The organism is Mesorhizobium sp. M1338 (assembly GCF_040318045.1).
Lineage (GTDB): Bacteria > Pseudomonadota > Alphaproteobacteria > Rhizobiales > Rhizobiaceae > Mesorhizobium.
Genome location: NZ_JAMYLL010000011.1, coordinates 1 through 56,868 on the forward strand (window position 1 = coordinate 1; position 56,868 = coordinate 56,868).

At 63.2% G+C, this 56,868-nt stretch carries 54 protein-coding genes and 2 tRNA genes (1 of these 56 only partly in view); 29 read left to right on the forward strand and 27 right to left on the reverse strand.

The features are described from left to right. Positions 1–503 precede the first annotated feature (503 nt). Both NKH19_RS13010 and NKH19_RS13015 read right to left on the reverse strand, forming a co-directional pair. Entirely contained in the window at positions 504–1,439 is a 936-nt protein-coding gene (locus NKH19_RS13010) for a heme o synthase (RefSeq protein ID WP_352867670.1), read from the reverse strand. 81 nt (positions 1,440–1,520) lie between these two features. Then, a complete protein-coding gene (locus tag NKH19_RS13015; protein WP_352867668.1) occupies positions 1,521–1,901 on the reverse strand; it encodes a c-type cytochrome in 381 nt (126 codons plus the stop codon). Positions 1,902–2,418: 517 nt separating this feature from the next. Between NKH19_RS13015 and NKH19_RS13020 the strand changes: the two genes are divergently transcribed. Next, positions 2,419–2,682: a hypothetical protein gene (locus tag NKH19_RS13020; RefSeq protein ID WP_352867665.1), complete on the forward strand. Its 264-nt coding sequence runs from the start codon at positions 2,419–2,421 to the stop codon at positions 2,680–2,682. A gap of 127 nt (positions 2,683–2,809) precedes the next feature. Then, positions 2,810–3,241 carry a cupin domain-containing protein gene (locus NKH19_RS13025; protein WP_352867663.1) on the forward strand — a complete coding sequence of 144 codons (432 nt, stop codon included), beginning with the start codon at positions 2,810–2,812 and terminating at the stop codon, positions 3,239–3,241. 83 nt (positions 3,242–3,324) lie between these two features. On the opposite strand, the gene NKH19_RS13030 is transcribed toward NKH19_RS13025, so the two are convergent. Then, complete coding sequence (locus NKH19_RS13030) at positions 3,325–3,780, reverse strand: carboxymuconolactone decarboxylase family protein (protein WP_352867661.1); 456 nt, start codon at positions 3,778–3,780, stop codon at positions 3,325–3,327. Between the two features lie 273 nt (positions 3,781–4,053). On the opposite strand from NKH19_RS13030, the gene NKH19_RS13035 reads away from it, so the two are divergent. Both NKH19_RS13035 and NKH19_RS13040 read left to right on the forward strand, forming a co-directional pair. Then, positions 4,054–4,812 (forward strand): copper homeostasis protein CutC, encoded by a 759-nt coding sequence (locus tag NKH19_RS13035; RefSeq protein ID WP_352867658.1) that lies wholly within the window; start codon positions 4,054–4,056, stop codon positions 4,810–4,812. Next, the gene (locus NKH19_RS13040) at positions 4,809–5,306 is read left to right on the forward strand and encodes a GNAT family N-acetyltransferase (RefSeq protein ID WP_352867655.1); all 498 of its coding nucleotides are present in this window, start codon (positions 4,809–4,811) and stop codon (positions 5,304–5,306) included. Before NKH19_RS13035 ends, NKH19_RS13040 begins: the two co-directional genes overlap by 4 nt. Positions 5,307–5,348: 42 nt before the next feature. Here the strand turns inward: NKH19_RS13040 and NKH19_RS13045 are convergent, their stop codons facing one another. From NKH19_RS13045 to NKH19_RS13060, 4 genes are all read right to left on the reverse strand, one after another. Further along, positions 5,349–6,371, reverse strand: a complete 1,023-nt coding sequence (locus tag NKH19_RS13045) for an acyltransferase family protein (RefSeq protein WP_352867652.1) — start codon at positions 6,369–6,371, stop codon at positions 5,349–5,351. A gap of 255 nt (positions 6,372–6,626) precedes the next feature. Further along, entirely contained in the window at positions 6,627–7,424 is a 798-nt protein-coding gene (locus tag NKH19_RS13050; RefSeq protein ID WP_352867649.1) for an FAD binding domain-containing protein, read from the reverse strand. 116 nt (positions 7,425–7,540) lie between these two features. Then, positions 7,541–9,889 carry a xanthine dehydrogenase family protein molybdopterin-binding subunit gene (locus NKH19_RS13055; protein WP_352867647.1) on the reverse strand — a complete coding sequence of 783 codons (2,349 nt, stop codon included), beginning with the start codon at positions 9,887–9,889 and terminating at the stop codon, positions 7,541–7,543. Between the two features lie 106 nt (positions 9,890–9,995). Beyond that, positions 9,996–10,496 (reverse strand): (2Fe-2S)-binding protein, encoded by a 501-nt coding sequence (locus NKH19_RS13060; RefSeq protein ID WP_352867644.1) that lies wholly within the window; start codon positions 10,494–10,496, stop codon positions 9,996–9,998. Between the two features lie 197 nt (positions 10,497–10,693). Here NKH19_RS13060 and NKH19_RS13065 point away from each other — a divergent pair, with 197 nt between their 5' ends. Both NKH19_RS13065 and NKH19_RS13070 read left to right on the forward strand, forming a co-directional pair. Next, positions 10,694–11,944: an FIST N-terminal domain-containing protein gene (locus NKH19_RS13065; protein WP_352867641.1), complete on the forward strand. Its 1,251-nt coding sequence runs from the start codon at positions 10,694–10,696 to the stop codon at positions 11,942–11,944. Between the two features lie 14 nt (positions 11,945–11,958). Continuing rightward, a complete protein-coding gene (locus NKH19_RS13070) occupies positions 11,959–13,299 on the forward strand; it encodes a hybrid sensor histidine kinase/response regulator (RefSeq protein WP_352867638.1) in 1,341 nt (446 codons plus the stop codon). Positions 13,300–13,334: 35 nt separating this feature from the next. Here the strand turns inward: NKH19_RS13070 and NKH19_RS13075 are convergent, their stop codons facing one another. Then, the gene (locus NKH19_RS13075; RefSeq protein ID WP_352867636.1) at positions 13,335–14,018 is read right to left on the reverse strand and encodes a response regulator; all 684 of its coding nucleotides are present in this window, start codon (positions 14,016–14,018) and stop codon (positions 13,335–13,337) included. Between the two features lie 175 nt (positions 14,019–14,193). Between NKH19_RS13075 and NKH19_RS13080 the strand changes: the two genes are divergently transcribed. The 3 genes from NKH19_RS13080 (at position 14,194) to NKH19_RS13090 (ending at position 16,705) form a co-directional block, all read left to right on the forward strand. Continuing rightward, entirely contained in the window at positions 14,194–14,889 is a 696-nt protein-coding gene (locus NKH19_RS13080; RefSeq protein WP_352867634.1) for a fumarylacetoacetate hydrolase family protein, read from the forward strand. A gap of 4 nt (positions 14,890–14,893) precedes the next feature. After that, complete coding sequence (gene maiA, locus NKH19_RS13085) at positions 14,894–15,544, forward strand: maleylacetoacetate isomerase (protein ID WP_352867631.1); 651 nt, start codon at positions 14,894–14,896, stop codon at positions 15,542–15,544. Positions 15,545–15,664: 120 nt separating this feature from the next. Next, complete coding sequence (locus tag NKH19_RS13090) at positions 15,665–16,705, forward strand: zinc-dependent alcohol dehydrogenase family protein (RefSeq protein WP_352867629.1); 1,041 nt, start codon at positions 15,665–15,667, stop codon at positions 16,703–16,705. 30 nt (positions 16,706–16,735) lie between these two features. On the opposite strand, the gene NKH19_RS13095 is transcribed toward NKH19_RS13090, so the two are convergent. Continuing rightward, a complete protein-coding gene (locus NKH19_RS13095; RefSeq protein ID WP_352867627.1) occupies positions 16,736–17,599 on the reverse strand; it encodes a DMT family transporter in 864 nt (287 codons plus the stop codon). Between the two features lie 104 nt (positions 17,600–17,703). Here NKH19_RS13095 and NKH19_RS13100 point away from each other — a divergent pair, with 104 nt between their 5' ends. Beyond that, the gene (locus tag NKH19_RS13100; protein ID WP_352867624.1) at positions 17,704–19,107 is read left to right on the forward strand and encodes an aminotransferase-like domain-containing protein; all 1,404 of its coding nucleotides are present in this window, start codon (positions 17,704–17,706) and stop codon (positions 19,105–19,107) included. 7 nt (positions 19,108–19,114) lie between these two features. Here NKH19_RS13100 and NKH19_RS13105 read toward each other — a convergent pair whose 3' ends face one another. After that, positions 19,115–20,005: a LysR family transcriptional regulator gene (locus NKH19_RS13105; protein WP_352867622.1), complete on the reverse strand. Its 891-nt coding sequence runs from the start codon at positions 20,003–20,005 to the stop codon at positions 19,115–19,117. Between the two features lie 129 nt (positions 20,006–20,134). On the opposite strand from NKH19_RS13105, the gene NKH19_RS13110 reads away from it, so the two are divergent. Next, positions 20,135–21,589 (forward strand): MFS transporter, encoded by a 1,455-nt coding sequence (locus tag NKH19_RS13110; RefSeq protein ID WP_352867620.1) that lies wholly within the window; start codon positions 20,135–20,137, stop codon positions 21,587–21,589. Between the two features lie 219 nt (positions 21,590–21,808). Here NKH19_RS13110 and NKH19_RS13115 read toward each other — a convergent pair whose 3' ends face one another. From NKH19_RS13115 to NKH19_RS13125, 3 genes are all read right to left on the reverse strand, one after another. Further along, positions 21,809–22,306 (reverse strand): MaoC family dehydratase, encoded by a 498-nt coding sequence (locus NKH19_RS13115; RefSeq protein WP_352867617.1) that lies wholly within the window; start codon positions 22,304–22,306, stop codon positions 21,809–21,811. A 190-nt stretch (positions 22,307–22,496) separates the two neighbouring features. Continuing rightward, positions 22,497–22,925 (reverse strand): phasin family protein, encoded by a 429-nt coding sequence (locus tag NKH19_RS13120; protein ID WP_352867615.1) that lies wholly within the window; start codon positions 22,923–22,925, stop codon positions 22,497–22,499. A gap of 110 nt (positions 22,926–23,035) precedes the next feature. Further along, positions 23,036–24,331 (reverse strand): DUF445 domain-containing protein, encoded by a 1,296-nt coding sequence (locus NKH19_RS13125; RefSeq protein ID WP_352867613.1) that lies wholly within the window; start codon positions 24,329–24,331, stop codon positions 23,036–23,038. A gap of 199 nt (positions 24,332–24,530) precedes the next feature. Between NKH19_RS13125 and rirA the strand changes: the two genes are divergently transcribed. Next, a complete protein-coding gene (gene rirA, locus NKH19_RS13130) occupies positions 24,531–24,995 on the forward strand; it encodes an iron-responsive transcriptional regulator RirA (RefSeq protein WP_352982246.1) in 465 nt (154 codons plus the stop codon). On the opposite strand, the gene NKH19_RS13135 is transcribed toward rirA, so the two are convergent. From NKH19_RS13135 to hemP, 5 genes are all read right to left on the reverse strand, one after another. Further along, a complete protein-coding gene (locus tag NKH19_RS13135; RefSeq protein ID WP_352867610.1) occupies positions 24,992–25,783 on the reverse strand; it encodes a heme ABC transporter ATP-binding protein in 792 nt (263 codons plus the stop codon). The genes rirA and NKH19_RS13135 overlap by 4 nt on opposite strands. Positions 25,784–25,806: 23 nt before the next feature. Next, positions 25,807–26,904, reverse strand: coding sequence for a FecCD family ABC transporter permease (locus NKH19_RS13140; RefSeq protein WP_352867609.1), 1,098 nt, complete (start codon positions 26,902–26,904; stop codon positions 25,807–25,809). Between the two features lie 11 nt (positions 26,905–26,915). Beyond that, entirely contained in the window at positions 26,916–27,782 is an 867-nt protein-coding gene (locus tag NKH19_RS13145) for a heme/hemin ABC transporter substrate-binding protein (RefSeq protein ID WP_352867607.1), read from the reverse strand. Between the two features lie 71 nt (positions 27,783–27,853). Then, the gene (locus tag NKH19_RS13150) at positions 27,854–28,915 is read right to left on the reverse strand and encodes a hemin-degrading factor (protein ID WP_352867605.1); all 1,062 of its coding nucleotides are present in this window, start codon (positions 28,913–28,915) and stop codon (positions 27,854–27,856) included. A 23-nt stretch (positions 28,916–28,938) separates the two neighbouring features. Continuing rightward, positions 28,939–29,145: a hemin uptake protein HemP gene (gene hemP, locus NKH19_RS13155; protein ID WP_023757683.1), complete on the reverse strand. Its 207-nt coding sequence runs from the start codon at positions 29,143–29,145 to the stop codon at positions 28,939–28,941. A gap of 198 nt (positions 29,146–29,343) precedes the next feature. Here hemP and NKH19_RS13160 point away from each other — a divergent pair, with 198 nt between their 5' ends. The 4 genes from NKH19_RS13160 (at position 29,344) to hmuQ (ending at position 33,450) form a co-directional block, all read left to right on the forward strand. Beyond that, on the forward strand, positions 29,344–31,518 hold the full coding sequence (locus NKH19_RS13160) for a TonB-dependent hemoglobin/transferrin/lactoferrin family receptor (RefSeq protein WP_352867601.1): 2,175 nt from the start codon (positions 29,344–29,346) through the stop codon (positions 31,516–31,518). A 5-nt stretch (positions 31,519–31,523) separates the two neighbouring features. Continuing rightward, on the forward strand, positions 31,524–31,967 hold the full coding sequence (locus NKH19_RS13165; protein ID WP_352867598.1) for a hypothetical protein: 444 nt from the start codon (positions 31,524–31,526) through the stop codon (positions 31,965–31,967). 106 nt (positions 31,968–32,073) lie between these two features. Next, positions 32,074–33,081, forward strand: coding sequence for an energy transducer TonB family protein (locus NKH19_RS13170; protein WP_352867596.1), 1,008 nt, complete (start codon positions 32,074–32,076; stop codon positions 33,079–33,081). 54 nt (positions 33,082–33,135) lie between these two features. Then, positions 33,136–33,450, forward strand: coding sequence for a heme-degrading protein HmuQ (gene hmuQ, locus NKH19_RS13175; protein ID WP_352867692.1), 315 nt, complete (start codon positions 33,136–33,138; stop codon positions 33,448–33,450). Between the two features lie 114 nt (positions 33,451–33,564). On the opposite strand, the gene putA is transcribed toward hmuQ, so the two are convergent. Beyond that, positions 33,565–37,176 (reverse strand): bifunctional proline dehydrogenase/L-glutamate gamma-semialdehyde dehydrogenase PutA, encoded by a 3,612-nt coding sequence (gene putA, locus NKH19_RS13180; protein ID WP_352867594.1) that lies wholly within the window; start codon positions 37,174–37,176, stop codon positions 33,565–33,567. Positions 37,177–37,340: 164 nt separating this feature from the next. Here putA and NKH19_RS13185 point away from each other — a divergent pair, with 164 nt between their 5' ends. After that, the gene (locus NKH19_RS13185; RefSeq protein ID WP_352867592.1) at positions 37,341–37,793 is read left to right on the forward strand and encodes an Lrp/AsnC family transcriptional regulator; all 453 of its coding nucleotides are present in this window, start codon (positions 37,341–37,343) and stop codon (positions 37,791–37,793) included. A gap of 3 nt (positions 37,794–37,796) precedes the next feature. On the opposite strand, the gene NKH19_RS13190 is transcribed toward NKH19_RS13185, so the two are convergent. Genes NKH19_RS13190 through NKH19_RS13205 form a run of 4 tightly spaced genes read right to left on the reverse strand, consistent with a single transcriptional unit; the run spans position 37,797 to position 40,144 of the window. After that, on the reverse strand, positions 37,797–38,111 hold the full coding sequence (locus NKH19_RS13190; protein ID WP_352867590.1) for a helix-turn-helix domain-containing protein: 315 nt from the start codon (positions 38,109–38,111) through the stop codon (positions 37,797–37,799). Continuing rightward, on the reverse strand, positions 38,108–38,431 hold the full coding sequence (locus NKH19_RS13195; RefSeq protein WP_352867587.1) for a type II toxin-antitoxin system RelE/ParE family toxin: 324 nt from the start codon (positions 38,429–38,431) through the stop codon (positions 38,108–38,110). Before NKH19_RS13195 ends, NKH19_RS13190 begins: the two co-directional genes overlap by 4 nt. A gap of 56 nt (positions 38,432–38,487) precedes the next feature. Further along, complete coding sequence (locus NKH19_RS13200) at positions 38,488–39,687, reverse strand: cytochrome-c peroxidase (protein WP_352867584.1); 1,200 nt, start codon at positions 39,685–39,687, stop codon at positions 38,488–38,490. Between the two features lie 7 nt (positions 39,688–39,694). After that, positions 39,695–40,144, reverse strand: a complete 450-nt coding sequence (locus tag NKH19_RS13205) for a FixH family protein (RefSeq protein WP_352867581.1) — start codon at positions 40,142–40,144, stop codon at positions 39,695–39,697. Positions 40,145–40,294: 150 nt separating this feature from the next. On the opposite strand from NKH19_RS13205, the gene NKH19_RS13210 reads away from it, so the two are divergent. After that, positions 40,295–41,215 carry a sugar kinase gene (locus NKH19_RS13210; protein WP_352867690.1) on the forward strand — a complete coding sequence of 307 codons (921 nt, stop codon included), beginning with the start codon at positions 40,295–40,297 and terminating at the stop codon, positions 41,213–41,215. A 55-nt stretch (positions 41,216–41,270) separates the two neighbouring features. Here NKH19_RS13210 and NKH19_RS13215 read toward each other — a convergent pair whose 3' ends face one another. The 3 genes from NKH19_RS13215 to NKH19_RS13225 form a co-directional block, all read right to left on the reverse strand. After that, complete coding sequence (locus tag NKH19_RS13215) at positions 41,271–42,293, reverse strand: aldose epimerase family protein (protein WP_352867578.1); 1,023 nt, start codon at positions 42,291–42,293, stop codon at positions 41,271–41,273. An 84-nt stretch (positions 42,294–42,377) separates the two neighbouring features. Then, positions 42,378–43,835 carry an NAD-dependent succinate-semialdehyde dehydrogenase gene (locus NKH19_RS13220; RefSeq protein WP_352867576.1) on the reverse strand — a complete coding sequence of 486 codons (1,458 nt, stop codon included), beginning with the start codon at positions 43,833–43,835 and terminating at the stop codon, positions 42,378–42,380. Positions 43,836–44,024: 189 nt separating this feature from the next. After that, positions 44,025–44,972: an AEC family transporter gene (locus tag NKH19_RS13225; protein ID WP_352867574.1), complete on the reverse strand. Its 948-nt coding sequence runs from the start codon at positions 44,970–44,972 to the stop codon at positions 44,025–44,027. Between the two features lie 145 nt (positions 44,973–45,117). Here NKH19_RS13225 and NKH19_RS13230 point away from each other — a divergent pair, with 145 nt between their 5' ends. From NKH19_RS13230 to NKH19_RS13275, 10 genes are all read left to right on the forward strand, one after another. Beyond that, a complete protein-coding gene (locus NKH19_RS13230) occupies positions 45,118–48,138 on the forward strand; it encodes a caspase family protein (protein WP_352982250.1) in 3,021 nt (1,006 codons plus the stop codon). Positions 48,139–48,234: 96 nt separating this feature from the next. After that, entirely contained in the window at positions 48,235–48,783 is a 549-nt protein-coding gene (locus NKH19_RS13235; protein ID WP_352867570.1) for a histidine phosphatase family protein, read from the forward strand. A gap of 227 nt (positions 48,784–49,010) precedes the next feature. Beyond that, a tRNA-OTHER gene (locus NKH19_RS13240) sits at positions 49,011–49,084 on the forward strand. 2 nt (positions 49,085–49,086) lie between these two features. Next, positions 49,087–49,155, forward strand: a tRNA-Leu gene (locus NKH19_RS13245). 371 nt (positions 49,156–49,526) lie between these two features. Continuing rightward, positions 49,527–50,669: a slipin family protein gene (locus tag NKH19_RS13250; RefSeq protein ID WP_352867568.1), complete on the forward strand. Its 1,143-nt coding sequence runs from the start codon at positions 49,527–49,529 to the stop codon at positions 50,667–50,669. Between the two features lie 231 nt (positions 50,670–50,900). Further along, positions 50,901–51,182 (forward strand): acyl carrier protein, encoded by a 282-nt coding sequence (locus tag NKH19_RS13255; protein WP_006335407.1) that lies wholly within the window; start codon positions 50,901–50,903, stop codon positions 51,180–51,182. A gap of 56 nt (positions 51,183–51,238) precedes the next feature. Then, on the forward strand, positions 51,239–52,429 hold the full coding sequence (locus tag NKH19_RS13260; RefSeq protein ID WP_352867567.1) for a beta-ketoacyl-ACP synthase: 1,191 nt from the start codon (positions 51,239–51,241) through the stop codon (positions 52,427–52,429). A gap of 51 nt (positions 52,430–52,480) precedes the next feature. Continuing rightward, a complete protein-coding gene (locus NKH19_RS13265; protein WP_352867566.1) occupies positions 52,481–53,758 on the forward strand; it encodes a beta-ketoacyl-ACP synthase in 1,278 nt (425 codons plus the stop codon). A gap of 36 nt (positions 53,759–53,794) precedes the next feature. Continuing rightward, positions 53,795–54,823, forward strand: a complete 1,029-nt coding sequence (locus NKH19_RS13270) for a zinc-binding dehydrogenase (protein ID WP_352867564.1) — start codon at positions 53,795–53,797, stop codon at positions 54,821–54,823. A gap of 13 nt (positions 54,824–54,836) precedes the next feature. Then, complete coding sequence (locus NKH19_RS13275; protein ID WP_352867689.1) at positions 54,837–55,820, forward strand: lipid A biosynthesis lauroyl acyltransferase; 984 nt, start codon at positions 54,837–54,839, stop codon at positions 55,818–55,820. Between the two features lie 69 nt (positions 55,821–55,889). Here NKH19_RS13275 and NKH19_RS13280 read toward each other — a convergent pair whose 3' ends face one another. After that, positions 55,890–56,318 (reverse strand): L,D-transpeptidase, encoded by a 429-nt coding sequence (locus NKH19_RS13280; protein ID WP_352867562.1) that lies wholly within the window; start codon positions 56,316–56,318, stop codon positions 55,890–55,892. Between the two features lie 222 nt (positions 56,319–56,540). On the opposite strand from NKH19_RS13280, the gene NKH19_RS13285 reads away from it, so the two are divergent. Next, positions 56,541–56,868 carry the 5' portion of an acetylornithine deacetylase/succinyl-diaminopimelate desuccinylase family protein gene (locus tag NKH19_RS13285; RefSeq protein WP_352867560.1) on the forward strand. 953 nt of this gene lie beyond the right edge of the window, so only the first 328 of its 1,281 coding nucleotides appear in the window; it begins with the start codon at positions 56,541–56,543; its stop codon lies beyond the right edge, outside the window.

Genomic DNA, 56,868 nt, shown 5'->3' on the forward strand with positions numbered 1-56,868 from the left:
ACCTCATCCAGCGGATATCTTACCTTCGCACTCTGCCGACCATCAGGCAGATCCTTGAAATGACCCAGAAAAACAACCGTTTCCGACAACGCACCGGCATCGCAAGCCACATCGTCCATCCAAAGCATCCTCCAAAGAATCAGATGCTCTCGACAGATTCAGCTCCTAAACCCCTTGTCACGCGTTAACTCACCCGATTGCCCTGTCGGAAGAGCTCCGACGGCTAGCTCTGGTGGTCCTTTTTCGATATTCTCACGCGGCGCCGCGCGTCCTTTTTGGGCGCGCAAAGGACGCTTTGCCCGCGCTGACGGGTCAAAGGTGAAGCCATGGACGGAAGGACGCTTCTCATACTCGGCCTTGGCATAGTCGCCCTGCTGATCCTGGGATTCTGTGCAATACCATCGTGATCGCGGAGCCGCTCCTGGCGTGCAATGTCTTCAATACACAATTATCGACCAGTCCCTCTCGGCTCGTCAGGTAATCCAAGAACAGCGGTCACGCCGTCAACCTCCGACTGGCATGAACGCCCGCATTGCGATGGTGTCGGCAAGCAGCATGGCAAAGATCGCGAAAAGATAGAAAATCGAGAAGGCGAACAGCGCCTTGGCAGTCTTCATCTCCGCGCCTGGAGCGATCAGGACCTTCCAGGCGTGCCAGATGAAACCTGCGCCCAATGCCGCGGAAACAAGTCCATAAAACACGCTCGTGAATCCGAACGCCCACGGCAGCACGCCGATTGGCGCCAAGAGCAGCGAATAGGCGAGTATCTGTTTTCTGGTCGACGCCTGGCCGGCCACGTTCGGCATCATCGGGATGCCGGCAGCCGCGTAGTCGCCGACCTTGAACAGCGCGAGCGCCCAGAAATGCGGCGGCGTCCACAGAAAGATGATCAGGAACAGGATGACGCTTTCGATGCCGATCCCGCCAGTGGCGGCCGCCCAGCCAATGACAGGAGGAAGGGCACCCGCCGCGCCGCCGATGACGATATTCTGCGGCGTCAAGCGCTTCAGCCACATCGTATAGATGACGACGTAGAAGAAGATGGTGAAGGCCAGCAGCGATGCGGCAAGCCAGTCCACCAGCACGCCGAGCGTGATGACCGAAAGCGCCGAAAGCACCAGGCCGAAGCCGAGAGCTTCACCCGGCGTGACGCGGCCCGACGGAACCGGCCGCTTTGATGTGCGCGACATCAGCGCGTCAATGTCCGCGTCGTACCACATGTTGAGGGCCCCGGCCGCTCCTGCTCCGATCGCGATCGCACCGATTGCAATCAAGGCAATGACCGGATTCATCACGCCAGGCGCCGCCATCAGGCCAACGAAAGCAGTAAATACGGCAAGCGCCATGACCCGCGGCTTCAAAAGCGCGAAGAAATCGCCCGCCGTCGCTTCCGAGAGGCGGATGCCGGTCTCCTTGAGGCGGCTTTCCCTAGTCGACATCTCAGACCGATGGAAGCAGGCAACCTAATGCAAGTCGCTCAAAAGTGGCCCGGTTTTTAGACGCATTGCGGAGGAGCCAGGTCACTGGGAGAACGTTTTCAGATAGGCAATGACGTTGGCCACGTCCGCATCGTTCTTGAGGCCGGGAAACGCCATCTTGGTCCCTTTGACCATGGCCTTGGGGTCGTGAAGATAGGTCGTCAGTGTTGGCTCGTCCCATTTGACGCCGGATTTGCCGGCCGCAATCATGGCATCGGAATATTTGAAATCCGGATGCGTACCGGCGGTCCGGCCGATGACGCCGTGCAGCGATGGACCGATCTTGTTCTTATCCTCGTCCGCGATGTGGCAGACCTTGCATTTGGTGAAGACCTTCTCGCCAGCCGCAGCGTCCTGAGCCTGCGAAGGATTGGCGACGAAGGTTGCAACAGACATGACGGCGAAAAACGCGACCAAGCGCATGACTTTTTCCTCCCTTATCGTCAAATGTGCCTGAGATGATCCGCGCATGCCGGTGCCGACAGAAATGCGCCTTTCACGGCAGGACGGATTGTCCGCTTCTCCCATATGGATTGCGACACCTATCTACCACAGAATCTGGCCGGCCGGTAGAAGAGGCCTCGGGCTGATCCAGCGCATCGTCAATGATGTCGCGACGCCGGGCGGCCGCGTTTTCGCCGGAGCAGGCATATGGCCTTGCCTCGGCTTCGGCGATCTCGTTAGGATTTCTTGTCTCCGTTTGGATTGGGTACCGGTGCCTCTCGCACGTCTCGCGGTGGCGGATCGACATGTTCAAGTTCTGACGGTGCTTCTTTGTCGCGACGATAGACAGGTACCTTCTTCGGTTCGTGCCTCGGTGGCGGTTCCTTGATCGTGTTGGACATGATCCAGTTAATCGGATCGCCGGTCTCTTGTTCCGTTAGGGAGCCAAAAAACTGGAAGCCAGAGGAACCGGGGGCGTTGAAGAGCGTTCTGTCGCATGCTGAAGAAAATCGCCCTCGCCGCCGTGCTGGTCCAGGTTGCCATCTTTTCGGCTCTCACAACCCAAACGGTCCTTTTCGCGTCCACGGCCAACCAAGCTGCCGACGCGCGGCCGGGCGACCCTGTCTCGGTCACCGGGGGAGAATGCGCCAAGGCGACGTGGCCAAATATTCCCGATCCCAATATTCCCGATCATTGCCTTGAGCGGATTGAGGCGAGGAAACTCATCACGACAACCTTAGTGATCGCCGGGCAACAATAGCCGGCCGTTGCAGGGTGGATCGATCTTGCAAAGCCCGCGGGACGCGAGCCGCCAGTTCTTCGCCCGAGGCCACGCCTTGCGTACGGCCGACCACCGCGCGATGCTGTCGCCGAGGCTGGAGCGAGTCATGCGAAAAATTCCGGTGCCGATGCTGCTGCTCTCAGCGGCCTTTTCCGTAAACCCGGCTTGGGCGCTGGACAGCAGCGGCACGCCCGTCGTCGTGACGCCCCTGGCGTCCCGCACGACGACCGCGTCCGGCCAGCCGATCACGCTGCCGCGGAAAAACGTGCAGGTGCTGGTGTCGACCTATGACATCGCGCCGGGCGCGAACTTGCCAGTCCACAGACACCCCTTCCCGCGCTACGCCTATGTCCAGGCCGGCACGCTGAAGGTGACCAATGTCGAGACCGGCAACAGCAACACATACAAGACGGGCGATTTCATCATCGAAATGATCGGCCAGTGGCATCAGGCCACCAATATCGGTGATATCGAGGTCAAGCTGCTGGTAGTCGATCAGGTCGAGGAAGGCGCCAAGAATACGGAATTGCGCCGGTAGCGGCTAGGTCCGCGCCCAGCGGCCGGGAGGCGGGGAGCCATGCGCCGCGCATAACCGCACCGTCGTGCGCCCCTCCCCGGCGCCTAACCCCAGGCACCGACCATCTGCCGTGTCGTGGCGTTGAGCCGGTTGAAGGCGTTGATGAGCGCGATCTGGATGACCAGCGCGGCAAGCGCCTTTTCATCATAGTGCCGGGTGGCCTCGTCCCAGACATCGTCCGGCACCGCGTCCGGCCGGTCGGCGAGCCGTGTGCCGGCCTCGGTCAGCGCCAGGGCAGCGCGTTCGGCGTCGGTGAAGTAAGGCGTCTCCCGCCATGCTGCGAGGGCAAAGATGCGCTCGTCCTTTTCGCCGGCCTTCTTCAATTCACGCGCGTGCATGTCGACGCAGACGGCGCAATTGTTGATCTGGCTGGCGCGCAGATGGATGAGCTTGCGCGTCACGTAGGGCAATTCGGCCACCTCCGTCGACTTGTCCAGCGCCAGCAGCGCCTGCACGGAGCCGGGAATGAGCACCACCGGGTTCTTGATCCTTGCTTGCATGGTCTTTCTCCTTTGAAGTGTTTCGTCAGGGCGTCTTTTGCCGGCCCGGATGCCATGCGTCCGGGTTTGCGAGTTTGAAACGATTGTCGGCCGCGCCGCGCTGCTCACGCCAATCAATAACCATTCGGCTATGGATTAACCAATAACTCAATGGTTATGAGACTGTCAAGCGGGGAAATGCCGCCTGGCCCAAATGGCGGCGCGCTGTTCGCGCTTTCGCACCAACCGGCCCGATGCTAGGGCTGACAGCGACATCATGGATAGGATCGCCCCTTGACCAGAGAAAATCGCCTGCCGCTGATCGAAATCTGTGTTGAAGGCATTGACGGCCTGCTGGCAGCGCAGGCTGCCGGCGCCGACCGGGTCGAACTGTGCGCCAGCCTCATTGAAGGCGGCATCACGCCGAGCCTTGGCACGGTGCGCGCCGCCCTCGACCAGGCAAGCGTGCCGTTTCACGTCATGGTGCGGCCGCGCGGCGGCGATTTTCTCTACAGCGACACCGAATACGCCTCGATGCTGGCCGATGTCTCGGCACTGCGCGAACTCGGCGTGCCCGGCGTGGTGTTAGGCTGCCTGAACGCCGACGGCACCATTGACGAGGCGCGCATGAGCGAACTGACGCAGGCCGCCGGCTCCTTGAACGTCACCTGCCACCGCGCCTTCGATATGACGCCCGATCCGGCAGAAGCGCTGGAAGCGCTGATCCGCAGCAAGGTCGGCCGCGTGCTGACCAGCGGCCAGCGCGACACGGCAGTCGAAGGCGCTTCACTCCTGGCGGATCTGGTGCAGCAGGCAGGCGATCGCATCGTCATCCTCGGCTGCGGCGGGCTCGATCTCGGTAACATCGCCGACGTGCGCGGCAAAACCGGCCTGTCCGAAATGCATTTCGCCGCCCTCAAGGATGTGCCGAGCGCCATGGCCTATCGCAATCCCCATGTCGGCATGGGCGGCTCCGATCTTGACCGCGAATACCGCAACACGCTGACCGATATACCGCTGGCGGCGGCGACCATCGCGGCAGCCAAGGCATGAGCGCGACCCCCGCCCCGATCAGCCGCGTCTCGGCCGAAGACGAAGCGGCGATCCTGGCGCTCAACAACGAGCACGCCGCCGAATTGTCGTGGCTGGAGCCAGAACGGCTATCCTTCCTTCTCGGCGAAGCATTTTACGCGCGCCGCATTGGGGACCTCGAAGCCTTCATCATGACCTTCGACCAGGCCGCTCGTTACGACAGCCCGAATTTCTTGTGGTTTCGCGAGCGCTACGAGCGCTTCGTCTATGTCGACCGTGTGGTCGTGGCGGCGAAGGCGCGCGGCCGCGGCCATGCCCGCCGGCTCTATCAGGACCTGTTCGGCCATGTTGAGCGCGCCGGCCACGCGCTGGTCACCTGCGAGGTCAACACCGACCCGCCCAATCCCGCCTCGGATGCCTTCCACGCCGCGCTCGGCTTCGTCGAGGCCGGCGACGCCGTCATCCACGGCGGCAAGAAAGCGGTGCGCTATTACGTCAGATCGTTGCACGCATAGAGGGCGAGCGCGCCACAAGACGGCCTGAACGGCCCTATTGCCTCACCAGTTGCGGTTGAGCCATTCGCGCGCCGGGCGCTCGATGACGTAGTAGCTGCAGAGCGCGCAGGCGAAGACGCCGGCCAGCATCGGAATCGGCGCATTGCCTTGTTCATGGACGAATCTGTAGAACGGCTGCTGCCACAGATAGAGCGAGTACGACCACAGCCCCAGCGTTGCCATCGGCCAGGACGACAGCAATCCGGAAAAATATCGGGGGCTGAAATCGAGCACATTGACAGCCAGGGCCAGCAGCGGCACCGCGAAGAGATAATGGATCGGCGTCGGCACCGGATCGAGGAACAGCAGAACGGCGCAGATCGATGCCGCCAGCGCCACATGCTTGCCCCTCAAGACCGCCGGCAGCCTGCCATCGGCCTTGAGCAGGCAGATCGAAGCCGACAGCAGGATCGATGCGATGTGCACATCGGTGCGCCAGTACGTGGTTTCGTAATCCATCCCGAAGACCCAGTACGAAACCGCGCCGTTGGCCATGGCAAGCAAGGCCAGCGCCAGGAGCAGTACGACGACGCGAGAGCGACGCGAGACGATGACGCTGATCAGCGCCAGCATGATATAGGCGTGCTCTTCGATGCAAAGCGACCAGATATGGTCGAGCGCGCCAGCCCGCGTAACCAGAGTGCCGGCATAATTGTACGTGAATGTCAGCGCCGTCAGCGCCGCCTTCCATTTGAAGGCAACGAAGGTGCTGGAGAGCGCAATCATCGCGACGATCACGAAAACCAGAAGCGCCGGATAGATGCGGGAGAACCGGCGTTTGAAGAATTTCTTCAGTGGATAGCGTTCGATGAACAGGATCTCGCCCATCAACCGGCCGCTGAGCACGAAGAAGAATTCGACGCCCAGCACCCCGAGATTGATTCCGGGGACGGGGAAAAAATGGCCGATCAGGACCAGGGCGATCGACAGGCCGCGCCAGCCGTCGAGATAGGCCAGTCTTGTTCTGGCCGGTCTGTCGGCGGCGGACCGGTACGGAACGACATACGTCGCGGAGGTGTCGGTCATACCGATCCTTTCGCATTGGCATGCGAAAGGGCACGGCAGTAGACCCCGAACCCGGCTCGCATTCCCGCCCAGTCCATATTGCAGCGCAAGATAAATTTGTGCAAGTGCGAGATTGCCGCCGGATCAGTTCCGGGCGAAGTATCGGCCGGAATTGCTTCAAGGATTGGCGCGCGCCGGTCTTCCACCCGGCAGATGCGGGTCGCCACACAAAAAAGGGACCGCATTGGCCCCTTTCGTTACGCCTGAGTGCTGGCGTCAGGCGTTGGCGGCAGCCACCGCGCGCTTGGCCATCACCGCGATCAGATGGGCGCGATAGTCGGCCGAGGCGTGAATGTCGGTCATCAGATTCTTCGCCGGCACCTTCACGCCATCGAGCGCCGAGGCCGCGAAATTCTTGGCGAGCGCGGCCTCGATCTCCTTCGAGCGGAAGACGCCGTCGTCGCCGGCGCCGGTGACGGCAACGCTGACGCCATCCTTGCCCTTGGCAACGAACACGCCAACGATGGCGTAGCGCGATGCCGGATTGCGGAATTTTTCATAGGCCGCCTTGGCCGGCGCGGTGAAGGTGACGGCGGTGATGATTTCGCCATCCTTCAACGACGTCTCGAACAGACCCTTGAAGAACTTGTCCGCCGCGATCTGGCGCTTGTTGGTGACGATGGTGGCACCCAACGCCAGCAGCGCCGCCGGATAATCGGCCGCCGGATCGTTGTTGGCGATCGAGCCGCCGATCGTTCCCTTGTGGCGCACCGCCGGATCGCCGATCAGCGAAGCCAGATAGGCAAGCGCCGGACAGGCCTTCTTCAGCTTCTCGTCACCGGCAACGGCGTGATGCGTGGTGGCAGCGCCGATGGTCACTGTCTTGCCCGACACCTTGACACCCTGCAGCTCCTTGATCCGCGACAGGTCGACTAGGTCTGAAGGCGCGGCGAGCCGCGTCTTCATCGCCGGGATCAGCGTCATGCCGCCCGAAAGCAGCTTGGCGTCGCCCGTCTTGATCAGCTTGGCGGCATCGGTGACCGAGGCGGCACGGTGATAGTTGACTGAGTACATTTGTCTTTCTCCCTTGGGTGAAAGAGCGAATAGGGAGTAGCGAATAGCGAATAGGATCTGTCCCGTCGCACCGCCGTCTCTGCCCTATTCGCTACTCCCTATTCGCTATTCGCTTTTCAATGTTTCGTCGCGCGGATCGCTGCCCACACGGTGGACGGCGTTGCCGGCATGGCGAGTTCGTTGCTGCCGATGGCGTCGGTGATGGCATTGATCACCGCCGGCGGCGAGCCGATGGCGCCGGCCTCGCCGCAGCCTTTGATGCCGAGCGGATTGCCCGGGCACGGCGTGTTCGAGGTCGAGACCTTGAATGACGGCAGGTCGCCGGCGCGCGGCATGGTGTAGTCCATGTAACTCGCGGTCAGCAGCTGGCCGCTGTTGTCATAGTGGGCGCCTTCCAGCAGCGCCTGGCCGATGCCTTGCGCCAGTCCGCCATGCACCTGGCCCTCGACGATCATCGGATTGATGATATTGCCGAAATCGTCGGCGGCGACGAACTGGACGATCTCGGTCATGCCGGTTTCCGGGTCGACCTCGACCTCGCAGATGTAGCAGCCGGCCGGGAAGGTGAAATTCGACGGATCGTAAAAAGCCGTCTCCTTCAGCCCAGGCTCCATGCCGCCCGGCAGATTGTGGGCTGTGTAGGCGGCGAGCGCCATCTGGAACCACGGCACGTTCTTGTCGGTGCCGGCGACTTTCAGCGCGCCGTTCTCGATGACGATATCGCCCTCGTCGGCCTCGAGCAGATGCGCCGCGATCTTCTTGGCTTTGGCCTCGACCTTGTCGAGCGCCTTGACGATCGCCGACATGCCGACCGCGCCCGAGCGCGAGCCGTAGGTGCCCATGCCCATCTGCACCTTGTCGGTATCGCCATGCACGATCGAGACAGAATCGAGCGGCACGCCGAAGCGCTCGTTGACCAATTGCGCGAAGGTCGTCTCGTGGCCTTGGCCGTGGCTGTGCGAGCCGGTCAGCACCTCGATCGTGCCGACGGCATTGACGCGCACCTCGGCACTTTCCCAAAGGCCGACACCGGCGCCCAGCGAACCGACCGCCGCCGACGGCGCGATGCCGCAGGCCTCGATGTAGCAGCTCATGCCGATGCCGCGCAGCAGGCCCTTCTTGGCGGCGGCGGCCTTGCGCTTGGCAAAGCCGGCATAGTCCGACGCCTTCATCGCCGCGTCGAGCGAAGCCGCGTAGTCGCCGGCGTCATAGCACATGATGACCGGCGTCTGGTGCGGGAACGAGGTGACGAAGTTCTTGCGCCGCAACTCGGCGGGTGAAACGCCGAACTGGCGCGCGGCGGTCTCCATCATGCGTTCCATGACGAAGGTGGCTTCCGGCCGCCCTGCCCCGCGATAGGCATCGACAGGCGCGGTGTTGGTGTAGATCGCCTTCACATTGGCGTGGATGGCCGGGATGTTGTATTGGCCCGACAGCAGCGTCGCATAGAGATAGGTCGGCGTCGCCGACGAAAACAGCGACATGTAGGCGCCAAGATTGGCTTGGGTTTCAACCTTGAGGCCGAGGATCCTGTGGTCCTTGTCGAAAGCCATTTCGGCATGGGTGTGATGATCGCGGCCATGCGCGTCGGTCAGAAAACTCTCGGTCCGGTCGGCCACCCATTTGACCGGCACGCCGGTCTTCTTCGAGGCCCACAGGCAGACGATCTCTTCGGGATAGATGTAGATTTTCGAACCGAAACCGCCGCCGACATCGGGTGCAATCACGCGCAGCTTGTTTTCCGGCGCGACGTTGTAGAAGGCGCTCATTACCAGCCGCGCCACATGCGGGTTCTGCGAGGTCGTCCAGCAGGTGTAGTGGTCCTCGGCCTTGTCGTAATGGCCAAGGGCCGCGCGCGGCTCCATGGCGTTGGGCACCAGCCGGTTGTTGATGATGTCCATCTTCACCACGTGGGCTGCCTTCTCGAAGGCCGCCGCCGTGTCGTCGGCATTGCCGATGTCCCAGTCGAAGATCAGATTGTTGTCGGCCTCGGGATGGATCTGCGGCGCGCCCTTGTCCATCGCCCTGGAGGCATCGACGACGGCCTTCAGCTCCTTGTAGGTGATCTCGACCGCTTCGGCGGCGTCACGCGCCTGCCCCTTGGTCTCGGCGACGACGATAACGACGGCATCGCCGACATAACGGACCCTGTCGAAAGCCAGTGGCGACCACGCCCCCATCTTCATCGGCGAGCCATCCTTGGAGTGGATCATCCAGCCGCAGATGAGGTTGCCGATGCCGTCGGCCTTGAGTTCCTTGCCGGTCAGCACGCCGATAACGCCGGGCATGCCTTGAGCCTTCTTGACGTCGATCTTCTTGATCTGCGCATGCGCGTGAGGGCTGCGCACGAAGGCGGCGTGCTTCATGCCGGGAACCACCATATCGTCGACATAACGGCCGGCGCCGGTGATGAATCGTTTGTCTTCCTTGCGCGCGACCCGAGCGCCTACACCTTCAATGCCCATCAGAAATTCCTCCCGGTGAATAGTGAATGGTGAATTGGTGAATGGTCGAAATGGAGGAGGAGCCCGCGGCCACTCTACTCACTATTCACCATCCACTATTCACCCCTTAGGCAGCCTGTTTCGCCTTGCCTTTCGACGCCTTGGACATCGTCTTCGATGCGGCGAGGATCGCCTTGACGATGTTGTGGTAGCCTGTGCAGCGGCAGATGTTGCCTTCGAGCTCGGCGCGCACCGTCGCCTCGTCGAGGCCTTCGGGGTGGCGGCTGATCATGTCGGTCGCCGTCATGATCATGCCCGGCGTGCAGAAACCGCACTGCAGCCCGTGATGTTCCTTGAAGGCGGCTTGCACCGGATGCAGGTCGGCGCCATTGGCCAGGCCTTCGATCGTCACCACGGTCGAGCCGGAGGCCTGCACGGCGAGCATCGTACAGGATTTGACCGCCTTGCCGTCGACATGGACGACGCAGGCGCCGCATTGCGAGGTATCGCAACCGACATGCGTGCCGGTAAGGCCGAGATTTTCCCGCAGGAAGTGAACCAGAAGCGTTCGGTCCTCGGCAGCACCGCTGACCCGCTTTCCGTTCACCATCAACGAAATGTCCGACATGGTCCCTCCCTGGGTATCAACCTTGGTCATCACGTTGCCGACGCGGTGTTGGCACGTCGGCCACGCGTTATTCGTACACCGCACAACGCACAAAAAACAGCAGGTCGCAAACGCCGCACATTGTACTTTCGGTCATGGCCGCGCCCAGACGTGCAGTCCCGGCTGCCCCATTGCCAAAATACCGATTGAAGGCAACAATGTTGGTCGACGCCCGCGCGCCAGAAGCATGTAAAACAGCCGCGCACAAAAACGCGTCGGAGGAAACGCGGAGGACATCGCTGGCCAATTCACGGACGCGCTATGCATGCGGCCTGTCGGCGCTCACCACGGACGAGCCCGACATGGAGGCGTTCGCCAGGGCGATCGCGCTGGAAGCAGCCGCTATCGACGCGGGCTTTGCCCTGCTGTTCTTTTCCCAGAGCCTGGTCGAGGCCGGCGCTCTTTCCCAGGCGCTCATGACTCACGCGCCGGCGCTCCACCACGCCGGCTGCTCGACCGCCGGCGAGATCACGCCGCAAGGCCTCGAGGACGGTCATGTGCTCGCCATGCTGCTTCCATCCGCCGTGTTCACCGCCGTCAGCGTGATGGTCGACAATCTGTCGTCGTCTGGCATGGACAGGATCACCAGCGAGGTCGAGACCTTGCGGCGGTCGCTGCGCGCGCGCCTGGGTTGCGACCGCGCTCAAGGCACATTCGCGCTCTGCTTCATCGACGGGCTTTCCTATGCCGAGGAAGCGGTGAGTTCGGCCATCCATTGGGGCCTCGACGACATACCGCTGCTCGGCGGCTCGGCCGGCGATGATTTGAAGTTCGAGACGACGCGCCTGATCTCCAACGGCAAGGTCACCTCCGACAGCGCCATCATCGTGCTGATATCAACCGAAATTCCGTTCCATGTCTTCAAGACCGACAATTTCGTTCCCACCGACGAAAAGCTGGTGGTGACGGCGTCCGATCCAGATCACCGTATCGTGCGCGAGTTCAACGCCACCAATGCGGCGGAGGAATATGCCGCTTCCATCGGCATCGTCGCGAGGTCGCTGACGCCGCTGAGCTTTGCTTCGCATCCGGTGGTGGTGAAGGTCGGCGGCGAATATTACTGCCGGTCGATCCAGAAGATGCATCCTGACGGCTCGTTGTCGTTCTTCTGCGCCATAGACGATGGCGTCGTGCTGTCGATCGCCCAACCCAAGGATATGGTCGAAGCGACGCGCGCCGCACTGCGCGCTGTCGAGGAGAGGCTTGGCGGCATCGACATGATCCTCGGCTTCGACTGCGTGCTGCGCCGGCTGGATGCGCGCAACCGGCAGGTGTTTCGCGACATCTCGGAACTCTACCGGGCCAACAATGTCATCGGCTTCAGCACCTATGGCGAACAGTACCGGTCGATGCACCTGAACCAGACTTTTACCGGCATCGCCTTTGGCGAGCGCCAGGCAGCGGAATAAGGCGGCGAAATAGGATGCCGCTCAGGGACATAAACGATCTTGAAAAGCTGAAGAAGATCAACGCGGCCCTGGTCAGCCGCGTTGAGCGGTCGATGGACCAGCAAGGCAACGCCTTCTCGTTGTTCCAGACCGCGATTTCGCTGGAAAACCGAGTGCGCACGCGCACCGAGGAACTGCACTCAACCTTGCGCCGGTTGGAACAATCCAACATCGACCTCAGCGCCGCCAAGGAAAACGCCGAACTGGCGAACCTGTCCAAGACCCGCTTCCTCGCCGCCGCCAGCCACGACGTCCTGCAGCCGCTGAACGCGGCCCACCTCTCGGTTTCGGCGCTCGCCGAAGTACAGACCAGCGACGAGGGCAAAAAGCTGGTGCGGCAGGTCGAGCGCTCGCTGGAGACGATGGAAGACCTGCTGCGCACCCTGCTCGACATCTCCAAGCTCGACGCCGGCGTGGTTCAGCCCAACATAAGCGACGTCAGTCTGGAGGCGCTGTTTTCGTCACTGCGCTCGGATTTCCAGCCGGTGGCGGAGCTGAAGGGCCTGTCGCTGAAATTCCGGCCGGTCAACGCCGTGGTCCGTTCCGACCGCACGCTGCTGCGCCGCATCCTGCAGAACATCCTTTCCAACGCGCTGGGCTACACCCGCTCGGGCGGCGTGCTGGTCGGCACCAGGCATCGCGGCGACACGATCCGCATCGACGTCGCCGACACCGGCTGCGGCATTCCCGACGACCAGCGCGAGGCGGTGTTCGAGGAATTCCACCGCGGCACCTCGCCGGCCAATGCCGAACTGGACGGCGGCGGTCTCGGGCTCGGACTTGCCATCGTGCGCCGCATGGCCAGCGCGCTCGGTCATCCCGTGACATTCTCATCGAAGGTCGGCCGCGGCACGATCTTCCACATCGATGTTCCCGTCGGCATCGGCGCTCCGGCCGACGCCATCGCCAGCCTTGCCGACATGGAACGGCCGCGCGGCTATGGCCTGTTCGGCACCAAGGTGCTGCTGGTCGAGAACGATGTCGAGGTGCTGCAGGCCATGACCTTCCTGCTCGAACGCTGGCAATGCCTGGTGCGGGCCGCGACCTCGACCGACGATGCACTCGACATGCTCGGCGACACCGACTGGGTGCCAGACATCGTCATTGCCGACCAGCACCTCGACGGCGGCGATCTCGGCACCGCCACCATCGCCGAAGTCCGCCACTATCTCGGCCGCGCCGTGCCGGCGCTGATCGTCACCGCCGACAGTTCCGAGGCCGTCGCCAAGGCCGCCCGCGCCGGCGGCATCGAACTGATGCGCAAGCCGCTGAAACCGGCACAATTAAGGGCGCTGCTGGCGCATTTGCTGGCTTAAGGGCCATACCCTCCTCACAAGGAGGAGAGTAAGCTTCAAAACCCCGCCTGATCCCGAAACAGCTCCGCATTGTCCAGCTTCGACACCTCGATCACCGCCTGCGTGCGGCTATAGACATTGAGCTTGCGCAGGATCTCCGAGACATGCGCTTTCACGGTGGTCTCTCCCACCTGCAGCTCGTAGGCGATCTGCTTGTTGAGCAGGCCCTGGCGCAGCATCTGCAGTACGCGCAGCTGTTGCGGCGTCAGCGTCGACAGGCGCTGCACCATGTCGGCGCGGTCGACGCTTTCGGCGTCGGGCGTGCGGCCTTCATAGCTTTCGGGCACATAGACCGCGCCCTCCATCACCGAGCGGATGGCGGCGGCCAGGTCGCTCTTGCGCGCCGATTTCGGAATGAAACCCGCGGCACCATAGGACAGCGCCTCGGAAATGATCTTCGGCTCCTCATGGCCCGAGACGATCACCACCGGCAGGCGCGGATAGCGCGTCCTGAGCTGCAGCAGCCCGTCGAAGCCGTGCACGTCCGGCATGCTGAGGTCGAGCAGCGCAAGGTCGAACGGCTTGGCGTCGGCCAGAAGATCGAGCGCCTCGGTGATCGAACGCGCCTCCACCGTGTCGACCTCCGGATAGGCCATCTGCACCGCGCTGTGCAGCGCCTCGCGAAACAGCGGGTGGTCGTCGATGATCAAGAACCGGGCGCGATCGTGGGTTGCGGTCATAGGGGTTCGTTTCAGTTCGTGGGTGATTAGAATAACCCCGCCAGCATGGCCAGATTATTGCCAAATAGTATATCGCCATCTCCAGCGGAAAGTGCCGCCGGCACTTTCTCGACCAAATCGCCTTGCCCGGGCGCCCAAATCGGTCGAATGTTCCGGCAACCAGGCAGAGACCCACATGACAGAATTCGTCCTTCCATCGCCCGCGATCGCATCGGTGGCCGTTGCGGGCTCGCCCGGGCGTTTCGCGGTGCGCCGCATCTTCTGCGTCGGCCGCAACTACGCCGCGCATGCCCGCGAACTCGGCAATGACGAGCGCGATCCGCCCTTCTTCTTCACCAAACCGGCCGACGCGGTGGTCGATTCCGGCGCCACAATCCCCTACCCGCCGCTGACGGCCAATCTGCACCACGAGATCGAACTGGTCGCCGCGATCGGCAGACCGGGTTTTCGCATTGGTCGCGAACAGGCGCTGGATCATGTCTGGGGCTACGGTGTCGGCATCGATCTCACCCGCCGCGATCTGCAGGACGAGGCCAAGAAGGCCGCCCGTCCGTGGGACTGGTCGAAGGCCTTCGACCGCTCCGCCCCTTGCGGCCCGCTGGTCCCCGCACAAAAATCCGGTCACCCGCAAAAGGGCCGCATCTGGCTCGCCGTCAACGGCCAGGTCAGGCAGGACGCCGACCTCGCCGAGCTGATCTGGCCGATATCGGATATCGTGTCGATCTGCAGCGAGGCGGTGGAACTGGAGCCCGGCGACCTGATCTTCACCGGCACGCCGGCCGGCGTCGGCGCGGTTCGTGCCGGCGACACGATCACTGGCGGCGTCGACGGCATCGGCACGATCGAAGTAACCATCGGCCAACCGAAGTGAGCGCATGAGCGAACTCATCCTGCACAATTACTATCGCTCCTCCACCTCCTACCGGGTGCGGATCGCGCTGGAGATGAAGGGGCTGAGCTACGACTACGTCCCGCATCATCTGCGCCATGGCGAGCATCTGGAACCGGCCTATCTCGCGGTCAATCCGCAAGGTCTGGTGCCGGCGCTGATCCTCGGCGACGGCAGGCTGCTGACGCAATCGCTGGCGATCATCGAATTCCTCGACGAGACCAGGCCCGAACCACCGCTGCTGCCAAGGGATGCGGCTGGCCGGGCACGCGTGAGGATGCTGGCGCAGATGATCGCCTGCGACATCCACCCGGTGAACAATCTGCGCGTGCTGACCTCGCTGCGCACGCTGTTCGGCGCCGGCGACGAGGACATCACCAACTGGTTCCGCCACTGGGTGAACGAGGGCTTTCAGCCGCTTGAGAAGATCCTGGTGTCGTCACCCGAGACGGGTACATTCTGCCATGGCGATACGCCGGGCCTGGCCGACATCTGCCTGGCCGCGCAGGTCACCAGCAACGCCCGGTTCGGGGTCGATCTGACGAATTACCCGACGATCGCGCGCATCAACGCCGCCTGCATGGCGCTGCCGGCCTTCCAGAAAGCCGCACCGCAGAACCAGATCGATGCCGAGTAGACTTCGTCCGCCCACGCATAGCGTCGGCGCCGGAACAGCAGCTCTGGCGGAATCGATTTCCGCTTGACCGGACAGGGAATCGGCTATCGTTTCCTGCAACGCAGCAGGGTGGAGTGACCGATGAGAGCCGTCGTCTTCGAGAAATTCGGCGAAGCGCCGACCATCCAGACCGTTCCCGATCCGAAGCCGGCAGCCGATGGCGTCGTCATCAAGGTCGAGGCGACAGGCCTGTGCCGCAGTGACTGGCATGGCTGGATGGGTCATGATGACGGCATTACGCTGCCGCACGTGCCGGGCCACGAACTGGCCGGAATCGTGGTCGCCGCCGGCAAGCAGGTTACCCGCTGGAAAGCCGGCGAGCGCGTCACCGTGCCGTTCGCCGTCGGCTGCGGCCGCTGCTTCGAGTGCAATTCGGGCAACCATCAGGTCTGCGAACACCAGACGCAACCTGGCTTCACCGGCTGGGGCTCGTTCGCCGAATATGTCGCCATCGAGCACGCCGACACCAATCTCGTGCGCTTGCCCGACGAGATGGAATTCGCCACCGCCGCCAGCCTCGGCTGCCGGTTCGTCACCTCGTTTCGCGCCATTGTCGATCAGGGCCGGGTGACACCGGGCGAATGGGTGGCGGTGCATGGCTGCGGCGGTGTCGGCCTGTCGGCGATTATGATCGCCAGCGCCATGGGCGCCAATGTCATCGCCATCGATCTCACCGACGAGAAGCTCAATTTCGCCAAAAAGATCGGCGCCGTCGCCACCATCAATGCGTCGAAGACGCCGAATGTGGTCAAGGCGGTCAAGCAGATCACCAATGGCGGCGCGCACATGTCGATGGATGCGCTCGGCCACCCCACCACCTCCTTCAACTCGATCTCCAATCTGCGCCGGCGCGGCCGCCATGTGCAGGTTGGCCTGATGCTGGGCGAGCATGCCCGGCCGCAGGTACCGATGGATAAGGTGATCGCCTTCGAACTCGAGATCCTCGGCAGCCACGGCATGCAGGCCTACCGCTACCAGGCGATGATGGACATGATCCGCAACGGCAAGCTCAAGCCCGAGCTGCTGGTCGGCAAGAAGATGAGCCTCGACGAGGCGCCCGCGGCCTTGATGGCGATGGGCGGCTTCGAGGGCATCGGCATCGGGGTTGTGACGAAGTTTTAGTCGGCAACGGTACGGTCGCCGGAGTCCGCTCTACCTCGCGAATTTCTTCGCGCCGAACACGCATAGCACCACGCCGAACGTGACTACAATCATCAGCGGGCTGACCTGCTCGTGCAGCAGCGTCGCCGCCAGGGCGAGGCCGAAGAAGGGCTGCAGCAGCTGCAGTTGCCCCACGGCGGCGATGCCGCCTTGCGCCAGGCCGCGATACCAGAAGACGAAGCCGATCAGCATGCTGAACAGCGAGACATAGGCAAGACCGATCCAGGCGCTGGAGCCGACGCCGGCAAAGGACGGCGGCTGCGTCGCAAAAGTCAGCACCAGCATGATCGGCAGCGACAGCACGAGCGCCCAGCAGATCACTTGCCAGCCGCCGAGCCTGCGGGACAGCGCGGCACCCTCGGCGTAGCCCAGACCGCAGGCGACGATGGCGGCGAGCATCAGACCGTCGCCGACCGGCGAGGCGGTCACCCCCTGCGTCAGGGCAAAACCCGCGACCAGAGCGCTGCCCACGCATGAAAACAGCCAGAATGCCGGGCGCGGACGGTCGCCACCGCGCAGCACGCCGAAGATCGCGGTCGCCAGCGGCAGCAAGCCGACGAAGATGATGGAATGGGCCGTGGTGACGTGCTTCAGCGCCAGGGCGGTCAGCATGGGAAAACCAACGACGACGCCGAGCGCGACGATCACCAGCGACGGCAGGTCGCCGCGCTCCGGACGTTTCTGCCGGAACAGGAGCAGCAGCGCGAGGCCAAGCAGTCCGGCAATCGCCGCTCGGGCCGACGTCAGGAATGTCGGATCGAAATCCTTCACCGCCACGCGCGTCGCCGGCAGCGAACCGCTGAAGATCAACACGCCGATGAATCCGTTCATCCAGCCGCCCGCGGTCTTGTCCATCCTATGCTCCGTTTGTCGGCTCTGTATCGTGCGGAGCCCGTGGCATTGCCAGAGACAATGCGGTACAGTTATGCAAAACTGTCACGGTCGGACGAGCAGTACGGATGGACAAACAGACCACAGGAAGCGAGAGCAGCGGAACGCTCGTCGAAGGCGTGATGGCGACGATCCGCCAGCGGATCGCGGCGCGCAGCCTGACGCCGGGAGCACGACTGCCCTCGATCCGCGCCTTCGCCAAATCGATGCAGGTGTCCAAATCCACCGTGGTCGAAGCCTATGAGCGGCTCGCCGCCGAAGGCGCGATCCGCTCCCGGCCGGGCTCGGGCTTCTATGCCGCCGGCTCGCTAGCGCCGCTGTCGCTGGCCGAGATTGGGCCTCGCCTCGACCGCGCCGTCGATCCGCTCTGGATTTCGCGCCAGTCGCTGGAAGCAGGCGATCACATGCTGAAGCCCGGCTGCGGCTGGTTGCCGGCCTCGTGGATGCCCCAGGCGGGACTGCGCCGGGCACTGCGCACGGTAGCGCGTGCCGACGATGTCGCGCTGGCCGACTACGGCACGCCGCTCGGCCTGCCGCCGCTGCGGCAATTGCTGGCGCGGCGCATGGCCGGGCACGGCATCGAAGCCTCCCCCGAGCAGATCATGCTGACGGAGTCGGGCACGCAGGCCATCGACCTGCTGTGCCGCTTCCTGATCGAACCCGGCGACACGGTGCTGGTCGACGACCCCTGCTATTTCAACTTCCACGCTCTGCTGCGCGCCCACAGGGCCAAGGTCGTCAGCATCCCCTACACGCCGTCGGGGCCGGATATCGACCTGTTCGCGCAGGCGTTGGCCGAGCATCGGCCGCGCCTCTACATCACCAACTCCGCCATCCACAATCCGACCGGCGCGGTCCTGTCGCCGGTCACCGCGCACCGCCTGCTCAAGCTCGCCGACCAATCGGATCTGACCATCGTCGAGGATGATATCTTCGCCGATTTCGAACATGCCCCTGCCCCCAGGCTGGCGGCGTTCGATGGGCTGAGCCGCGTCGTCCATATCGGCAGCTTCTCCAAGACACTATCGGCCTCGGTTCGCTGCGGCTTCATCGCGGCACCCCGCGACTGGATCGAGCCCCTGACCGACCTCAAGATCGCCACCACCTTCGGCGGCGGCCGGCTGGCGGCCGAACTTGTGCTGACGCTGCTGAAGGACGGCAGCTATCGCAAGCACATGGATTTGCTGCGGGCACGGCTTTCGCGCGCGATGGACGAGACGAGCGCCCGCCTGAAGGCGATCGGCATCACGCCCTGGATCGACCAGCCTGCTGGCCTGTTCCTGTGGTGCCGCCTGCCGGATGGCGTTGATGCGGCCGAAGTGGCCCGCCGCGCTTTGGCCGACAACATCGTGCTGGCGCCGGGCAACGCGTTCAGCCTGTCCGGAACGGCCAGCCGCTTCCTGCGCTTCAACGTTGCCCAATGCGCGGACGAGCGGATTTTCAAGGCGCTCGAGGCGGCGATGGAGCGTTGATTGCCGGTCACCGCGCCGCACAGACCTCCCGCACGCAGTCGCGTAGCCAGCGCTGCGCCGGATCGGTATCGAGGCGCGGATGCCACAGCATGGAGATGGTGACCTCCTCAGTGGCAACCGGCAGGGGAAAACTATGCATGCCGGCGCGTGCGCCCTCGGTATGCCGCTCGGGCACACTGGCGATCAGGTCTGATGTGCGGGCCATGGCAAGGGCTGCCGAGAACCCCGAAACCATGCACACGACTGTGCGCCGCAGCCCGAGCAGGTTCAGGGCCTCGTCGATCGGCCCTTTCTCGCGGCCACGCCGTGAAACGCTGATGTGCCGGCCTGCCGCATAGCGCTCTGGCGTCACCGCGCCCTCACACAAGGGATGGCCCGCTCGCACGGCGCCGATGAAGCGGTCGCGAAGCAATGCCTGGATGCGCACCTCCGGTCCGGTCTCGCCAGCGACGCCTATGTCCAGATCGATCGCCGCGTCGCGCAGCGACGTCACGTCCTTGTCGGACTTCGGTGCAAAGCGCAGCCGCACGCCGGGCGCATCGGCCTGGATACGGGCGACGAGACGAGGCGCGAATTCCTCGACGAAACTCTCATTGGTGCGCAGCGTGAAGATCCTGTCCAGGCTCCAGAGATCAAGCAGGGTGGCAGGACGCAGCAAAGCTTCCGCGTCCTGAACGACACGACCAACCTGCCGTCGCAGTTCTTCCCCACGCGGCGTCGCCACAAGGCCGCGACCGGCGCGAACCAGCAGCGGATCGCTCGTTGCGTCGCGCAGCCGCGCCAGCGTGCGGCTCATCGCCGAGGGGCTGAGCCGCAGACGGCTGGCTGCACGCGCCACGCTGCCTTCCGCCAGCAGGACATCGAGTGCAAAGAGCAGATTGAGATCGGGTGATGTCATCGGCGGATCATGGCATGATATGGCGCCAAACGCACGAATAAGATGCAAACGCTGCGCCTTTCGCCACATCAACCAAGGGGCTAGATCTCCGCTAGCTCCGGTACTGGAGTTGATGGAAAGGAGTTCGCCGTGGCAATCGCTGAGCAAAATCGGGACGGGCGCGCATCGGCGCTGCCACAGATGCAATCCGCCCGCTGGGCGCTGGCAAGCCTGTCGCTCGCAACGCTGCTGTCGTCGCTGGGAACCAGCATTGCCAGCGTCGGCCTACCGTCGCTGATGCAAACGTTCGGCGCGTCATTCCAGTCCGTGCAATGGGTCGTTCTGGCCTATCTGCTCGCCATTACCACCCTGATCGTCAGCGCCGGACGGCTGGCCGACATGTTCGGGCGCCGGCCGTTGCTGCTTGGCGGCATCGCGCTGTTCACATCGGCATCGGTGCTCTGCGGCCTGGCGCCGACGCTCTGGCTGCTGATCGCCGCGCGGGCCGTACAGGGACTTGGCGCGGCGCTGATGATGGCGCTGACGCTGGCCTTTGTCGCCGAAACGGTGAGCAAGGAACGGACCGGCAGCGCCATGGGCCTGCTCGGCGCCATGTCCGCGATCGGGACGACACTCGGCCCTTCGCTAGGCGGCCTTTTGATCGCCGGCTTCGGCTGGCGAGCGATCTTCCTCGTCAATGTCCCGATGGGTGTGCTCACCTTCGCTCTCGCCTGGCGTGCCTTGCCGGCGCGTAGCAAGGCAGCGCGGGTCGACGGAGGCACGTTCGATGTCATTGGCACGGCCCTGCTGGCCCTGACATTGGCCGCCTATGCACTGGCCATGACGCTTGGCAGGGGCAATTTCGGCGCGCTCAACATCAGCCTGCTGGTCACGGCCGGCATCGGCTTTTTTCTTTTCGCCGCCGTGCAGGCGAAAGTGAAAAACCCCTTGATCCAGCTTGCCAGCTTCCGCGACCTCCAACTGAGCGCCAGTCTCGCCATGAGCCTCGTCGTCGCCACGGTGATGATGGCGACCCTGGTGGTGGCCCCGTTCTACCTGTCCAGCGGGCTCGGCCTGGATGCGGCGATGGTCGGTCTCGTGCTGTCGACCGGCCCGCTGGTCTCGGCGCTGTCGGCATTGGTAGCCGGACGCCTCACTGATCGCTTCGGCGCCCACAGGATGATGGTCGCCGGTCTGCTCAGCCTCGCCACGGGAACGCTCCTGCTGTCGCTGGCCATGACGAAACTCGGCATTGCCGGCTATGTCGTCCCGATCACCGTCACCTGTATTGGTTACGCGCTGTTCCAGACATCCAACAATGCAGCCGTCATGACCGGTATCAGTGCCGGCCAGCGCGGCGTCGTTTCCGGCCTGCTCAACCTTTCGCGCAATCTCGGTCTTATCACCGGCGCATCGTTGATGGGCGCCATATTCGCCATCGCATCGGCCGAAGGGCACGTAGGCATTGGTCTTCTGAGTTCCGAGGCCGCCGCCCGGGGAATGCAGGTCACATTTCAGACGGCAACGGTGCTGGCGCTGGTCGCGCTGTTCCTCGCACTGCTCTCGGCCCGCGCCGTAGGCCGAGCGAAACCCAATGTTTCGTAAGGCGCGACCTGTTCGATCGAGGCATGAGGCCCCGGTGGACGCCGCTTAGAGCCCTGTTTCGAAATTCGCTCTGGCGAGTCATATGGTGGTGGTTTCGAGAACCGTAGCGCAGCGGACATTTGGTCCGTGGGCTCAGTTCTACCGCGTCGACGCAGCAGAACTGGGAAGCGCAGAAAACGCCATCAGATGGCCGCCGGAGTAGAATTTCCAAATAGTCTCTCAGGCCCCTGCCCGCTTGCGGCGCTCATAGAGCATGACCAGGGTTTCAGCCATCAGAGCGGGCTTTTCCTCGCCTTCGATCTCGACCGTGTTGGCAGCCTTCATCAGATACTGGCCGGGACCCCTGTCCTCCATCGACAGCAGCGTGGTGCGCAGCCTGATGCGCGCGCCGACCTTGACCGGTGCTAGGAAGCGCACCTTGTCGAAGCCATAATTGAAGGCGGCCTGCGTATTCTCGGGCACGATGCCCATGCCGAGCGCCAGCGCGCCGATGATCGAAAGCGTCAGATAGCCATGTGCGATCGTCGTGCGGAACGGGCTTTGCCGCCGTGCCCGCTCAGGATCGACATGAATCCATTGATGGTCGCCCGTGCATTCGGCGAACTGGTTGATGCGGTTCTGATCGACCGTCGTCCATTCCGACACACCGAGCTCTTGCCCGGCCATCGTCCTCAACTGGTCGAAGGTCGGCGGCGTTTTAGGCCGTATTTCAGTCATTCCTGCTTTCCCGATCGCTTCCAAAGCCTCCGACCACGAACAGGCGGCCTCTGTCAATTCGCCCTGCGTGAATCCGTTCCGCCGAATCCGGCAGCAATCGTGCCATCCTCCCAGCGCAACGGCAGGTCAAATCGGGATTTCTCGGTTTTCAGGGCATCCGGCAGTAACGAGCCGGCCCCGGCCACATCTGCTACTTCTTCTCGTAGCCGGCGCGGATCTCCACCATCGCCTCCTTGATCCGCGTGCGCAGGATGTCGACCGATTCGGTGCCGGATTTCCTGACCAGTTCAGCTACTTCGCCGGCACTCTTCAACGCGGATTCAAAGGACTTTCTGGCAAACTCCGTCTGTTTGGCCATCAATTCCTGCGGATTGCCTGGCGTCCTGTAGCTTTGCGCCATCTCAGTGACCTCACGCAGCGTGTCCTGCAACATCTCGCGTTGCCTGGACAACAGCGAGGACGCGCCGGCGGCACCGGCTCGTGCCGATTTCTCCAGCGCGTCGAGGTTCTTGCGATGATGGTCGAGGATCGCCTCGACATCGACATTGGACACCTTCAGGTCGCGGCCGAACCTGCCGAACATGTCCATGAAGGAATCGGATTCCGGTTGTTTTGCCATGCTCTTTGCTCGCCCTTGCCGCGGATGCGGGCGCCCTCAAGGAGAGAATAGCACTCGCGTGCCGCGAGTCCATTCGGGCGCTGTGGAATGAGCGCCAGCCTCACCGCGCATCAATTCACCAGGAACAGCCGCTCGGCCACGTAGAGCACGACACCCGCGAGCCCACCGATGATCATGCCGTTGAAGCGGATGTATTGCAGATCCCTGCCGATGTTCATCTCGATCAGCCGCGTCAGCTGCGCAAGGTCCCAGCGCTTGACCTGGTCGGCGATGAATGTCGACACGCCGCTCTTCTGGCTCTCCACGAACGATGCGAGCGCCACCACGAATCCTTGGTTCATGTCGGCCCGGATCTGCGCATCGCTGGCCAGATGCCGCCCGACCTCGACGAACATGTTGGCAAGATGCGCGCGGATAACCGAATTCGGCGCCTTGGCGTCCTGCTCGATGAACCGGCTGAGGCTTGCCCACATGTCGCCGGCCAATCCCTTGACCTCCGGCCGTGCCAGGAAATCGCGCTTCAGCTTCTCGGCGCGTTTGGCGTATTGCTTCGATGTCCTCAGCTTTTCGATGAAGCCTTGAGCGAAACGGTCGAATTCGGCGCGCATCGGGTGGTCGGGATCGGCCCTCACCTCGTCGAGCAGCGAACCGGCCGAAGCGACGATCTTCTTCAGGAGGTAGGCGTCGGCGCGAAACAGGTTGAACAGCGACGGCAATTCCTCGCGGATTTTCTCGCGCATCGTCGCCAGCGCCTGTTCGTCGTTGAGAAAACGGCCGATCACCTTGGTGAATTCATCGAACAGTTTCTGGTGGCGGCGATCGTCGGTGAGCGCCGACAACAGCTCGGCCGCCAGCGGCGCCAGTGGCACCTTCTCGATCTGCTCCAGCATGCGGCTGGTGACGAAGCCGCGCAGGCCGGATTGCTCGACGGCGGCCAGTGTCTGCGGCACCAGCCGCACGACGAAGCGCGACAGGTCGGCGGCGCGCTCGGTATCGGCCAGCCAATCGGCGACGAGCGCCGAAAAATCGACCTCCGCAAGCTTTTCGCGCACCGGCTCGGGCGCCAGGAAGTTGACCTCGATGAAGCGGCCGAGATTGTCGGCGATGCGATTCTGGTTCTCGGGGATGATGGCGGTGTGCGGGATCGGCAGCCCCAACGGTCGCCTGAACAGCGCCACCACGGCATACCAGTCGGCCAGGCCGCCTATGGTCGCGGCCTCGGCAAAGGCGGCGACGAACCCGAGCCACGGATAGCCATGCTCGAACGACTTGGCTATGGCGAAGACGAGAACGCACAGCGCCAGTGCGGCTGTTGCCGCGAATTTGGTGCGCCGCAGGGCCGAAAGCTTGGCATTCGCGTCGCTACCGGTTCGCGAAGGGGTCATGGCCTGGGCCGATTGTGCCATGGTCGAGCTGCTCCTCGTCGGTTGCGGGCTAATCTAGTATCTCGTTTGCCCGAATGCCCGCCCTGTCCCGCGCGGTCACGGTTTTCTCCGGTCTTGCACATAAGTTGACGAGAATATTCACCTATTATGGCGCGCTAGTCTGGAATTATTCCAAGGTATGGGCCATATTCGATTCAACCTATTGCTTTGCGAGGACAAAATGCGGTTAACGCGCCAGACCAATTATGCCATGCGCATCCTGATGTATTGCGCGGCAAACGATGACCGGTTGAGCCGCATCCCCGAGATCGCCGCCGCTTATTCGGTGTCGGAACTGTTCCTGTTCAAGATCCTGCAGCCACTTGTCGAGCACAGTCTTGTCCAGACCGTGCGCGGCAGGAATGGAGGCGTCAAGCTTGGCCGGGCGGCCGAAGCCATCAGCCTGTTCGATGTCGTGCGCGTGACGGAAGAGAGCTTCGCCATGGCCGAATGCTTCGAGAACGACGCCGCAGAGTGCCCGCTGGTCGACAGCTGTGCGCTGAATTCGGCGTTGCGCGAGGCACTGAACGCGTTCTTCGCGGTGCTGGAGCGCTACACGATCGCCGATCTCGTGGCGGCGCGGCCGAATGTGCGCAACCTGCTCGGCATCGACATGCTGATGGAGCGCCGAGCCCCGGCTGCCTAACCGACTGACGATTGCGGCAGCACGAACGGCATGTTCCCGGCCGGCAGCACGCCGACCCGGAGCCGGCAGTCGAACACTTTTTCGATCAGGTCATCGCTCAGCACATCTTTAGGCGATCCGGTGGCGGCCAGCCGGCCGCGATGCATGACGAAGATCCGGTCTGCATACATGGCCGTCAGATTGAGGTCGTGCAGGATGGCGACCACGCCGCCGCCCCTTCTGGCGAAGTCGCGGGCAATGTTCATGATGATCAGCTGGTGCTTGATGTCGAGACTGGAAACCGGCTCGTCGAGGAACAGATAGCGCGGTTTGCCGTCGAGCACCGGCGCCCAGACCTGGCACAGCACGCGCGCAAGCTGGACGCGCTGCTGCTCGCCGCCGGAAAGCTCCTGGTAGAAACGTCCGGCAAAGCCGTCGAGATCGACGCGTGTAAGCGCCCGCTCCGGCAGCCGCGCATCCTCGCCCGGCAGGACGCCCGAGCGGCCGCTGACAAGGCCAAGCTTGACCACTTCTCGCACCGTGAACGGGAACGACAGCGTCGTCGCCTGCGGCAGCACCGCGCGCTGGACGGCGGTCTCGATCGGCTTCATCGCGCGGAGATCACGGCCATTGAGGGCGACGCGCCCGGTGTAGGCGAGTTCGCCGGAAAGCGCCTTGAGGAAGGTCGTCTTTCCCGAACCATTGGGGCCGACGATGGCGGCGATCTCACCGGCGCGCGCGTGGAAATCGACACCGCTGACGATGGGCTTGCCGGCGATATCAACCGAAACGTCCCTTGCCTCGATCATCCCAACTCTCGCAACTAAACGACTCACAGGTCGACTACGCCGCGCTTGCGCAGCAGGATCCAAAGGAAGAACGGCGCCCCGGCGATCGCGGTGACGATGCCGATCGGCAGTTCGGCCGGCGCCACGATGGTACGCGCGACCGCGTCTGCCAGAAGCAGCAATGAGGCGCCGAGCAGCGCCGACGCCGGCAGCAGATAGCGATTGTCCGGACCGATCAGCAGGCGCAGCAGATGCGGCACGACGATGCCGACGAAACCGATGCCTCCGCTGACGGCGACGGACGCGCCGACCGCCGCCGAGACACCGATGATGGCCGTGTATTTCAGCCGCTGCACCGGAATGCCGAGATGGCCGGCGGTCGCCTCGCCCAGCGCCAGCGCGTTGAGGCCGCGTGCCAGGAACGGCATCGCCGCCAGCGCCAGCACGATGATCGGCCCGACGGAGGCAATCTTCGCCCAGGTCGCACCGCCGAGCGATCCGAGTGACCAAAAGGTCAGGTCGCGCAACTGGCGATCGTCGGCCATGAAGATGAGGATGCCGGTCAGCGCCATGGCGAGCGCCGCCAGTGCGATGCCGGCGAGCAGCATGGTGGCGACCGAGGTTCGCCCCCGTCGAGTCGCGACCTGATAAAGCACCAGCGTCGTGGCGAGCCCGCCACAGAAGGCCGCCAGCGGCAGTGCAAGCGTGCCGAGCAAGGCTGTCACCGGAGCCAATATCGTGGCGCCGAGCACGATGACGACAACCGCGCCGAGGCTGGAGCCAGCCGAAACGCCAATGAGGCCGGGGTCGGCCAGCGGATTGCGGAACAACCCCTGCATGACCGCGCCGGAAACCGCGAGCGCCGCGCCGACCAGCATGCCGAGAATGATGCGCGGCAGGCGGATGTCGTAGACGATCAGGCTGTCGCGGGCACTCAAGGCGGCGTTATCAGGCACTGTGCCGAACAGCCAGCCGCCGATGACGCTGACGGCCGATGCGTCCGACGCCCCCGATGTCAGCGACAGAAAAACGGCAGCCGCGAGCCCCAGGCACAACAGAAGAATGACGATGCGGGCGCGGCCCGACCGGTCGCCTTCGGATTCGCTCGCCATCACCGGACCGGCGATCGATTGATCGACCATGATCTGCCTGCTCAATCCGTGACCTGCCCGCCATAAAGCGAGACAGCGAGGTCGTGGATGGCATCGGCCGTGCGTGGCCCGAAGCCGAGCAGATAGCCGCCATCGATGCGGATCAGCTTGCGCGCGGTTCCGGCCGGCGTCGAGGCGATCGACGGATTGCCGAACAATTCGTCGTCCGATACCGGAGGCCCGGCATTGCTCATCATCAGGATCACGTCCGGCCTGGCGGTGACAACAGCCTCGTCGGACATTTGCTTGTAGCCGGAAAAGCCCTCGACCGCGTTGACGCCGCCAGCCAGTTTGACCATGCCGTCGGCGGCGGTCTCGCTGCCGGCCGCCAGGATCTTGCCGCCCTGTATCGACAGCACGAAAAGGATGCGCTTGCGCTCCTTGATCGACGCCGTCTGCTGTTCGGCTGCCGTGAGCTTGGCGTCAAGCTCCTTGGCCAGCACCTCGGCCTTGGCGTCGACGCCGAGTGCCTCGCCGACGATGCGGACCTTCTCGAGGATGCCTTCGTGGCTATAGTGCTCGGGCACTTCGATGAACGGGATGCTCGTCTTCTTCAAGACATCGACGGCTTCCTTGGGACCGCTGCCGTGCAGCGCCAGGATGCCGGTCGGGTTTACCGACAGGACGCCTTCCGGCGAAAGGGCGCGCATATAGCCGACATCAGGCAGCGCGAGCGCCGCCTTCGGATACCGGCTGGTGGAATCGCGCGCCACCAGATGCTTCTCCTCGCCGAGCGCATAGACGATCTCGGTGATCGAGCCGCCAATGGCCGCTATCCTCGAAGGATCGGCAAACACGGCCGTGCCTTCGGCGGCGCTGACAGGTTGCAGCGCGACGAAAGCAAGGGACAGACCGATCGCCGGTGCCATTGCCGATCTTAAAACGGGCGCCAAGCCAAGGACAGGCGCCAGTCTGGAAAAGGAAACCATGGCTGTAGTCCTCAGGCTGCGGTCGGGCTTGGGATGCGCGGCAGGTTTTCCGCCAGGAATCGCCAGTCGTCACGCTCGCTTTCGCCTTCATGACGCTTGCCGAAGAACTGGATAATCATCTTGCCGTCGGCGTCATAGACCTCGAGCGAGGTGACATGACCGTCCTTGGTCGGCTTGCGCACGGCCCAGACCTCGTGGATGTGGTCGGTTCGCAGGTGCAGGTGGAAGGTTTCGTCCAGCACGTTGATCCACGGTCCCATCGGCTCGATCGATTTGACCGGGCCGGAATGGATCTGGATGCAGCCGCGGTTTCCCACAAAGCACATGATCGGCATCTCGCCCTCCGCGGCATGGTGGAACATGGCCCGGACAGCGTCATTGTCGAGCAGCCAGGCATAGTCCTGGCCGACCATTCGCACCGCCTGCCGGCGGCTGAGCTTCAGCGTCTTCAGCATGCCGAAGAATTGGTGCACGTCGGTCAGCCGGCTCCAGCGGTCGCGCAGGTCGTCGAGATTGGCGGTCGTTTCATCGCCATGGTTCTCGTCATCGGAGAATGGCCCTGAAATATCGACCGTCGGCTCCTGGTTGGACGATTCGAGCGCGGCGACCAGCGTCTGATAGGCGTAGAGGCTGGAGGCCGGCCGCAGATGCACCTTGTGCACGGCTTCGCCTGCCGCGTCGAAGAACTGCAGGCTGCGGCGGATCTCGTCGCCATCGCGCTTTTCCACGGCAAAGCCGTGTGCCCACACCTTCGGGAAGATGCGCAGATCGATGTTTTCGCCAAGCACCATGGCATTGTGGTTGCCGGTGACGACCTTGTCATAGACGCCGATCTTTTCGTGCACCGCGCTTTCATTGCGGGTCAGCGCCATGACCTCGCCGACGGCCTCGAGGCCGGTCAAAAGATCGTTGACGCGCGGCTCGATACGGATGACGCCATCGCCGCAATGCGCGGCGACCAGCTCGGCCTCCGAAATGCCGAGCTGGGCAGCCAGATCACGCTCGCGCGTCTTCGGATTGTCTGTCCGTGCCCGCCGGATTTCATGCGGGGCGGGTTTTACGCGCTGGTCCATGTCTCGGTCCCTATTGCCTTGCCTTACTTGTTGAGAATGAGCTTGCCCTGCCGGGTGATCTTCAGCCGGTAGAGCGCGCCATGATGCTCGATGCCGATCTCGTGCTCGCCTTGGAACAGGGTGTTGCTGGACAGGGTTCGTACCGCCAGCGGAACCCGGTCGAAACGGGCGGAGGCATCGTCGGAACGGCGGACGCGATAGCGAAAATCGTTGGGATTGTGGGTGTTCATCTGGATCGATCCCTTTCCTGTGCCGGGCGTCTGGCTAGGCGTTGCGTAATCCGATTCATATCTTGACTTGAATAGTCATGTTTACTAGTCAGTGCAATACCGGATTAAACGAGTCAAGATTTAAGACGCCGGACACGATCAAAAATGCCAGCCAGCCCCGGGCCAGCCAGCATGAAACCTGGATTTTGGAGTTGGGGCATGGGGTTGGTGAATTGGGAATGGCGCGGCCGGTCGGCGGCGAACGGCGCGGCGGCTTTGCTGGCAAGCGTGGCGGCGATTGCCTTGTCGGCGCAACTGGCCAACGCTCAGCAGGCGGCGGACCAGCAGACAGATCAAATGAAGAAGGCTGACGAGGCCGCACCAGCGGGCGCAACGCTGCTCGACAAGATCCTCGTCATCAGCCGCACCGGCGAGACGGCGATCGAATCGCTCGCCTCTGCCAGCCATGTCGATCAGGAACAGCTCGACCGCCGCATGGCGACGACGCCGAACGAGATGCTGCTCGGGGTGCCCGGTGTCGCGGCGCAGGCCGACGCAAGGCGCGTCGGCACCAGCATCAACATCCGCGGCCTGCAGGATTTCGGCCGCGTCGCGGTCATCGTCGACGGCGCCCGTCAGAACTTCCAGCGTTCCGACCACGGCACGCAGTCGACTTTCTACATCGACCCCGAGCTCGTCAAATCCGTCGACCTGATCCGCGGTCCGGTCGCCAACACCTATGGCTCGGGCGCCATTGGCGGCGTCGTCTTCTTCGACACCAAGGATGCCCAGGATTTCCTCAAGCCTGACGAGACATGGGCTGGTTCCGTCACGGGACGCTATGAGAGCAACGGCAAGGGCTGGACATCAAGTGCATCCGGCGCCTACCGCTTCAACGAGAACTGGGACGCGCTCGGCAACATCGTCTACCGCAACTATGACGACTACAAGGATGGCGGTGGCGACACCGTCAAGGGCACCGGCTTCGACGTGCTCAGCGGCCTGCTCAAGACCACCATCCGGCCGACAGACAACAGCGAGCTGAAGCTCGGCTGGGTCGGCTCAAGCGACGGCTGGAACGAGATCAGCGGCGGCGCGCCGGTGAATGACATCGACCTGAAGTCGAATACCTTCACGGCGCGCTACAACATCACGGACGAGGACAAGAGCTGGCTCGATCTCCACATCAACACCTCCTACAACAAGACCAACCTCGATCTGACCAGCCTTGTCCCGCAAAACCGGTTTGATCCGGTCACCGGTCTACCCGTTGTCTTGCCGGCAGGATCGAAGTCGACATTCGACGTCGGCACGACCGGTATCGACATCTGGAACACATCCCGCTTCGAAACGGGCGGCATCGCGCATGAGCTGACATATGGCGGCGACTGGGTCGGCGACAACGTCAAGACGGGCGGTGCGGCCGGCGGCGACAGCTTCTACACGCCGTCGGGCAAGCGCAACGTCTCCGGCGCCTATGTCCAGGACAAGCTCACCTGGGAGTGGCTCGAAGTCATCGCCGGGCTGCGCTACGACAGTTACAGCCTGAAGGACGATTCACACGAGACATCCGGTGACAGGGTGTCGCCTCGTATCACCGTCGGTGTTTCGCCGTTCGATTCGGCAGGCCTCGCGGGCCTTCAGTTCTATGGCACCTATGCGGAAGGCTATCGCTCGCCGTCGATCACCGAGACGCTGATCAGCGGCAATCACCCGGCAGGCGTCAGCTTCCCGTTCCTGCCCAATCCCAATCTGCGGCCCGAGACCGGCAAGACGACCGAATTCGGCATCAACTACAAGCAGAACGACATCATCGACGCTGGCGACGCGTTTCGTCTCAAGGCCGCGTATTTCAACAACGATGTCGATGACTATATCGATGGCGTGACGCTGTCGCCGTTCGATCCGACCAGCGGCTGCCCGTTTGGCCCAGGCATCCCGATCTGCTTCCAGTATCAGAATTTCGCCAAGGCCAAGATCAACGGCTTCGAGATGGAAGGCGTTTACGACGCGGCATGGGGCTATGCCGGACTTTCGGCCTCCATCATCAACGGTCACACGATCTCATATGAGGGCGACCGGGCAGATCTCGCCACCATCCCCTCCTCCCAGGTCACGGCACAGCTCGGCTTGCGCTTCCTGGAGGACAAACTGACCGTCGGTGGCGAAGTGCAGTACAATGGCAAGCCGAAGGGCAATGCGATGGCCAAGGACTACACGCTGGTCAATGCCTTCGCGAGCTATCAGGCGACCGACAATCTCAAGGTCGATTTCCGCGCCGACAATCTGTTCGATGTCAAATACGCCAACCCGCTCAACGGCGGCACGACGGTTGCGGTCTATGAGCCCGGCATCACGTTGAAGCTGGCGGCAACGATGCGGTTTGGAGGCTGACGACAATGACAAGCTTGACGACATCCCTTCGTCTGCTGACCTCGACGCTGGCGATGTCGCTTGCGATGGTTCCGGCGTGGGCACAAGAGTCCGCGCCGGTCCCCGCGCTGACCCTCGAACTCAACGGTGCGCAACCTTCCGACAAGGGTTGCCGCCTGACTTTCGTGGTCAACAACAATCTCGGCGCCGACCTGTCCAAGGCGGCGTTCGAGATCGACTTGTTCAACGAGGCCGGCGTCGTCGACCGGCTGACCGTGCTCGATTTCAAGGAAGTGCCGGCGGGCAAGACCAAGGTGACGCGTTTCGATCTGGCCGGCACCGAGTGCTCGAAAGTCAGCCGCGTGCTGATCAACAGCGCGACCGAATGCACCGGTACCGGCGTCGAACCGAATGCCTGCATGCGCAAGCTGAAGACGGGCACCAAGACCGGTATCGCTTTCGGCGTGTGAGGTGGGACTGCATCCCCCATTCACGCGAAACACAGTGGCGTGGCCTCTGGCCGGCTTCCGTGCGCTGTCCTTTGGACCAAGCGATCTTGATTTGACAATTTCGCTCTTGTCGCTGCAGGTCTCGCGGCGAGACATGCAGGATATCAGTCCCCTCCCCGAAGCCAGCGCCGAGCTGGCGGTAACGCTAACCGAGCCGCTTGCGCCACCGCGCCTGTCGGTTTGGAACCGCAAATGGACGGCGGCGGTTGTCATCTCCTGCGCTCTCCACGCCGCGGTGGCAGCGGCTTTTCTGATCTCGCCCTCAGGGACATCCAGTTTCCAGGACGCAATGCATGCGGAAGGCAGCGATCAGTCCGGCACCAATGTGGTCGGCAGCGCGCTGGATAAGGACCCCTTGGCAATAAATGTCGCGCTGGTGCCGAACCCGCAACCGACCAAACCAGAGCCGGCAAAGCCGGCCAAGCCGGCGCCGCCAACAGAACCTGCGCAGCCCGCCCGGGAAGCGGCGAAGCCGCCGCTCAAGCCTTTGCCGGAACCTGTCAAACAGCAGACGATCACCCCGGACATATTGGTGGCCGGCGCCCCACGCCCCGATGACCAGAGCGTGGCTCCCAAGACCGAAACGCCGGCACAGCCGACCGTTCAGCCCGAGAGCACCGAGGCGCCTGTGGCCGTTCCGGAGCAGCCGCCGATCCCCGGCGCCAGAGCAGCTCGGGCAGCTGCCCCAGCAGCTGCAAGCGAACCATACGAGAAGCGCGGCACAGCGGACGGCCGCGAAATAGAAGCGGCAATTGCCAGCAAAGGCAGAAAACAAACCGATGCCGGCAACGCGGCAACGTCTCGCTATAGTGGCGAGGTGGCCAACAAATTGGCTCGCGCCAATCGCCGCGTTTCGAAAGCCGCGCAATCGACAGCCCGCAACAACGCTATGGTGGCATTTGTGGTGCTGGCCAATGGAAACATCAGCGACTTGCAACTTGCCAAAAGCTCAGGCTCTCCGGAACTCGATCAATTCGCGTTGGAGCTGGTGCGAAAGCAGGCACCCTTCCCTCCCATTCCGCCGGAGACCGGAATGTTAAGCTGGCGGTTCAAAGCACCAATCGGCCCATTCTGAGTCTCCGTCGACCGTTATGCCATCCATTGATCGTCAAGCATGAAAGGAATCACGATGTACATCGCCATGAATCGCTTCAAGGTGCAGGCCGGCTCGGAGAGCGATTTCGAGGCCGTGTGGAAGAACCGCGACTCCAGCCTCGCGGAGATGAAGGGGTTTAGGGAATTCCATCTGCTGCGTGGCCCGGTCAACGAGACCGAAGGTTACACGCTGTTTGCGTCGCACACGGTGTGGGCGAGCCATGATGATTTTATCGCCTGGACCAAATCGGAGAATTTTCGGGCCGCCCACCGAAATGTCGGCACGACAAAGGTCCATTATCTCGGCCACCCTCAGTTCGAGGGGTTTTCGGTCGTCGAAGGCGCGTAATGCATGTCGCCCAAAAGTGGTCCCGGTTTTGGGACAACGACATGCATAAAAACAAAAGAGTTAGAGCCATTCATCGTTTCCACGAAACGGTGAATGGCTCTAACTCTGGCCGGGTCAGGCTCCGGCCAGCAGGCTCGCATTGCCCCCGGCAGCCGTCGTATCGACGCAGACGGCCCGCTCATGCGCATAGGCCGCAGGGTTCAGCACCTCGCTGACCAGCGGTACGATCGGGCCGGAGCGATCGGCGATGACCTTGCGAACGGTGCGCGCGGCCTCGGGCGTGCCGGAAAAGGCGACAACATCGACGCGCAGCGAACGCGCTTCGACCGGATCAGGGCGGCCGTCGATAGCTGCCAACGGCAGGCCCTTGCCGGTCAGCGGGGAGAGCGCCGCCGGGGCGCCGGGCGCCACGGCCAGCACCGCATTGCCGGCGGCGAGTGCCTGGATCGTCTGCGCGAGCAGCGTATCGCCATCGGGACCAAGGCATAGCACTCGTCCGCGTGGCGACAGCGAGAGCGTGTTGGCTTCGCCGGTCGGTCCCGGCAGGTCGACCTGGCCGAAGTCGATCCCGGAGGCAGCGCCAATGGCCGCGGCACCCTTGCCGCGCAGATGCTTCCTCAGAATGGCGATCCGGTCTGAGCGCGTCGACCAGCCGCCAAGTGTGGGATCAGGCAGATTATCGGCAAGTTCGGTCGCCGTCACCTTATGGCCATCCTGCACACGGGTTCCGGCCTCCGGCCCCTTGCGGAAGCGCCTGAGATAGTGCGGACCGCCGGCCTTGGGTCCGGTGCCGGACAGCCCCTCGCCGCCAAACGGCTGCGAACCGACCACGGCGCCGATCTGGTTGCGGTTGACATAGATGTTGCCGGCGTGGATGCCGTCGACGAAATGCTGCACGCGGCCCTCGATGCGAGTGTGCAGGCCGAAGGTCAGGCCATAGCCCTTGCGGTTGATGGCAGCGATGACCGCATCTATCTCGTCGGCGTCGAACGTGGCGACATGCAGTACCGGCCCGAACACCTCGCGCTCCATGTCCTCGATGCCCTTGACCCGGAAGACATGCGGCGCGACGAAGCGGCCGTCCTTGGGCGCTTCAAGCTTGGCGATCAGCCGGCCCTGCAGGCCCATCTTCGTGCAGTACTCGCGAATCGAGCTTTGCGCCTCGTCGTCGATGACAGGCCCGACATCGGTCGAAATCCGCCAGGGATCGCCGATATTGAGCGCTTCCATGGCGCCCTTCAGCATCTCCAGCATCTTCTTTTCGACGTCCTTCTGCACGTAGAGCACGCGCAGCGCCGAGCAGCGCTGGCCGGCACTCTGGAAGGCCGAGGCCAGGATGTCGCGCACCGCCTGTTCGGGCAGCGCGGTGGAATCGACGATCATGGCGTTGAGACCGCCGGTCTCGGCGATCAGCATGGCGTCGGGCGCGGCGGTCTCGGCCAGTTGTTTCTCGATCAGCTTCGCGACCTCGGTCGAGCCGGTGAAGCAGACGCCGGCAATGCGCGGATCGGCGGTGAGTGGCCCGCCGACCGACGGGCCGTCGCCGGGCAGAAGCTGAATGACGTCTTGCGGCACGCCGGCCTCGCGCAGCAGCTCGACGGCGCGGAAGGCGATCAGCGGCGTCTGCTCGGCCGGCTTGGCGATCACCGAATTGCCGGTGACAAGTGCTGCGGCGATCTGGCCGGTGAAGATGGCGAGCGGGAAGTTCCACGGTGAAATGCAGACTATGGCGCCCCGCGCTTGCGTGCCCGCCTCCGCATTGGCCGCCTCAGTGGCGTAGTAGCGCAGGAAGTCGACGGCCTCGCGCACCTCGGCGACGCCGTCGGCCAGCGATTTGCCGGCCTCGCGGGTGGCGAGTGCAAAGAACTCGACGGCATTCGTCTCGTAGAGATCGGCGGCGCGGTTGAGGATCGCGGCGCGCTCGGTCACGGGACGTTTCGCCCAGGCCGGCTGCGCTTCCACCGCAAAGCGTACGGCGGTCGCCACCTGCTTGGCGGCGGCTTCGCTGACGGTGCCGACCACTTCGGAAGGCTTTGCCGGGTTGACGATCGGGCGCTGCTTGCCATAGCCGGCAGCCCGCGTGATCGGCTTGGCATGCCAGCGGTCGGGACCAGCGAATGCAGCCCTGGCCTTGTCGATCGCCGCCAGCGTCACCGTGTCGGTGATGTCAAAGCCCTTCGAGTTGCGGCGGCCGGCGCCAAAAATCTGGGACGGCCGGGGAATCGCGGGGTTGGCGGCGGGGCCTTGGCTTTCGACGGTTTCGAGCGGATCGCGGGCAATGTCCTCCGGCTCGACGTCCTCGTCGGTGAGTTGGTGCACGAAGGAGGAGTTGGCACCGTTCTCCAGCAGTCGGCGGACCAGGTAGGCGAGCAGATCGGAATGCGCACCGACCGGTGCATAGATGCGGCAGCGCGTGCCTTCGGCCCGGCGCACCGTCTCGTGCAGAGCCTCGCCCATGCCGTGCAGGCGCTGGAACTCGAAGGTATCGCGATTGTCCGCCATCGACAGAATGGCGGCGACGGTGTGGGCATTATGGGTGGCGAATTGCGGATAGATGCGGTCGGTCATGCCAAGCAGTTTTTTCGCGCAAGCGATATAGGAGACATCGGTGTTGGCCTTGCGCGTGAAAACGGGGTAGCCGGTCAGCCCCAGCGCTTGTGCCCGCTTGATCTCGGTGTCCCAATAGGCGCCCTTGACCAGCCGCACCATGATGTTGCGGTCGTATTTCCTGGCCAATGCGTAGAGCCAGTCGATGGCGTAGGCCGCGCGTGGCCCATACGCTTGCACCACCACACCAAAACCGTTCCAGCCGGCGAGTTCCGGCTCGGCCAGCACCCGCTCGATGACGTCGAGCGACAGATCGAGGCGATCCGCCTCCTCGGCATCGATGTTGAGACCCATGCGCGAATGCCGCGCGGCAAGCGCCAGCGACAGCAGACGCTCGGCCATCACAGGCAGCATCTCGTCCTTCTGCGCCACCTCATAGCGCGGATGCAGCGCCGACAGCTTGACTGAGATGCCGTGGTTCTGGCGGATATCAGGGCCATTGGAACCGGCGTCGAGCGAGGAAATCGCGTCGGCATAGGCCTTGTGATAACGCAAGGCGTCGGCCTCGGTGCGAGCCGCCTCGCCCAGCATGTCGAAGGAATAGAGATAGCCCTTCTGCGTCATCGGCCGGCCGCGCTTGACGGCTTCAGCGATGGTGCGGCCGAGCACGAACTGCTCGCCCATCTCGCGCATGGCGGCGGCCACCGCCTTGCGGATGACCGGCTCGCCCAACCGCCGCACCATGGAGCGCAGCGTGCCTTCGATGCCGCCCTCGCCTTCGTCAAGCACACGGCCGGTCAGCATCAGCGCCCAGGTCGAGGCGTTGACGAAAATGGAGCTCGAGCCGCCCGAATGCGCCGACCAGTCGTGCGGCGCTATCTTGTCGGCGATGAGGTCGTCCATCGTCTCGGTGTCGGGCACGCGCAACAACGCCTCGGCCAGGCACATCAGCGCCACGCCTTCCTTGGTGGAAAGTCCATAGGCAGAGAGGAAGACTTCCATCAGCCTTGGATCCGACGATCCGCGCACCGCCCGCACCAGATCGGCGGCGCGGGCCGAGATCGCCTTGCGGTCTTTCGCGGAAAGCCCTGTCGCTTCGGCCAGCCGCTTCACGGCCTCGTCTTCGTCGGGCAGGTAGTTGGCGCGGATCTGCTGGCGGATGGCATCGAGCGATGGCATGGCGGTTCCGTGGATCGAACAAAGGGGATCGGGCCGGCGGTCACCGGACCGAATGGCGCAAGCTAGCACAAGTTCGAAATTTCAGCCGGTCCAAAGAAATCGACACTGCAGCTCATTTGCCCTATCTTGAGCGCCTGGAAATTGACATATGGACTGCATCCTCGGTGACAGAAGACCAATTGGACCGCATCGACAGGAATATCCTGGCGGCGCTGGCAAGCGATGGCCGGCTTTCCATGTCAGAACTGGCCGCAAAGGTCGGCCTGTCGAAGACGCCCGTCCAGGCACGGGTGAAGCGGCTGGAAAAGGAAGGCTACATCAGGGGCTACCAGGCGATCATCGACCGCGAGCGTATGGGCGAAGGCCATGTCGCCTTCGTCCAGGTGAAATTGTCCGACACCCGATCCGCCGCGCTCGACGCCTTCAACCGATCCGTGCAGGCCGTGCCGGAGATCGAACAATGCCACATGATGGCGTCGAGCTTCGATTATCTGCTGAAAGTCCGCACCCGGGATATCGCCGCCTACCGCCGCGTCTTGGGCGAGCGCATTTCTGCCCTGCCCCACGTCGCCCAGACCTCGACCTTCGTGGCAATGGAGACGGTCAAGGATCGGTAGAGTTCAATGACCGGTGCGCGACTTCGGCTTCCCAGGTTCGAAGCTGATGCGGAGTTTCGAGCCGGTCGCCTTGGCGAAACGTTGCAACGTTCGGGTCGAAGGCATGTTTCGACCACTCTCCAAACGAGCGATTACGGCCTGTGTCGTCCCCATCGCGGCGGCGACCTCTTCCTGCGTCATGTCAGCTTCACCCCGGGCCTTAATCAAAGCTGCGGCGATTGCGAACTCCTCCTCCAAGGCTTCGTATTCGGCAACGAATTCCGGGTCCTTGAACCATTCCTTGGCAACGTCCTCAACGGAGATTGTTTTCCGGCTCATAGAACCTCCTTCGCTCGCTTAAGAGCCAACTCGATCTCGTTTCGTGGAGTCTTCTGCGTCTTCTTGGCGAACACTCGCACCACCACCACACGGCGTTCTGCCGCGGTCACATAGACTGCACGAGCAATGCCATCCCGGCCCTTCATGCGCATTTCCCAAAGCCTGCCTTCCAAATGCTTGACATATGGCTCGTGGACTTTCTGCAACCCGTGCGCCTCGATTAAACGCGATATCCGCAGAAAGCTGGCCAAGATATCTTTCGGTTGAGCCTCAAGCTCCCGTCTTACCTCGGTATTGAGAAATACGACCGACCAGCTCATTGATCGAAATATATCTTTTTTGCAATATCTTTCAATTGCCGATATCGTTGGCAGCTTTAATCCGAAAGCGTCTTCAAAAACGCCACTAGCGCCGCGCGTTCGCGGTCCGACAGCTCCAGCGGATGAACTTCGGACGTTCCCTCCACGCTAGGGGCTGCCTTGGCGTAGTGCGCCACCACTTCATCGAGCGACGAAAACTGCCCGGCATGCATATAGGGCGGCCGCGTTGCTGCTCCGCGCAGCGACGGCGTCTTGTAGGCGCGGATGAGTTGCGGCGCATCCTTGACCATGAAGCGCAACTCACCGCAGGCGCCGGCGTCGCCATCGCGATAGGCGCCGAAGCAGTTGAACGGGTCGGCTTCGACTTGGCGCACGGCATCGATGCGGCCGCGGTCCGGCGGCAGGCCCGCAACGGGCGGCACGCCGGTGTTGTGAAAACTGTTGTCGGTGAAGCGCGGGCCGTTGTGGCAGGTCACGCAGTTGGCCTTGCCGATGAACAGTTTCAGCCCAAGGATTTCCTCCTTCGAGAAGACGGCATCGCCCTTCGGCCCGGCGCCGGTGACGAGGTCCAGCGCAAACCGATCGAAGCGCATCGGCGCCGGCTCGATCGACCGTTCGAAAGCGGCGATCGCCTTGCCGATATTGGCAAAGACGCCGTTGATGGCGTCACGCTGCGCACCGCTCATCGCGTCCCAGGCAGCCTTCTCAGCATCGTTTCCAAGCGGGCTGGCATTCGCCGGCATGCCGGAAAAATCGGGGAGCGGCCCGAAGATGCGCTCATAGCGTTCGCCGAAGCGCGCCTTGATGTAATGGGCGTAGGCGGTGCGGTTTCCTGCCTGCTCCAGCGGGTTTTCGAGCGGCGTCAACGCTTGCGCCCACAGGCTGTCGCGGCGGCCATCCCAGAAGAACCAGGGATCGCGCGCCACTCCGGCCAGCGGCATGGTGCGCCGGTTGGTGTGGCCGACGCCGACGGCTTGTGGCAGGTCGTCCTGGAATTGCCGGTCGATCTTGTGGCAGGTCGAACAGGATACCGTGCCGTCACGGCTCATGCCCTGATCGAAGAACAGCGTCGAACCGAGTGCTGCGGCGGCCGGCACGTCGGCAAAGCGATTGGTGGTGTCGGGTTTCAGCGGCGGCAGTGCCGACAGTGCCAGCGAGACGATGGTCTTCTTCTCGGCGTCGGAAAAGTCAGGCTTGCCGCAACCGGCAAGGATAACGGCAACCATCAGCGCCAGAAAACGTGAAAGCCGCCTCATTTCTTGCTCACAGCACCACGTTGAAGAGCACGGTGTCGGAACCGGCGGTGGCCGAAATGGCGAAATGCAGCTGCCACCAGCCGCTCATGGTGAATTTTATCCCTTCGATCCGATAACGGCCGTCGCCGAGATAGTCGGTCGCCTGCGGGCTGGTCGGCAGGCCGTGACTGTGCAGCGGCATGCCGCCGGAGATCGTGATAGCGGCCCCCTCGACCGGAGCTCCAGCCTTTGTCTTCAGCGTTAGTAGCCAGGATTGCAGTTGGCCTTGCCGCACAACGCCCCGCTCCGGCAAAAAACTCGCCACGAACAGACCGTTGTCGGTGTTCTTCGTCCGCGAAATATCGGGGCCGGCAGAATGCGACGACCGCGGCGCCGTCAGATAGACGACCGCGAGAATGCCGACCAGCAAGGCAGCCAGACCAAGACCTGCCAAGAGATAGCGCCATATCGATGCCAAACCGTTTCCTCTTCTGCGGACAACGCTCTGTCGGACGGATCGCATCCCGCCAGCTGTGGGAAAACGCCATGGCGGAAAAAACCCTGCTTGCCAAGCATGGCGCTGCCGATGGCAAAAAGCTACAGCACCGAGATCACTGGAGGATTGCAGATGGCGGGAAACGGCGTCGCCTCGATCGGCGAATGCATGCTCGAATTGTCGGGCCAGACGGGACCGAACTGGCGCATGGGCTTTGCCGGCGACACGTTCAACACGCTGTGGGCGCTGCACGCGTTGAGCACTGAGCGGCCGGCAACCTATGTCTCGGCCTTCGGCGACGATCCGTTCTCGCAAGGCCAGATCGTTTTCTTCGCCGAAAACGGCATCGGCATCGGTTCTAGCCCGGTCATAGCGGGCGCGCGGCCTGGCCTCTATGCCATCACGCTCACCGGGGCCGAGCGTTCCTTCACTTATTGGCGTGGCGATGCCGCCGCGCGGCAGCTCGCCTCGGACCCGGTTGCACTGTCGAAAAACCTGGAAAATCAGGCGCTTGTCTATTTCAGCGGAATCACTTTGGCAATTCTGGACGATACCGCCCGCGCCACGTTGCTGGCGGCCGTCGCCAAGGCGCGCTCAGCCGGCTCGACAATCGCCTTCGACCCCAACTATCGGCCGCGGCTCTGGCGCAATCGCGAGGAGGCGCAGGCAGCGATCCTCGAAGCTCTTGCCGTCACCGACATTGCACTGCCGACCTTCCCCGACGAGCAGATGCTGTTCGGCGATGCAACACCGCAAGCGACCGCGGGGCGGCTCGGGCAACTGGTCGGCGAGGTCGTCGTCAAGAATGGCGAAGCGCCGGCTCTGATTGCTCAGGGAGAAACGCTGCGCGAGGTCCCGGCGATCCATGTCGCCGACCCCGTCGATACGACCGGCGCCGGTGATTCTTTCAACGGCGGCTACCTTGCGGCTCGACTTGCCGGCCACGACCCGCTGGAAGCCGCGCGCCGTGCCCATCGCGTCGCCGCCGCCGTGGTGCAGGTGCGCGGCGCGCTAGCGCCGTTCGACATGCTGCGAGCGGCTTTCGAAGGCTAAGCTAAGGTCTGTCGCGATTCAGGTCAGGCCGGCCTCACCTGAATATCGGCGGACCTTAAGGCAGCCGGAAACGATATTCAGTCACATGATGGTAGATCGCGCCCGGCCACAGCGTTGCCTGCGGGAAATAGGGCCGGTTCGGCGCATCCGGCCATATCTGCGGCTCCAGGCAGAAACCGCAAAAGGCCTTGTAGCTGCGCCCTTCCAGTCCGGTGCGCGGCGTCACATACTGACCCGTATAAAGCTGAACGCCGGGCTCGGTGGTCCAGACCTCCATCTCGACACCGGAACTGGCGCCTTGAACCCATGCCGCCTGCTTGAGGGGTCCACGTGACGAGGCGAGGCAAAAATTCTGGTCATAGGGCAGTTGCTCGCCCTCGGTCTCCATGCGTAGCAGCCGCGCCTGGCGGAAATCGAACGGCGTGCCGTCAACCGGCTTGACTACCCCTGTCGGGATCATGTCGCCATCGACCGGCAGATAGGCACCGGCATTCAGCATCATCCTGTGGTCGAGAATGTCGGAAGCGCCACCATCATCCAGGTTGAAATAGGAATGCTGGGTGAGGTTGCACAGCGTCGGCTCCTCGCAGGTGGCGGTCAGCTCGACGCTGAGCGTGCCCGGAATCTTCAGCCGATAGGTGCAGGTGACGTCGAGCGCGCCGGGAAAGCCCATCGTGCCATCGGGGTCATGCAGCGTCAGCGTGACGAAATCCCTGCCATGCAGCGAAACCGCCCACGGCCTGTGAGAATAGCCCTGCGAGCCACCATGCAACGTATGCTTACCGAGGAAATTTTGCTCGGTCTGATAGCGACTGCCGGCGATGGTGAAACGGCCGTCGCGGATGCGGTTGGCATAGCGGCCGACGACCGCGCCGAAGAAGGCCGTATCGGTCTCATAGTATCCCAGATTGTCATAGCCGAGCACCAGCGGCGCATCGTGCCCAGTCAGGCGCAGATCCTGGATGATCGCCCCCAGGCCGATGATGTTGGCGGTGATACCGCCGCCCCTGATCGTGAAGCGACGCACCGCCTCGCCTGCCTGCGTCGTACCGAAAACCTCGCCGTCCTTCATCGCCATGCCCGCAAATGCCAGTTGATCCAGTCGGCTGGTTTTTCCACGCAAGATGGGCAGGCCATTGGCCTCCCCATCTCAGGTAGCTAATCAGAGGCCGAGGCCGCCGATGCAGACATATTTGGTGTCGAGGTAATCCTCGATGCCCTGATGCCCGCCTTCCTTGCCGAGACCCGATTCCTTGACGCCGCCGAACGGTGCCTCCGGCGTGGTGATAAGGCCTTCATTGACACCGACCATGCCGTATCTGAGCCCTTCCATGACGCGGAAGGCGCGGCCGAGATCGCCGGTGTAAAAATAGCAGGCGAGGCCGAATTCGGTGTCGTTGGCGAGCGAGATGGCTTCCTCTTCGGTCTCGAACTTGAACACCGGTGCTACGGGGCCAAAGATCTCTTCCTTCATGAAGCGCATCTTGGGTGTCGCGTTGGCGATGACCGTCGGCTGGAAGAACGAACCGCCAAGCGCATGGCGCTTGCCACCGGCGACGACCTTGCCGCCCTTGGAAGTCGCGTCGGCGATCAGTTCCTCGACCTTCTCGACCGCCTTCTCGTCGATCAGCGGTCCCTGCTGCACGCCGTCCTCGAGCCCGGAACCGACCTTAAGCCCGTCGCTGGCGGCGGCGAGCTTCTCGACGAACTTGTCATAGACACCAGCCTGGACCAGGAAGCGGTTGGTGCAAACGCAGGTCTGGCCGGAATTGCGATACTTGGCGGTGATCGCACCGGCGACCGCACGCTCGAGGTCGGCGTCGTCGAAGACGATGAACGGCGCGTTGCCGCCGAGCTCCATCGACACCTTCTTGACGGTGACGGACGACTTCTGAATGAGCAGCTTGCCGACCTCGGTCGAGCCGGTGAAGGTGATCTTCGACACCAGCGGATTTGCGCAGATCTCGTCGCCGATCTCGCTGGCCGAGCCGGTCAGGATGTTGATGACACCCTTGGGGAAGCCGACTTCCTCGGCGAGCGCGCCCCAGGCAAGGCCCGAGTAAGGCGTCTGCGAGGCGGGCTTTACGACTGCGGTGCAGCCGGCGGCGAGCGCCGGGCCGAGCTTGCGGGCCAGCATCGAGGACGGGAAATTCCACGGGGTGATGGCGGCGATGACGCCGACCGGTTCCTTGGTGACGAGGATGCGGCGATCCGCCCATGGCGACGGTACGACGTCGCCATAGGTGCGGCGGCCTTCCTCGGCGAACCAAAGGATGTAGGACGCGGCCGAGCCGATCTCGCCCTTCGATTCGAACAGCGACTTACCCTGCTCGATGGTCAGCAACTCGGCCAGCACATGCTGATTGTCCATCATCGCGTCGTGCAGCTTGCGCAGCAGCTTCGAGCGCTCGAGCGCGGTCGTCTTGCGCCACGACTTGAAGGCGGCATCGGCGGCTTCGATGGCGCGGCGGGTCTCGGCCTTACCCGACTTCGGTACGGTACCGATCTTGAGGCCGGTGGCCGGATTGTTGACGTCGACCGTCTGGCCACTGTCGGCCTGCACCCATTCGCCATTGATGAGATTGGCCTGCCGCATGAAATGGCTGGTTTTCTGAAGCATGGTCTATCCTCCGTTCGGCGCGCTGACGGCCGGTCTGTGAAGTCCTCGGTGAGCGTGCGCCATGGACTGGGGCCGGCACGCCGGAGCCACTGCTCTTTACCTAGGGCAAGGCCCGCAAGCAATCGCTACATGGCATATAGGGGTTGGACCAGCCCGAGGCGAGAGCAGGCCGGTGTGCATCCTGACCTATCAGAAAACGTGGAGCACCACCGTCAGCCAAAAAGCGGTGGTGACGGCGGCGCAGGCGGTGGCGATGGTCATCTGGTTCGACGCCAGCGCCTGGCCGGTGTTGAACTGCACCGCGATCAGATAGGAATTGACGCCGGATGGCATCGCGGCCACCATCACCGCCACCTTGGCGGTCAAGGGCGGCAGGCCGAGCAACCAGACGAAGGCGAGGACCAGCGCCGGCATCAGGAACAGCTTCAGCGCCGAAAGCACCAGCGCCGGCCTGACATTGCCCGAAATGCCGAAGCGGCGCAGGCTGAGCCCCATGGCGAACAACGCCACCGGCCCCGCCGTACCGGCCAGCGCATCGACCAGGCGCATGGCGACATCAGGCAGCGGGGCACCGGTGATGCGCCATGCAAGCCCTGCCAGAATGCCAATGATCAACGGATTCATGAAAAGCCGCTTGAGGAAGCTATGGATAACGCGCAAGGGATGCACCGGATCGCCGCTGGCGCGGCCGAAGGCTTCGAACAACACGATCGAGGCCATCAGCATGATCGGCAGATGCACCGAAACCAGCAAGGACAGCACTTCAAAACCATCCGCTCCGAATATGCCGAGGATAAAGGGAGCGCCGAGCAGCACGATATTGGAAAAGGCCGATGAAACTCCGCCGACGACGCCGGCGCGTGCATCTCGCCCAAATATCCGCGTGGTGACGAGATGGCCGGCGGCCCAGGTGATTGCCACGGCCGCGAAATAGGCGCCCCACAGCGACCAAGGTGCCACTCCGTGGAAATCCGCGTTCACCATGGTCTGGAACAACAGCAGCGGCATCGCTACGCTTACCGCGAAATCGGCTATGCCCTCGCCGCTCGCCGGCTTCAGATAGCCGGTGAACCCGGCGAGGTAGCCGAGCGCGACAAGGCTGAAGACGAAAAGGACGGTTTCGGTGAGCGGAGACATTTTTCCCGTGATAGGCGAGCCACGCTCGCGGCGCAATCGCGCCCGAATTTGATCATGCCCGAATTTGATCATGCCCGAATTTGATCATGGTAGACTGGCAGCATTGTAGAGGGTTTGGATCATCAGGGCGGACACCTAACGACAAATGGCCTTTGTCGAAACCTTGAAGCGCAATCTTTTGCGGCAGGCGTGGCTGACGGCTTTCGTCGCCGCACTGATTTGCCTTGCCGTGACGGCGCTTGCTATAGCCGAAACCAAAAGCCTCAAGGGCGTGGCGCTGATCATCGGCCAGTCGAAATACGAGCACATAGCCGCGCTGCCCAACCCGGCCAATGACGCCCGCGACATGGCCAAGATGCTGACCGATCTCGGCTTCGATGCCCGCAGCGTCACCGATCGCGACGCCGCGAAGCTGAAGCGCGACCTGGAGCGCTTCTCGGAAGATGCCGAAGGCGCCAATGTCGCCTTCATCTATTATTCCGGCCACGGCATCGAGGCCGGCGGCGAGAACTATCTGGTTCCAGTCGATGCCGACGTATCGTCCCTCGGAGATGCCAACCAGGCGCTTGTGCCGATTTCCGCCGTCATGGACGCGCTGAAAGCGACCGTGCCTGTGACGATCGTGCTGCTCGATGCCTGCCGCACCAATCCGTTCCCCGCGGATGCCGTGGTGCGGCGCGCGCCGACCGCCTCCGCCTCGCCGATTGGTGCCGGCGGTCTGGAGCCGGTACGCGGCGCCAAGGCGCTCGGCAATACGCCGGCGGCCGATGCGAGCCTGGGCACCGTGGTCGGCTTCGCCGCCGAGCCGGGCCGTCCAGCGCTCGATGGCACCGCCGGCGAAAACAGCCCTTACGCGTCCGCCCTGCTGCGCCACCTCGCGGCGATGAAGGGCACCGAGTTCGGCTCGGTCATGCGCATGGTGACCGAGGAGGTCTATCTCGACACCAAGGCAAAGCAGCGCCCCTGGGTCAATGAAAGCCTGCGCCGACTGCTCTATTTCGGCGTCGCGCCAGCGGAGCCGACCGGCGACGACGGGCTGATCACGGGCGAGCGCCGCCAGCTGCTCTTGACCATTTCCGAGCTGCCCGACCCGAAACGGGCGCAAGTGGAACTGGCCTCGCTGCAGGAAGGCGTGTCGCTCGATGCACTCTATGGCGTGCTGAAGGCGCTCGGCACGGAAAAGATCCCCGAAGATCCAACTGATCTGCAAAAGGTGCTTGACACCCAGGCCGAGCGCCTGAAGAAGATGATGTCCGAGCGCGCCGCGCTGCGCACCGACGATCCGGAGATCAAGCGCCTGGTCGCCTCCGCCGACAAAGCGATCGGCCAGGGCGCCATCGTGACGGCACGCACATTCCTCGACGACGCGGTCGGCCGGGTCGAGCAGACGATCGATGCGGTCGATGAAGCCGAGGATCTCGTCAAGCAGAAGCGTCTTGCCGATGCCGCGATCTACGCCAGACGCGCCGATGCCTCGGGGCTGGTCTTCGACTACAGATCCGCCGCCGCCGATTATGCCAAGGCTTTCTCGCTGGCCGAAAAATGGGACGACAAACTGCGCTGGAACTACAAAAACCAGGAGGCCGAGGCGCTGAACGCTTACGGCTACGCCACCGGTGACCTGGATGCGCTGCAAAATTCCATCGAGGCCTATCGCACCATCCTGAACTTCATCCCCAATGGCGAACAGAATCGCGACTGGGCGATCACCCGCAACAACATGGCGGTTGTGCTGCAGACCATCGGCGAGCGCGAGACGGAGACCGCGCGCCTTGAAGAGGCAGCGCGGATCTTTCGCGATTCCCTTGTCGTGTTCGAGCGTGAGAAGGACGATCTCAACTGGGCCGCCGCGCAGAACAACCTGGCCAATGTGCTGTTGAAAATCGGCGAACGCGAGAGCGATCCTAAGCGCCTGAATGAAGCAGTGGTGGCGATGCGAGCCACCCTTGAGAAGCGCCCGCGCGACAAGGTGCCGCTCGACTGGGCGGCTTCGCAAAACAACCTCGGCCTGGCGCTCTATGCACTGTCCGAGCGTGAGGCCGCCGGCGAGCATCTGACGCAAGCCGAAGCCGCCTACCGGCTGGCGCTTGAGGAATACACGCGCGAAAAAGCACCGGTGGAATGGGCGATGGTCGAGAACAATCTCGGCAACACGCTTGTGTCGCTTGGCATCCAGCTCAACGACAACGCAACCATCAACGAGGCGGCCGACGCCTTCCGGGCCGCGCTAGAGGTGCGAACCCGTGAAACCTTCCCGGTCTCGTGGGCAACCAGCCGGCTCAACCTCGGCAACGCGCTAAGCGGTGTCGCCCGCTTCGATATGGGAACCGGCGCGCTCGAAGAGGCGGCGGCGGCCTACGACGATGCACTGACGGTGTTTACCCGGCAGCGTTTCCCGATGGACTGGGCGTCGGCGCAGAACAATCTCGGTTCGATCTACCAGACGCTTGGCCAGCGCACCCAAGACACGGCCAGGCTCGAGCAATCGGTGAGCGCCTTCCAGGCCGCGCGGCGGGTCTATGTCAGGCGAAAATTCCCGCTCGACTGGGCAATGAGCCACTACAATCTGGGCAACACGCTGCAGCTTCTCGGCGGTGTGACCGACAAGCCGGAACATTACGGCGAGGCCATCGCCGCCTACCGCGATGCGTTGCGCGAGTACAAGCGCGAGACGAACCCGCGGCAATGGGCGCTGAGTGAGGCCGGTCTCGGTTCGGCGCTGCACTGGCTGAGCATGAGCGATGCCAATCCCAAAACCCTGCAGGATTCAATCGCGGCCCGGCGGGCAGCGCTTGAGGTGCTGACTATCGAAGCAGCCCCCATAGATTGGGCCAACGCTCAGAACGGCATAGGCATGAGTCTTCTCAACCTCGGCAATCTCGAACGCACCGATAAATACCTCAATGACGCAGAGGCAGCCTTCACGGCGACGCTGAAGGTATTCACCCGCGAGAGTCAGCCCTTGCAGTGGGCCTTCGAACAGAACAACCTCGGCGACGTCCATTGGAACCACGCCAGTTACGGCGCGGGTAAGCCGGAATATCTGAAAGCCATCGAATTCTTCGAGAACGCCAAGCGGGGGTTTACCGAAGCCGGCTACACGATGCCCATTCCGTTGACCGACCAGAAAATCGATCTGGCGAAGAAGCAGATGGCCAAGAAGTAGGGCTCCGCCCGACCGCGCCTTGTCTTTCGGATGGCTTTACGTCCCTATATGTCCGGTCACCGGAACCCATTGCCGGGAACCGGAGAAGGATAGCCTATGATTCGATTTGTGCTGGCTTTGCTTCTGCTGGCCATCCCGGCCGCAGCCCACGCCACCGACGCCGGCTGGGCGCTATTACGCGACGGCGGCCACGTCGTGCTGCTGCGTCATGCCATGGTCACCGGCACCACCGATCCGGTCAATTTCGACATCGACAGCTGTACCACCCAGGTCAACCTGTCGGCGCGCGGCAAGCAGCAGGCGAGCAAGATTGGCGCCTTGTTCGCTGCTCGTGCGGCACCCATCGAGCGCGTGCTGTCCAGCCGCTACTGCCGCTGCCTCGACACTGCCCGCATCGCTTTCGAGGCCGAACCGAAGCTGTTTGCGCCGCTTGACCTCCTGAAGGGCGACGAGACGCAAAAAGCCGCTCAGATCGCAGCGATCCTGAAGGAGATCCGCGACTATTCCGGCTCCGACAATCTGGTCATGGTCACCCATCTGGAAAATATCCAGGCCCTGACCGGCGTTTCGCCCCGCGAAGGCGAGGCCGTGGTCGTAGAGCCGCAGGGCGACGGCCTGCGCGTACTCGGCCGCGTCACCTTCTGAAGTTTCGACGATCCCTTCAGCATTGGATCGGTGTTGCCGAAATGCCACCATTGAAAAAAGCCGCAAATCCGCCGCGACAATGCCGCTTGCGACAACCCGTCGCAGGGGCTATAGGCGCGCTCCCGGTCACGAGAACCGAAGCGAGCACAACGGTTGGGAGCTTTCGTCTCCGCCCGTGCAGGCGGCTTTGCCGCGCTGTATACGGCGCCGCTTTGGGGATTGGGATCGCGGATGTAGCTCAGCGGGAGAGCGCCGGATTTGGGTCCGGAGGTCGGGGGTTCAATTCCCTTCATCTGCACCACGGATAGCTCAGTTGGGTAGAGCATCAGATCGAGAATCTGACTGTCGAAGGTTCGATCCCTTCTCCATTGGCCTGATAAGCCAGCACCTTGCCAGGTGTTATCTGAAAAACGGTCCGGGGGCTGGAATGCGAAAGACTGGACGGATGGCCCAAGCCCTCGGGCACGGATCATCCCGAAAGTCTGACGCCATCGGCTCGCGGCCAGGCCCGCGGTGACGATCAAGGCGCAGTTTAGCCGGCAAAGGAAGCTTCGGCTTCCGGCGCCCGCCTCGCTGCCCCGCGATCCACTCCCGAAGGTCCGCCACGGATTGATGCCACCCAGTCCCCGGATCATTCGTGCCCGGACGATGAGGCAAGACGACGATGTGAAACGAGAAACGAAGGGAAGATCGACGCATGACTTGACGCCTCGCATGGGGCCATGCCCGACCGGAGTAAGACAATGACTGTTCTCGACAAGGTTCTTGGACGCGAGCGCGTCCTCGTAAGGGAAAACGAACGTGCCCTCACCCTCCACAAGGGTGAGATCAAGGCTGTCCTGATACCCGGCGAACATTGGCTCGCCAACCGGCGCGGCAGCCTTGAAGTGTCCCGGCACGATCTGAAGAACCCGGAATTCGTTTCGGCATACGAGAAGGCGTTGTTCGAGAAGCTCCCGGATGTGGCCGCGCGTCATTTCACCGTGGTTCGCACCGGGCGAACGGACGTTGCGGTCATCGAGCGTGACGGCAATTTGCACGCCGTTCTGGCGCCGGATCGCAAGCTCGTGCTGTGGACGGATGCCGGCCCGTGGAAGGTGACGCTGATCGACACATCGGTCGATCTCGCGATCGACGCGGCGGTCATGCGCCGGCTCGGCCAGGCGCGGAAAGCGGAATTGATGTCCGTCCATCCGGTCGTCGACGGTCAGGCCGGACTGCTCTTCATCGATGGTGTCCTGGTCAGGACGCTGACGGCGGGCGTGCATGGCTTCTGGAACGTCGGACGCATGGTGCAGATCAAGGTCGTCGACCTCAAGCGCCAGTCGCTCGACGTTGCCGGGCAGGAAGTGCTGACCAAGGATCGCGTCACGATCCGCGTCAACATCGCCGCCGAATACCGGGTCGTCGACCCGGTCAAGGCGGTGAGCATGGTGAAGGACTTCTCCGAAGCCCTCTACCGCGCCCTGCAGTATGCCTTCCGCAAGACGCTTGGCGCGCTGACGCTCGACCAGATCCTTGAAAGGAAGGTGACGATCGACGAGGAGGCGGCGGCCAAGGTTCGCGCCGATATGGCCGAGATCGGAGTGGAAGTCAGCGATATCGCCCTCAAGGATGTCATCCTGCCGGGCGAGATGCGCGAGATCCTCAACCAGGTGGTGTCGGCCGAAAAGCAGGCCGAGGCCAACATCATCCGTCGCCGCGAGGAGACGAACGCCACGCGTTCGCTGCTCAACACGGCCAGGGTGATGGCGGAAAACCCGGTGATGCTGCGGCTGAAGGAGCTCGAGGCTCTGGAAACCATCGCCGGAAAGGTCGAGCGGCTGACCGTCCACAACGGAACGGGCGGGCTGCTCAACGATCTGGTCAAGCTCCGCGACAGCTGATGCATGTCGCCCAGAGTGGTTCCGGCTTGGGAAAACGACATGCATCGAAACAAAGGATGACGTTACGTCAAGGGAAGGGCCACCGTATCAACCGGTGGCCCTTCTTGCCTTTGCAGAGCAGGGTTCCCATCTGCACCCGGCGTATGAGGCCTTTTCCTGCCGGAAAAAACCGATTAGACAGCGCCCAAACAAGATGCGGACAGATTCCGCCCGCAACCGAAGGAAAAGCCCTTGTCCACCACGTTCGACAAAGTCGCCAAGATCATTGCCGACACCAGCGAAATCGATATCGACACCATCACCCCCGAGAGCCACACGATCGACGATCTCGGCATAGATAGCCTCGATTTCCTCGACATCGTCTTCGCCATCGACAAGGAATTCGGCATCAAGGTGCCGCTGGAAAAGTGGACCCAGGAGGTCAATGACGGCAAGGCTTCGACCGACGATTACTTCGTCATGAAGAACCTGTGCGCCAAGATCGACGCGCTGGTCGCAGCCAAGAACGCCTGACGTCAGTTGAGCGCGCGATCTTGACGCGCTCTGCCGCCTGACCCACAAAGCCGCACATGAGCAACCCCCGCGACGTCGTCATCACCGGTATCGGCCTTGTCTCCTCGCTGGGGGAAGGTCCGGACGCCCATTGGCAGAAGCTCGCGCAGCCGGGTCTCGAACCGGTGCTCGAGGCGGCACGCTTCGCGCCTTATACCGTCCATCCATTGCCTGAGATCGACTGGAACCTGCAGATCGCCAAACGCGGCGATCAGCGTCAGATGGAAACCTGGCAGAGGCTCGGCACCTACGCCGCCGGGCTTGCACTGGACGACGCCGGCATCAAGGGCAATGACGAACTCTGCACGACCATGGACATGGTCGTGGCCGCCGGCGGTGGCGAGCGCGACGAGGCGGTCGATGCCGCCATTCTCGCCGCTTCGGAAAGCCGCAACGATCGCGATGTGCTGCTCAACGAGAAATTGACCACCGAATTGCGGCCGACCTTGTTCCTGGCCCAGCTTTCCAACCTGCTCGCCGGCAACATCTCCATCGTCCACAAGGTGACGGGATCGTCCAGAACTTTCATGGGTGAGGAAGGTGCCGGCGTCGCCGCCGTCGAGACGGCCGCCGCGCGCATCCGTTCGGGCCAGTCGACGCATATCCTGGTCGGCGGCGCCTTCCAGACCGAACATTCCGACATGCTGCTCGGCTATGAGCTTGCCGGCTATTTGCATCGCGGCCCGTGGAAGCCGGTCTGGCAACGGCAAGGCGCTGAGGGCGGCGGCGTTGTGACCGGCTCCGGCGGCGCCTTCCTGGTGCTGGAGCAACGCGAACACGCGACAAGCCGGGGCCGGAAAATCTATGCCGAGCTTGGGCCGATCGTCTCGGGCCGCGCCAGGCGGCCACGGGGAGAACTCGATGCCGAGATCGCCGCGCTGCTCAAGCAGGCTGCATTGCCGAACCGCAAATTGCTGGCCCTGTCGGGCGCATCGGGCGCCCATGCGGCGACCACCGCGGAAAAAGCGGCGCTCGACGCCAATCCGGCGATCGCCGCGCGCGGTTTCTCGACACTGACCGGGCACATGAAGGAAGCACAGTTTCCCTTCGCCGTCGCGCTGGCGGCCCTCGCTGTCGACCGCAAGGCCGCCTACCCTGTTTTTGATGCCGCAACCGAGACGCCGTTCGAAGGCGTTCCCGCAACCGTCCTTGCAACGGCGATCGGCTACCACCAATTCGAGGGCATGGCGCTGGTCAATGCCGCCTGAGGCGGCGCTCCGAGATCCATGCTGTAACGATAAAAGGTCGAGGGCTCCCGGATGGCCAATCTGAACGATCATATGGGCAGGCCGATTGTCGCCGTCACCGGCATCGGCGTGGTGACCTCGCTTGGCGTCGGCAAGACGGACAATTGGGCGGCGTTGACCTCGGGAAGATCAGGCATCCACCCGATCACCCGCTTTCCCATCGATCAACTGAACACCCGCATTTCCGGCATGGTCGATTTCCTGCCGTCGAGTTCGAAAGGCTCCAGCCCCCTCACCTACGAGTTGGCCGAGCTCGCGGGCCTTGAAGCGGTGGCCGAAGCCGGTCTTGATTCCAGCGATTTCGGCGGACCGCTCTTCCTCGCATCACCGCCGGTCGAACTCGACTGGGCCGAGCGCTTCTCGCTCTACAATTCCGGCAAGGACAAGGATGACACCGCCGCCGAAAGTCTGCTTCGGGTCGCGCGTAGCTTGAAAGAGCTGGATATTTTCGAGACCACCCAGTTCGGTTCGATCGCCGGCCGCCTTGCCGACCGCCTTGGCACACGTGGTCTGCCGATCACGCTGTCGACGGCTTGCGCTTCAGGTGCCACCGCGATCCAGCTCGGTGTCGAGGCGATCCGACGCAGCGAATGCGACCGTGCGCTATCGATCGGCGCGGACGGTTCCGCGACCGCCGAGGCATTGATCCGTTTCTCATTGCTTTCGGCGCTCTCCACGCACAACGACATTCCCGAAAAGGCGTCGAAGCCCTTCTCCAGGGACCGCGACGGCTTCGTGCTGGCCGAGGGATCCGGGGCGCTGGTGTTGGAATCGCTTGAGACGGCATTGGCTCGCGGCGCCACTATCCTCGGCATCCTGGGCGGTTGCGGCGAGAAGGCCGATGATTTCCACCGCACCCGTTCGAAACCGGACGCTTCGCCCGCCATCGCCGCGGTTCGCGCTGCCCTCGCCGATGCCGGCCTGAGTGAAGACGAGATCGACTATGTCAACGCCCATGGCACGTCGACTCCGGAGAACGACAAGATGGAACATCTGGCGCTGTCGACGGTATTCGGCGAGCGGATCGGCTCGATGCCGGTCTCGTCGAACAAGTCGATGATCGGCCACACGCTGTCGGCGGCCGGCGCCGTCGAGGCGGCGTTCTCACTGATGACGATGCGCGAGAGCGTCATTCCGCCGACCATCAACTATGACAATCCCGACCCAGCGATCGTGCTCGACGTGGTGCCGAACAAGAAGCGCAACGCCGAGGTTCGCACCGTTCTGTCGAACTCCTTCGGCTTCGGCGGCCAGAATACTTGCCTTGTCATGGCGCGGGAACCGGTCTAAGCGACCTTTTTCAGCCAGACTGAACCGACAGGCCCCATGCGCGCATTGCAACTTATCGAGGACCGCCGTCTTGAAACGGTGGACCTGCCGCCTCCCCCACCGCCGCCACTCGGCGAAGTCACGCTACGCATCAAGGCGGTGGCGCTGAACCATATCGACGTCTGGGGCTGGCGCGGCATGGCCTTCGCCAAGCGCAAGCTGCCGCTGGTCGTCGGCGCGGAAGCCTCGGGCGAGGTCGAAGCGGTCGGCCCCGGTGTTTCCAGCCTGCTGCCCGGACAATTGGTGTCGATCTATGGCGCCCGCACCTGCGGACTTTGCCGAGCCTGCCGCGAAGGCCGAGACAATCTCTGCGAGCATGTTTCGGGCGTTCACGGCTTCCATCTCGACGGCTTCGCGCAGGAAAAGATCAACCTGCCGGCTCGCCTGCTGGTTCCTGCCCCGCCCGGCGTGACCGACATCGGTGCAGCGGTGGCGCCCGTCACCTTCGGCACTGTCGAGCATATGCTGTTCGACAATGCCAGGCTGCAGCCCGGCGAGACCATTCTCATCCATGCCGGCGGATCCGGCATCGGCTCGGCGGCCATCCAGCTGGCAAAGCGGATGGGCTGCACGATCATCACCACGGTCGGCTCCAACGATAAGATCGACAAGGCCAAGGCGCTCGGCGCCGACCATGTCATCAACTACCGTGACGACCGTTTCGAGGGCGTCGTGCGCAAGTTGACCAAGAAAAAGGGCGTCGATGTCGTGTTCGAACATGTCGGCGCCGACACTTTTGCCGCTTCCATGCTGTGCCTGAAGCGTGGCGGCCGCCTGGTGACCTGCGGTTCGACCTCGGGCGTGTCGACGCAGATCAACCTCATGCAGCTGTTCCAGCAGCAATTGAAACTGCTCGGTTCCTTCGGCTGCCGCATGGAGAACATGGCCAACGCCATGCAGAAGATGGCGGCGGGACAAGTCGCACCGGTCATCGATACCGAAGTCGACTTCGACGGTATCGATGCCGCGCTGAAGCGCATGGAAGGCCGCGACGTGTTCGGTAAGATCATTCTGCGCGTCGGCTAGAGCCTTGACCTCTGTGTTCAAGAAGTTTCGCCGGGATCTCAAATTTCGCTACGGCAGGCAGCTGCGCCAGCTCAACTACTGGCTGGTTGCGCGCGCGGCGATGTTGATCATCTCGATCCTGCGTCTGCTGCCGGCCGACAGCGCGCTGAATTTCGCCGACCGCGTCGCACGCCGCGTCGGCCCCTGGGTGGGACGCCATCAGGTCGCCGTCGACAATCTGCGCAAGGCCTATCCGGAAAAGGGCGAAGCCGAAATCCAGGCGATCGCCTCCGACATGTGGGGCAACATGGCTCGCCTTGCCGCCGAATACATCTTCCTCGACGCCCTGTTCGACTACGATCCCGCGGCCAGCAAGCCCGGCCGCGTCGAGGTCAAGGGAACAGAGCATTTCGTCGAAATCGCGGGCGAACAGAAGCCGCATATCGTCTTCACCGGCCATCTCGGCAATTTCGAGTTGCTGCCGGTGGCGGCGGCGACCTTCGGCATGAACATCACGGCGCTGTTTCGCCCGCCCAACAATCCCTATCTCGCCGACTACATCCTCTCGACGCGCCGCTCGACCATGGGCTCTTTGCTGCCATCGATGGCCGGCGCCTCATTCGCGCTGGCGGGGGTCCTGGAGAATGGCGGCAACATCGGCATCCTTGTCGACCAGAAATTCTCCAACGGCCTGGATACGACCTTCTTCGGCCGTCCCTGCCAGAGCAACCGGGTGCTGGCCACCCTTGCCCGTCACTACGACTGCGACGTCTATCCGGCGCGCTGCATCAGGCTGCCAGGCAATCGCTTCCGGCTCGAGATCGAGGACAAGCTGACGTTGCCGCGCACCGCTGACGGCAGTGTCGATGTCCACGCCACCACCCAGCGTCTCAACGACGTGGTCGAACGCTGGGTACGCGAAGATCCCGGCCAGTGGATGTGGTTCCACAAAAGGTGGGAGATCGGCGGCGGGCGACCAAAGCGCCGGCCGAAGCCCGCTCCGGCCGCAAACGCTTAGCCTCGCCGCTGGCGGGGAGATTGGTCCTACCCCAGCCGATGATGCCGACTTCAGCGAATCTGGATCACCTCAGTTCGTCACTACAATCCGCGTGTTGCCGAAACCCACTTCCCGCACCATCGAATAGAACGTTGCGGCATTGGCCGTATGCAGCCGCACGCAGCCATGCGACGCCGGGCGGCCGAGTTGCCTGACGGCACCGGTCCCGTGGATGGCATAGCCGCCATGGAAGAAGACGGAGTATGGCATCGGCGACATATGGTATTTGCGCGAATACCACATCCGCGCCGTACGCTGCGGCCGATAGCTGCCGCGCGGCGTGAAATAGCCAGCGCGGGCGGTGGAGACACTCCACCGGTAAACCGACAGGCCATACCTGACCGTCATCGTCTGCGACGACACGTCTATGTTTGCAACGAGGCTGGCCGCCCAGCCCTGCCCCGAAGCACCGAACAGCATCGCGACAAAAATGGCCGCCATGAGAACTGTCTTTTTCATGCGATCAAACCCCTTTGATTGCCCCTTACTCGCCTGCCATCACGTTGTTTTTCATCTTTTTAATGGCAGGTGAACGGGGTAGCACACACTCCTTGACCAATTCGCCAATCCAAAGCAGCCAATTTGAACGATTTCCCGCGATAGTTGCCGCAACGACACGCCGCACGGGCTTGATCACCAGCGGGCTTGCAAAATCGGGACGATCGCTCTCAACTCCGCCGCATGAACGAGCGACTCCTCCAGGCAATCGATAACAGGCGCGACGATATCGTCGCGCTGACCGCCGAGCTGATCCGTTTTCCGACCATCAACCCGCCCGGTGAGGCCTACCGGCCGTGCGCCGAATATCTCGGCGCGCGGCTGAAGAAGAGCGGTTTCGAGACCGAATTCATTCGAGCCGAAGGCACCCCCGGCGACACCGACCGCTACCCGCGCGTCAATGTCGTTGCCCGTTTCGACGGCAGGTCTCCCGGCGCCTGCGTCCACTTCAACTCGCATATCGACGTGGTCGAAGCCGGCGACGGCTGGACCGTCGATCCCTTTGCCGGTG

Coding starts and splice junctions, on each gene's coding strand:
- NKH19_RS13010 (WP_352867670.1), bottom strand. CDS start 1,439: ATGTCGACTAGGGAAAGCCGCCTCAAGGAGACCGGCATCCGCCTCTCG.
- NKH19_RS13015 (WP_352867668.1), bottom strand. CDS start 1,901: ATGCGCTTGGTCGCGTTTTTCGCCGTCATGTCTGTTGCAACCTTCGTC.
- NKH19_RS13020 (WP_352867665.1), top strand. CDS start 2,419: ATGCTGAAGAAAATCGCCCTCGCCGCCGTGCTGGTCCAGGTTGCCATC.
- NKH19_RS13025 (WP_352867663.1), top strand. CDS start 2,810: ATGCGAAAAATTCCGGTGCCGATGCTGCTGCTCTCAGCGGCCTTTTCC.
- NKH19_RS13030 (WP_352867661.1), bottom strand. CDS start 3,780: ATGCAAGCAAGGATCAAGAACCCGGTGGTGCTCATTCCCGGCTCCGTG.
- NKH19_RS13040 (WP_352867655.1), top strand. CDS start 4,809: ATGAGCGCGACCCCCGCCCCGATCAGCCGCGTCTCGGCCGAAGACGAA.
- NKH19_RS13045 (WP_352867652.1), bottom strand. CDS start 6,371: ATGACCGACACCTCCGCGACGTATGTCGTTCCGTACCGGTCCGCCGCC.
- NKH19_RS13050 (WP_352867649.1), bottom strand. CDS start 7,424: ATGTACTCAGTCAACTATCACCGTGCCGCCTCGGTCACCGATGCCGCC.
- NKH19_RS13055 (WP_352867647.1), bottom strand. CDS start 9,889: ATGGGCATTGAAGGTGTAGGCGCTCGGGTCGCGCGCAAGGAAGACAAA.
- NKH19_RS13060 (WP_352867644.1), bottom strand. CDS start 10,496: ATGTCGGACATTTCGTTGATGGTGAACGGAAAGCGGGTCAGCGGTGCT.
- NKH19_RS13065 (WP_352867641.1), top strand. CDS start 10,694: ATGTTGGTCGACGCCCGCGCGCCAGAAGCATGTAAAACAGCCGCGCAC.
- NKH19_RS13070 (WP_352867638.1), top strand. CDS start 11,959: ATGCCGCTCAGGGACATAAACGATCTTGAAAAGCTGAAGAAGATCAAC.
- NKH19_RS13075 (WP_352867636.1), bottom strand. CDS start 14,018: ATGACCGCAACCCACGATCGCGCCCGGTTCTTGATCATCGACGACCAC.
- NKH19_RS13080 (WP_352867634.1), top strand. CDS start 14,194: ATGACAGAATTCGTCCTTCCATCGCCCGCGATCGCATCGGTGGCCGTT.
- maiA (WP_352867631.1), top strand. CDS start 14,894: ATGAGCGAACTCATCCTGCACAATTACTATCGCTCCTCCACCTCCTAC.
- NKH19_RS13090 (WP_352867629.1), top strand. CDS start 15,665: ATGAGAGCCGTCGTCTTCGAGAAATTCGGCGAAGCGCCGACCATCCAG.
- NKH19_RS13095 (WP_352867627.1), bottom strand. CDS start 17,599: ATGGACAAGACCGCGGGCGGCTGGATGAACGGATTCATCGGCGTGTTG.
- NKH19_RS13100 (WP_352867624.1), top strand. CDS start 17,704: ATGGACAAACAGACCACAGGAAGCGAGAGCAGCGGAACGCTCGTCGAA.
- NKH19_RS13105 (WP_352867622.1), bottom strand. CDS start 20,005: ATGACATCACCCGATCTCAATCTGCTCTTTGCACTCGATGTCCTGCTG.
- NKH19_RS13115 (WP_352867617.1), bottom strand. CDS start 22,306: ATGACTGAAATACGGCCTAAAACGCCGCCGACCTTCGACCAGTTGAGG.
- NKH19_RS13120 (WP_352867615.1), bottom strand. CDS start 22,925: ATGGCAAAACAACCGGAATCCGATTCCTTCATGGACATGTTCGGCAGG.
- NKH19_RS13125 (WP_352867613.1), bottom strand. CDS start 24,331: ATGGCACAATCGGCCCAGGCCATGACCCCTTCGCGAACCGGTAGCGAC.
- rirA (WP_352982246.1), top strand. CDS start 24,531: ATGCGGTTAACGCGCCAGACCAATTATGCCATGCGCATCCTGATGTAT.
- NKH19_RS13135 (WP_352867610.1), bottom strand. CDS start 25,783: ATGATCGAGGCAAGGGACGTTTCGGTTGATATCGCCGGCAAGCCCATC.
- NKH19_RS13140 (WP_352867609.1), bottom strand. CDS start 26,904: ATGGTCGATCAATCGATCGCCGGTCCGGTGATGGCGAGCGAATCCGAA.
- NKH19_RS13145 (WP_352867607.1), bottom strand. CDS start 27,782: ATGGCACCGGCGATCGGTCTGTCCCTTGCTTTCGTCGCGCTGCAACCT.
- NKH19_RS13150 (WP_352867605.1), bottom strand. CDS start 28,915: ATGGACCAGCGCGTAAAACCCGCCCCGCATGAAATCCGGCGGGCACGG.
- hemP (WP_023757683.1), bottom strand. CDS start 29,145: ATGAACACCCACAATCCCAACGATTTTCGCTATCGCGTCCGCCGTTCC.
- NKH19_RS13160 (WP_352867601.1), top strand. CDS start 29,344: ATGGGGTTGGTGAATTGGGAATGGCGCGGCCGGTCGGCGGCGAACGGC.
- NKH19_RS13165 (WP_352867598.1), top strand. CDS start 31,524: ATGACAAGCTTGACGACATCCCTTCGTCTGCTGACCTCGACGCTGGCG.
- hmuQ (WP_352867692.1), top strand. CDS start 33,136: ATGTACATCGCCATGAATCGCTTCAAGGTGCAGGCCGGCTCGGAGAGC.
- putA (WP_352867594.1), bottom strand. CDS start 37,176: ATGCCATCGCTCGATGCCATCCGCCAGCAGATCCGCGCCAACTACCTG.
- NKH19_RS13190 (WP_352867590.1), bottom strand. CDS start 38,111: ATGAGCCGGAAAACAATCTCCGTTGAGGACGTTGCCAAGGAATGGTTC.
- NKH19_RS13195 (WP_352867587.1), bottom strand. CDS start 38,431: ATGAGCTGGTCGGTCGTATTTCTCAATACCGAGGTAAGACGGGAGCTT.
- NKH19_RS13200 (WP_352867584.1), bottom strand. CDS start 39,687: ATGAGGCGGCTTTCACGTTTTCTGGCGCTGATGGTTGCCGTTATCCTT.
- NKH19_RS13210 (WP_352867690.1), top strand. CDS start 40,295: ATGGCGGGAAACGGCGTCGCCTCGATCGGCGAATGCATGCTCGAATTG.
- NKH19_RS13215 (WP_352867578.1), bottom strand. CDS start 42,293: ATGGCGATGAAGGACGGCGAGGTTTTCGGTACGACGCAGGCAGGCGAG.
- NKH19_RS13220 (WP_352867576.1), bottom strand. CDS start 43,835: ATGCTTCAGAAAACCAGCCATTTCATGCGGCAGGCCAATCTCATCAAT.
- NKH19_RS13225 (WP_352867574.1), bottom strand. CDS start 44,972: ATGTCTCCGCTCACCGAAACCGTCCTTTTCGTCTTCAGCCTTGTCGCG.
- NKH19_RS13230 (WP_352982250.1), top strand. CDS start 45,118: ATGGCCTTTGTCGAAACCTTGAAGCGCAATCTTTTGCGGCAGGCGTGG.
- NKH19_RS13235 (WP_352867570.1), top strand. CDS start 48,235: ATGATTCGATTTGTGCTGGCTTTGCTTCTGCTGGCCATCCCGGCCGCA.
- NKH19_RS13250 (WP_352867568.1), top strand. CDS start 49,527: ATGACTGTTCTCGACAAGGTTCTTGGACGCGAGCGCGTCCTCGTAAGG.
- NKH19_RS13260 (WP_352867567.1), top strand. CDS start 51,239: ATGAGCAACCCCCGCGACGTCGTCATCACCGGTATCGGCCTTGTCTCC.
- NKH19_RS13265 (WP_352867566.1), top strand. CDS start 52,481: ATGGCCAATCTGAACGATCATATGGGCAGGCCGATTGTCGCCGTCACC.
- NKH19_RS13270 (WP_352867564.1), top strand. CDS start 53,795: ATGCGCGCATTGCAACTTATCGAGGACCGCCGTCTTGAAACGGTGGAC.
- NKH19_RS13280 (WP_352867562.1), bottom strand. CDS start 56,318: ATGAAAAAGACAGTTCTCATGGCGGCCATTTTTGTCGCGATGCTGTTC.